53 protein-coding genes (2 of these 53 running past the window's edge) are annotated in these 57,671 nt (G+C 45.3%); 40 read left to right on the forward strand and 13 right to left on the reverse strand.

Features of this window, described 5'->3' with window-relative positions; translation table 11 throughout:
• The 10 genes from MHN31_RS12445 to MHN31_RS12490 form a co-directional block, all read left to right on the forward strand.
• A protein-coding gene (locus MHN31_RS12445; protein WP_125561644.1) for a fumarate hydratase crosses the window boundary here: on the forward strand, positions 1 to 586 show its final stretch. The gene continues 941 nt to the left of window position 1, outside the view; 586 of the gene's 1,527 nt are visible here — the last part of the coding sequence; its start codon lies beyond the left edge, outside the window; the stop codon is at positions 584 to 586.
• A 428-nt stretch (positions 587 to 1,014) separates the two neighbouring features.
• Positions 1,015 to 2,055 carry a Glu/Leu/Phe/Val dehydrogenase gene (locus MHN31_RS12450; protein ID WP_125561642.1) on the forward strand — a complete coding sequence of 347 codons (1,041 nt, stop codon included), beginning with the start codon at positions 1,015 to 1,017 and terminating at the stop codon, positions 2,053 to 2,055.
• Positions 2,056 to 2,107: 52 nt separating this feature from the next.
• Positions 2,108 to 2,755, forward strand: coding sequence for a CatA-like O-acetyltransferase (locus MHN31_RS12455; protein ID WP_125561640.1), 648 nt, complete (start codon positions 2,108 to 2,110; stop codon positions 2,753 to 2,755).
• Between the two features lie 395 nt (positions 2,756 to 3,150).
• Positions 3,151 to 3,921: a DUF3450 domain-containing protein gene (locus MHN31_RS12460; protein ID WP_010381823.1), complete on the forward strand. Its 771-nt coding sequence runs from the start codon at positions 3,151 to 3,153 to the stop codon at positions 3,919 to 3,921.
• A gap of 6 nt (positions 3,922 to 3,927) precedes the next feature.
• The gene (locus tag MHN31_RS12465; RefSeq protein ID WP_125561638.1) at positions 3,928 to 5,292 is read left to right on the forward strand and encodes a MotA/TolQ/ExbB proton channel family protein; all 1,365 of its coding nucleotides are present in this window, start codon (positions 3,928 to 3,930) and stop codon (positions 5,290 to 5,292) included.
• Positions 5,292 to 5,816, forward strand: a complete 525-nt coding sequence (locus tag MHN31_RS12470; RefSeq protein ID WP_010381817.1) for a MotA/TolQ/ExbB proton channel family protein — start codon at positions 5,292 to 5,294, stop codon at positions 5,814 to 5,816. The genes MHN31_RS12465 and MHN31_RS12470 overlap by 1 nt, the downstream gene beginning before the upstream one ends.
• A gap of 14 nt (positions 5,817 to 5,830) precedes the next feature.
• Positions 5,831 to 6,235, forward strand: a complete 405-nt coding sequence (locus MHN31_RS12475; RefSeq protein ID WP_010381814.1) for a biopolymer transporter ExbD — start codon at positions 5,831 to 5,833, stop codon at positions 6,233 to 6,235.
• Entirely contained in the window at positions 6,235 to 6,849 is a 615-nt protein-coding gene (locus MHN31_RS12480; protein ID WP_021032687.1) for a TonB family protein, read from the forward strand. Before MHN31_RS12475 ends, MHN31_RS12480 begins: the two co-directional genes overlap by 1 nt.
• 12 nt (positions 6,850 to 6,861) lie before the next feature.
• A complete protein-coding gene (locus MHN31_RS12485; RefSeq protein ID WP_194867359.1) occupies positions 6,862 to 8,124 on the forward strand; it encodes a tetratricopeptide repeat protein in 1,263 nt (420 codons plus the stop codon).
• Between the two features lie 198 nt (positions 8,125 to 8,322).
• Complete coding sequence (locus tag MHN31_RS12490) at positions 8,323 to 9,351, forward strand: hypothetical protein (RefSeq protein WP_239444403.1); 1,029 nt, start codon at positions 8,323 to 8,325, stop codon at positions 9,349 to 9,351.
• On the opposite strand, the gene MHN31_RS12495 is transcribed toward MHN31_RS12490, so the two are convergent.
• Positions 9,338 to 9,691, reverse strand: coding sequence for a TraR/DksA C4-type zinc finger protein (locus tag MHN31_RS12495; RefSeq protein WP_058795722.1), 354 nt, complete (start codon positions 9,689 to 9,691; stop codon positions 9,338 to 9,340). The genes MHN31_RS12490 and MHN31_RS12495 overlap by 14 nt on opposite strands.
• A 35-nt stretch (positions 9,692 to 9,726) precedes the next feature.
• The gene (locus tag MHN31_RS12500; protein WP_125561630.1) at positions 9,727 to 10,719 is read right to left on the reverse strand and encodes a tRNA-dihydrouridine synthase; all 993 of its coding nucleotides are present in this window, start codon (positions 10,717 to 10,719) and stop codon (positions 9,727 to 9,729) included.
• 165 nt (positions 10,720 to 10,884) lie between these two features.
• Here MHN31_RS12500 and MHN31_RS12505 point away from each other — a divergent pair, with 165 nt between their 5' ends.
• The 15 genes from MHN31_RS12505 (at position 10,885) to MHN31_RS12570 (ending at position 28,336) form a co-directional block, all read left to right on the forward strand.
• Positions 10,885 to 11,319, forward strand: coding sequence for a hypothetical protein (locus tag MHN31_RS12505; RefSeq protein WP_010381799.1), 435 nt, complete (start codon positions 10,885 to 10,887; stop codon positions 11,317 to 11,319).
• Positions 11,320 to 11,344: 25 nt separating this feature from the next.
• On the forward strand, positions 11,345 to 12,181 hold the full coding sequence (locus MHN31_RS12510) for a DUF692 domain-containing protein (RefSeq protein ID WP_194867361.1): 837 nt from the start codon (positions 11,345 to 11,347) through the stop codon (positions 12,179 to 12,181).
• Complete coding sequence (locus MHN31_RS12515; protein WP_125561626.1) at positions 12,181 to 12,927, forward strand: putative DNA-binding domain-containing protein; 747 nt, start codon at positions 12,181 to 12,183, stop codon at positions 12,925 to 12,927. The genes MHN31_RS12510 and MHN31_RS12515 overlap by 1 nt, the downstream gene beginning before the upstream one ends.
• Before the next feature lie 147 nt (positions 12,928 to 13,074).
• Positions 13,075 to 13,197 carry a hypothetical protein gene (locus MHN31_RS24240; protein ID WP_010381788.1) on the forward strand — a complete coding sequence of 41 codons (123 nt, stop codon included), beginning with the start codon at positions 13,075 to 13,077 and terminating at the stop codon, positions 13,195 to 13,197.
• Positions 13,198 to 13,362: 165 nt separating this feature from the next.
• Positions 13,363 to 13,908: an adenine phosphoribosyltransferase gene (gene apt / locus MHN31_RS12520; protein ID WP_125561624.1), complete on the forward strand. Its 546-nt coding sequence runs from the start codon at positions 13,363 to 13,365 to the stop codon at positions 13,906 to 13,908.
• 6 nt (positions 13,909 to 13,914) lie between these two features.
• Positions 13,915 to 16,602, forward strand: coding sequence for a DNA polymerase III subunit gamma/tau (gene dnaX, locus MHN31_RS12525; RefSeq protein WP_239444404.1), 2,688 nt, complete (start codon positions 13,915 to 13,917; stop codon positions 16,600 to 16,602).
• Positions 16,603 to 16,668: 66 nt separating this feature from the next.
• Positions 16,669 to 16,995 (forward strand): YbaB/EbfC family nucleoid-associated protein, encoded by a 327-nt coding sequence (locus MHN31_RS12530; protein WP_010381780.1) that lies wholly within the window; start codon positions 16,669 to 16,671, stop codon positions 16,993 to 16,995.
• Between the two features lie 222 nt (positions 16,996 to 17,217).
• Positions 17,218 to 20,652: a type I restriction-modification system endonuclease gene (hsdR, locus tag MHN31_RS12535; protein ID WP_239444405.1), complete on the forward strand. Its 3,435-nt coding sequence runs from the start codon at positions 17,218 to 17,220 to the stop codon at positions 20,650 to 20,652.
• Positions 20,653 to 20,726: 74 nt separating this feature from the next.
• Positions 20,727 to 22,259 (forward strand): N-6 DNA methylase, encoded by a 1,533-nt coding sequence (locus MHN31_RS12540; RefSeq protein ID WP_239444406.1) that lies wholly within the window; start codon positions 20,727 to 20,729, stop codon positions 22,257 to 22,259.
• Positions 22,256 to 23,566: a restriction endonuclease subunit S gene (locus tag MHN31_RS12545; protein ID WP_239444407.1), complete on the forward strand. Its 1,311-nt coding sequence runs from the start codon at positions 22,256 to 22,258 to the stop codon at positions 23,564 to 23,566. Before MHN31_RS12540 ends, MHN31_RS12545 begins: the two co-directional genes overlap by 4 nt.
• 3 nt (positions 23,567 to 23,569) lie before the next feature.
• Positions 23,570 to 25,165 carry a hypothetical protein gene (locus MHN31_RS12550; protein WP_239444408.1) on the forward strand — a complete coding sequence of 532 codons (1,596 nt, stop codon included), beginning with the start codon at positions 23,570 to 23,572 and terminating at the stop codon, positions 25,163 to 25,165.
• 27 nt (positions 25,166 to 25,192) lie between these two features.
• Positions 25,193 to 26,092 carry an HrgA protein gene (locus tag MHN31_RS12555; protein ID WP_239444409.1) on the forward strand — a complete coding sequence of 300 codons (900 nt, stop codon included), beginning with the start codon at positions 25,193 to 25,195 and terminating at the stop codon, positions 26,090 to 26,092.
• A 264-nt stretch (positions 26,093 to 26,356) separates the two neighbouring features.
• A complete protein-coding gene (locus MHN31_RS12560; protein WP_239444410.1) occupies positions 26,357 to 26,938 on the forward strand; it encodes a rhomboid family intramembrane serine protease in 582 nt (193 codons plus the stop codon).
• Positions 26,939 to 27,224: 286 nt separating this feature from the next.
• A complete protein-coding gene (locus tag MHN31_RS12565) occupies positions 27,225 to 28,031 on the forward strand; it encodes an alpha/beta hydrolase-fold protein (protein ID WP_239444411.1) in 807 nt (268 codons plus the stop codon).
• A 2-nt stretch (positions 28,032 to 28,033) separates the two neighbouring features.
• The gene (locus MHN31_RS12570; protein ID WP_275446797.1) at positions 28,034 to 28,336 is read left to right on the forward strand and encodes a DUF1330 domain-containing protein; all 303 of its coding nucleotides are present in this window, start codon (positions 28,034 to 28,036) and stop codon (positions 28,334 to 28,336) included.
• A 125-nt stretch (positions 28,337 to 28,461) separates the two neighbouring features.
• On the opposite strand, the gene MHN31_RS12575 is transcribed toward MHN31_RS12570, so the two are convergent.
• The 6 genes from MHN31_RS12575 to MHN31_RS12600 all read right to left on the reverse strand — a co-directional run bounded on the left by MHN31_RS12575 (position 28,462) and on the right by MHN31_RS12600 (position 33,260).
• A complete protein-coding gene (locus MHN31_RS12575; RefSeq protein ID WP_239444412.1) occupies positions 28,462 to 29,751 on the reverse strand; it encodes an AAA family ATPase in 1,290 nt (429 codons plus the stop codon).
• 1 nt (position 29,752) lies between these two features.
• Complete coding sequence (locus MHN31_RS12580; RefSeq protein WP_239444413.1) at positions 29,753 to 30,382, reverse strand: RNA ligase family protein; 630 nt, start codon at positions 30,380 to 30,382, stop codon at positions 29,753 to 29,755.
• A 152-nt stretch (positions 30,383 to 30,534) separates the two neighbouring features.
• Positions 30,535 to 30,855 (reverse strand): phosphotyrosine protein phosphatase, encoded by a 321-nt coding sequence (locus MHN31_RS12585; protein WP_239444414.1) that lies wholly within the window; start codon positions 30,853 to 30,855, stop codon positions 30,535 to 30,537.
• Positions 30,809 to 31,489, reverse strand: coding sequence for a peptide chain release factor H (gene prfH / locus MHN31_RS12590; RefSeq protein WP_239444415.1), 681 nt, complete (start codon positions 31,487 to 31,489; stop codon positions 30,809 to 30,811). The genes MHN31_RS12585 and prfH overlap by 47 nt, the downstream gene beginning before the upstream one ends.
• The gene (locus tag MHN31_RS12595) at positions 31,486 to 32,646 is read right to left on the reverse strand and encodes an RNA ligase RtcB family protein (RefSeq protein WP_239444416.1); all 1,161 of its coding nucleotides are present in this window, start codon (positions 32,644 to 32,646) and stop codon (positions 31,486 to 31,488) included. The genes prfH and MHN31_RS12595 overlap by 4 nt, the downstream gene beginning before the upstream one ends.
• A 383-nt stretch (positions 32,647 to 33,029) precedes the next feature.
• Positions 33,030 to 33,260, reverse strand: a complete 231-nt coding sequence (locus MHN31_RS12600; protein ID WP_138539600.1) for a hypothetical protein — start codon at positions 33,258 to 33,260, stop codon at positions 33,030 to 33,032.
• A 384-nt stretch (positions 33,261 to 33,644) separates the two neighbouring features.
• Here MHN31_RS12600 and MHN31_RS12605 point away from each other — a divergent pair, with 384 nt between their 5' ends.
• Complete coding sequence (locus MHN31_RS12605) at positions 33,645 to 34,250, forward strand: DUF998 domain-containing protein (protein WP_125561607.1); 606 nt, start codon at positions 33,645 to 33,647, stop codon at positions 34,248 to 34,250.
• A 44-nt stretch (positions 34,251 to 34,294) separates the two neighbouring features.
• Here the strand turns inward: MHN31_RS12605 and MHN31_RS12610 are convergent, their stop codons facing one another.
• Positions 34,295 to 34,882 carry a class I SAM-dependent methyltransferase gene (locus tag MHN31_RS12610; RefSeq protein WP_239444417.1) on the reverse strand — a complete coding sequence of 196 codons (588 nt, stop codon included), beginning with the start codon at positions 34,880 to 34,882 and terminating at the stop codon, positions 34,295 to 34,297.
• 215 nt (positions 34,883 to 35,097) lie between these two features.
• On the opposite strand from MHN31_RS12610, the gene MHN31_RS12615 reads away from it, so the two are divergent.
• Positions 35,098 to 35,937 carry a DUF6279 family lipoprotein gene (locus tag MHN31_RS12615; protein ID WP_239444418.1) on the forward strand — a complete coding sequence of 280 codons (840 nt, stop codon included), beginning with the start codon at positions 35,098 to 35,100 and terminating at the stop codon, positions 35,935 to 35,937.
• A 47-nt stretch (positions 35,938 to 35,984) separates the two neighbouring features.
• Here MHN31_RS12615 and MHN31_RS12620 read toward each other — a convergent pair whose 3' ends face one another.
• From MHN31_RS12620 to MHN31_RS12630, 3 genes are all read right to left on the reverse strand, one after another.
• Complete coding sequence (locus MHN31_RS12620) at positions 35,985 to 38,162, reverse strand: DUF6359 domain-containing protein (RefSeq protein WP_239444419.1); 2,178 nt, start codon at positions 38,160 to 38,162, stop codon at positions 35,985 to 35,987.
• Between the two features lie 261 nt (positions 38,163 to 38,423).
• Complete coding sequence (locus MHN31_RS12625) at positions 38,424 to 40,628, reverse strand: bifunctional 2',3'-cyclic-nucleotide 2'-phosphodiesterase/3'-nucleotidase (protein WP_239444420.1); 2,205 nt, start codon at positions 40,626 to 40,628, stop codon at positions 38,424 to 38,426.
• A gap of 377 nt (positions 40,629 to 41,005) precedes the next feature.
• Positions 41,006 to 41,959 (reverse strand): LysR family transcriptional regulator, encoded by a 954-nt coding sequence (locus MHN31_RS12630; RefSeq protein ID WP_010381740.1) that lies wholly within the window; start codon positions 41,957 to 41,959, stop codon positions 41,006 to 41,008.
• 129 nt (positions 41,960 to 42,088) lie between these two features.
• Here MHN31_RS12630 and MHN31_RS12635 point away from each other — a divergent pair, with 129 nt between their 5' ends.
• The 13 genes from MHN31_RS12635 to MHN31_RS12695 all read left to right on the forward strand — a co-directional run bounded on the left by MHN31_RS12635 (position 42,089) and on the right by MHN31_RS12695 (position 56,739).
• Positions 42,089 to 43,252, forward strand: coding sequence for an efflux RND transporter periplasmic adaptor subunit (locus MHN31_RS12635; RefSeq protein WP_138539595.1), 1,164 nt, complete (start codon positions 42,089 to 42,091; stop codon positions 43,250 to 43,252).
• 9 nt (positions 43,253 to 43,261) lie between these two features.
• Positions 43,262 to 46,429, forward strand: a complete 3,168-nt coding sequence (locus tag MHN31_RS12640; RefSeq protein WP_239444421.1) for a multidrug efflux RND transporter permease subunit — start codon at positions 43,262 to 43,264, stop codon at positions 46,427 to 46,429.
• 154 nt (positions 46,430 to 46,583) lie between these two features.
• Entirely contained in the window at positions 46,584 to 47,591 is a 1,008-nt protein-coding gene (locus MHN31_RS12645) for a zinc-binding dehydrogenase (RefSeq protein ID WP_010381733.1), read from the forward strand.
• Between the two features lie 249 nt (positions 47,592 to 47,840).
• Positions 47,841 to 48,281, forward strand: coding sequence for a hypothetical protein (locus tag MHN31_RS12650; RefSeq protein ID WP_125561589.1), 441 nt, complete (start codon positions 47,841 to 47,843; stop codon positions 48,279 to 48,281).
• Positions 48,282 to 48,832: 551 nt separating this feature from the next.
• The gene (locus tag MHN31_RS12655; protein ID WP_125561587.1) at positions 48,833 to 49,123 is read left to right on the forward strand and encodes a hypothetical protein; all 291 of its coding nucleotides are present in this window, start codon (positions 48,833 to 48,835) and stop codon (positions 49,121 to 49,123) included.
• 930 nt (positions 49,124 to 50,053) lie between these two features.
• The gene (locus tag MHN31_RS12660; RefSeq protein ID WP_239444422.1) at positions 50,054 to 50,419 is read left to right on the forward strand and encodes a hypothetical protein; all 366 of its coding nucleotides are present in this window, start codon (positions 50,054 to 50,056) and stop codon (positions 50,417 to 50,419) included.
• Complete coding sequence (locus MHN31_RS12665; RefSeq protein WP_239444423.1) at positions 50,416 to 50,931, forward strand: hypothetical protein; 516 nt, start codon at positions 50,416 to 50,418, stop codon at positions 50,929 to 50,931. Before MHN31_RS12660 ends, MHN31_RS12665 begins: the two co-directional genes overlap by 4 nt.
• Before the next feature lie 760 nt (positions 50,932 to 51,691).
• Positions 51,692 to 51,850, forward strand: coding sequence for an I78 family peptidase inhibitor (locus MHN31_RS12670; RefSeq protein ID WP_239444424.1), 159 nt, complete (start codon positions 51,692 to 51,694; stop codon positions 51,848 to 51,850).
• Positions 51,851 to 51,862: 12 nt separating this feature from the next.
• Positions 51,863 to 52,177 carry a hypothetical protein gene (locus MHN31_RS12675; RefSeq protein ID WP_125561579.1) on the forward strand — a complete coding sequence of 105 codons (315 nt, stop codon included), beginning with the start codon at positions 51,863 to 51,865 and terminating at the stop codon, positions 52,175 to 52,177.
• A 917-nt stretch (positions 52,178 to 53,094) separates the two neighbouring features.
• Positions 53,095 to 53,628, forward strand: a complete 534-nt coding sequence (locus MHN31_RS12680) for a hypothetical protein (protein WP_239444425.1) — start codon at positions 53,095 to 53,097, stop codon at positions 53,626 to 53,628.
• A 709-nt stretch (positions 53,629 to 54,337) separates the two neighbouring features.
• Entirely contained in the window at positions 54,338 to 54,775 is a 438-nt protein-coding gene (locus MHN31_RS12685) for a hypothetical protein (protein WP_239444426.1), read from the forward strand.
• A gap of 10 nt (positions 54,776 to 54,785) precedes the next feature.
• Complete coding sequence (locus MHN31_RS12690) at positions 54,786 to 55,259, forward strand: hypothetical protein (protein ID WP_194867377.1); 474 nt, start codon at positions 54,786 to 54,788, stop codon at positions 55,257 to 55,259.
• On the forward strand, positions 55,243 to 56,739 hold the full coding sequence (locus MHN31_RS12695; protein ID WP_239444427.1) for a hypothetical protein: 1,497 nt from the start codon (positions 55,243 to 55,245) through the stop codon (positions 56,737 to 56,739). The genes MHN31_RS12690 and MHN31_RS12695 overlap by 17 nt, the downstream gene beginning before the upstream one ends.
• An 868-nt stretch (positions 56,740 to 57,607) precedes the next feature.
• Here MHN31_RS12695 and MHN31_RS12700 read toward each other — a convergent pair.
• Positions 57,608 to 57,671 carry the 3' end of a TonB-dependent receptor gene (locus tag MHN31_RS12700; RefSeq protein WP_239444428.1) on the reverse strand. Its footprint extends 2,300 nt past the window's final position, so 64 of the gene's 2,364 nt are visible here — the last part of the coding sequence; its start codon lies beyond the right edge, outside the window; its stop codon occupies positions 57,608 to 57,610.

Raw genomic sequence — 57,671 nt, forward strand, 5'->3', positions numbered from 1 at the left:
TCGTCGTGTTAACCTGGATGAAATCACGAAAGAGGATATTCAGGATTGGAAAATGGGCGAGACCGTGTTGTTATCGGGTAAGATCCTGACGGGTCGTGATGCAGCACATAAGCGTTTGCAGGACATGATCAACTCAGGTGAAGGGTTGCCAGACGGGGTTGATCTGACCAACAAGTTTATTTATTACGTAGGTCCTGTAGATGCTGTAGGTGATGAGGTAGTTGGTCCTGCTGGTCCAACAACATCGACCCGTATGGACAAGTTCACTGATCTGATGTTAGAGAAGACTGGCCTGATCGGCATGATAGGTAAAGCAGAGCGTGGTCCAGCGACTGTAGAGTCCATCAAAGAAAACAAAGCTGTTTATCTGATGGCTGTGGGTGGTGCTGCATATCTGGTAGCTAAAGCGATTAAGAAATCTAAAGTTGTTGCGTTTGAAGATCTGGGAATGGAAGCTATCTACGAATTTGAAGTAGAAGACATGCCTGTCACTGTGGCTGTAGACAGCAACGGTGTTAACGCACACACTCAAGGTCCGGCAATTTGGAAAGCTAAGATTGAAGAGCTGGATAGCAAGCTGAAATAACAGCAATCCTGAGTGACTTAAAAGAAGAGGGCATGCCCCTCTTTTTTTGATCTTGTCGCTTTGTATTTTGCTGAACTCGCTTCAGACGCCATACTTTGCAACTGCGATTCAGCGTTTCTTAACGTGCTCACCTCCTCATCAGACCTCTATTTATCGTACAAATAACCGTACACAATCGTTTGTGTTGACGTTTACGTAAAGATTAACCTCTAAAAATCGTTAAAATAGTGAAGAATTAAACTCATATATTCAAATGAAATGCATAATCAAGCCAATATATGACTATTTAATGTATCATGAAGGCAGGTTTAACGCTTTTAAGGTCAATATCAACTCATATTGTGGATTGGTTAGAGAGTTAGTGATACAGTTCGATGAATTTCAGCGCTATCTGACTTAAAGTCAGTCTATAACGGAGAACAAACAAAGTGGCTGTATTTAACCAAGTTGAATTTGATAACCACGAACAAGTAGTTTTTTGTTCTGATGAAGCATCGGGCTTGAAGGCAATCATTGCTGTTCATAATACTAAGCTTGGTCCTGCGGTTGGCGGATGTCGCCTTTGGGACTATGCAGATGATGCCGATGCAGTCTATGACGTATTGCGTCTTTCAAAGGGCATGACTTATAAAAACGCCGTCGCGCGTTTGCCTTTTGGCGGTGGTAAATCTGTGATCATTGGTGATGCTAAGAAAATCAAATCTGAAGCGTTATTCAGAGCGTTTGGCAAACACCTTGAACGCCTCGGTGGTAGCTACTATTCAGCAGAAGACGTTAACATCACCACAGGTGATGTAATGACAATGCATAAAGAGACTAATTATGTAATGGGTCTCGAAGGCAAAAGCGGTAACCCGTCGCCTTTCACTGCATTGGGCACGTTCCTAGGTATTAAGGCTGCTTACCAACACAAGCATGGTCATCAAGACCTGTCTGGTGTGAAAGTATCCGTTCAGGGGCTGGGCGCGGTTGCTTACACTTTGTGTAAATACTTGCACGAAGCGGGTGCTGAGCTGTTTGTGACCGATATCAATCAGGCATCGATTGATAAAGTCGTGAATGACTTTGGCGCAACAGCGGTGAGCATTGATGAAATCTACGACCTGGAAGTAGATGTTTACGCGCCGTGTGCACTAGGTGCAACAGTAAACGATGAAACTATCCCTCGTATTAAAGCTAGCATCATTGCTGGCTGTGCGAATAACCAGCTTGCTGAATCAAGACATGGTGAGATCTTGCGCGAAAAGGGTGTGCTTTATGCACCTGACTATGTCATTAATGCGGGTGGTATCATCAATGTATATTACGAGACAAAACCTGAGGGGTACAGCGAAGAGGCCGCAACTAAGCACGTTGAGGGCATCTACGACACCCTGACTGAAATCTTTGCTCGTTCTGATGCTGAGCAAAAATCAACGCATCTGATTGCCGATGAGTTGGCACAAGAGATCATCGCAAACGGTTTGTAATCGTAAGCTGATACACTCAATATAGAGGGGAGTATTCCCTCTATATTGAATTATGAAAAAAATCACTCCCTCAGACTGGCCCAGAGCCGAACATTTTGAATTTTATTTAGGTTTCGACCAGCCTTATTTTAATATTACGACCCGCCTGAAGATGGGCACGCTGTACACACTTTGCAAGCAACAGCAACTCTCTTTTACCTTTAGCTATTTGTATTGTCTGAGCAAAGCCTGTCAGAATTACGAGCCTATCCGCTACCGAATAATGAATGAACACCCATGCGTTGTTGATCAAGTTGAGATGAGCTGTGTATTTTTGCGTGAAGACAGAAGCTTTCGATTTGTGCCTTTGGTTGCTTGTGAAGGTATCCACGACTACATTAAAGAGAATGTAGCGCAGAAAAATGCGTATCTGGAACAGCCTTTGGTTAGTGAACACTTTTTGGCGACTTCTGAGACTCCACAGCAACTTTATTTATCCATATTGCCTTGGTTGGATTTCAGTAGCTTCAGCCATGCCCGAAACGCAAAAGATAACCTTGGTATTCCAAAGTGTGTTTTCGGTCGCTTTGATGTGCAAACAGGTGAATTGCCATTCTCTATTGAAGTACACCATGCTTTGATGGATGGCTTACATGTAGCGGAATTTATCCAGGAAATAGAAATTCAGTGCCGGTTATTGTGTGAACAGTTATTAGGCTAAGTCTTCCTTTCTGGCTGTATTCGCTGTTGCACAAAGGTGAATGCTAAGTGTTCAGTCGGTGCCTAGATCCTTGATATTAAAAACGAAATAAATTACTAAGTTGTGCAAATTTAAGACTGTAGATTAGGGCTAAATAGCTGTAATAAAATGTAAATAAAGTTGCTTTGTGTATGAAATATAAGTGCTTAAGGTTTTTATTCTTGGTTTCCTTGTTAATACAATGTTTTTTTTCAATTTATTTCATCGCGACAAGCAAAAATTGTTTTAAACATGAAGTTGACATGGGCAATAGCATTTAGCATTATTGCACGGTTGATACTGCTAAAAGTATCCGGGGTACTCTCTAAGAGAGTGCAAAAATTATAAAAGTAACATTACTTAATTGGTTGGGAACTATGTCTGTTAAAATCAGAAAGAGCCTTGTAGCTTCAGCGCTTTTTGGCGCAGCGGCAATTGCAAGCAGCAATGTGATGGCAGATCCTTTGAATGACATACAAAAAGTAGGTCAGCAAACTCAAACGGCTGCTAAAAAGTCTCAAGACAAGATTGATGGTATCTACGGTCAAACTATCGAAATGGTAGCTGAGTACCGTGGAATTGTTGACGAAACAGAACTTCTGAAAGTTTACAACGACCACGTAGCACGTTTGGTTGCAGACCAAAATGCAAATATCGAATCTCTAGAACGTCAGATCGCGACGGTTGATAAAACTAAGCAAGACGTTGTGCCTTTGATGTATCGCATGATTGATACACTCGAGCAATTCATCAAAGCGGACGTGCCGTTTGATACTGAAAAGCGTCTAGAGCGTATTGAGAGATTACGTGAGACACTTACTAATGCAAAAGTAACGACGTCTGAAAAATACCGTCAGGTACTTGAAGCATACAGCATTGAAACCAACTATGGTTCTGCAATGGTTGCTTCTCAAGGTTCACTTGAGATCAACGGTAAAAACATCAATGTTGACTTCGCCCGTCTAGGCCGTATCGCATTTGTTGCTCAGTCTTTCGACCAGAAGCAAGCGTGGGTTTGGAACACCAGCAGCAAGCAGTGGGATCAGTTAGGTGAAGAATATCTGAAGCCTATCAAAGACATGATCCGTATCGCACGTGGTCAGGCTGCCCCAGAACTAGTTAAACTACCTATTTTCGGCGCGGAGTAATAAAACATGAAGAAACTATTTAAAGGTTTTGCCGTTGCTGCAGCATTAACAGTTTCTGCTGGTGGCGCATTGAACGCACATGCAAGCACTGAGTCTCTGGATAAAATCCTTGAGCAAGTAAAGCAGAACCGTATCTCTGAAGGTAAAATCAACAAAGCTCGCGAACAAGAGTTCCTGTCAGATCGTGCTGACAAGCAAGCTTTGCTGAACAAAGCTAAGCGCGACCTTGCTGCTGAAAAAGCACGTGGTGAGCGTCTTAACAAGGAATTCAAGCAAAACGAAGTAACACTTGCTGAGAAAGAAACTGAACTACTTAACGCACAGGGTACCCTGGGTGAGATGTTCGGTGTGGTACGTCGTAACGCTGCTGAAGCAATCGGTGCTATCGAAGCGTCAATCATCAGTGCTGAAAAGCCTGGACGTTCAGAAGTACTTCGTTCACTGGCAGCTGCTAAAGAACTACCAACTACTCGCGAGTTGGAAGAGCTTTGGATTGCTTTCCAAACTGAAATGACTGAGTCTGCAAAAATCTCTACTTTCGAATCTGAAGTAGCTGAACTAAGCGGCGACATCAATGTTAAACAAGTAACTCGTGTTGGTAACTTCAACCTAGTAACTAAAGACGGCTACGTTGTTTACGATGCAGAAAACAAACAAATCGTACCTTTAGGTAAGCAACCTTCTTCAGACGTTCTAGCAACTGTTGCTGATCTTCTGAGCACGTCTGCTGACCAGTACACACCTTTCGTTGTTGACCCAACGCGTGGTGCTATCCTACGACTGAACACTCAGCGTGCAACTGTTGAAGAACGTTGGCACCAGGGTGACACAGTAGGTTACATCATCACTGCATTGTTGGCACTTGGTGCATTAATCGCTGTTGTTCGTTTCCTAGACCTAATGCTGGTTGGTGCGAAGATCAAGGCACAAATCAAGAACGCTAACAACCCAAGTGACAGCAACCCACTGGGTCGTATCTTGAAAGTGTACCACGACAACAAGAACCAAGACGTTGAAAACCTTGAGCTTAAACTTGACGAAGCAATTCTACGTGAAACGCCTCGTATCGAAGCTGGTATCAACATCATCAAGATCCTTGCAGCTATCGCACCTCTACTAGGTCTACTAGGTACGGTTGTTGGTATGATCCTGACGTTCGAATCAATCACACTATTTGGTACTGGTGATCCGAAGATCATGGCAGGTAACATCTCTCTAGCTCTTGTTACTACTGCGCTTGGTCTAATTGCTGCGCTACCGTTAATCCTACTTCACGCTATCGTTGCGGGTCGTAGTAAATCTATCCTACACATTCTTGACGAGCAAAGCGCGGGTATCGTTGCTGCGCACGCGGAGAAGGAGAGAGCATAATGCTAGTCCTGGTGGAGACGTGGGAATCTATCAGGGATTTTGTTGCTACAGGCGGCGATGTATTATACGTGGTCGCGATAGCACTCTTTCTAATGTGGGTATTAATGATTGAGCGCTATTGGTTCCTATTGGCTGAATTTCCTAAAATTAAAAAGGGAATAGTAAGCAGATGGGATGCCCGCCAAGATACTACATCTTGGTACGCACACAGAATCCGCGATGCATGGATTTCTGAAGCGTCTGAAAAATTAGATGAGCGCATGTTGATTATCAAAACATTGGTTGCAATGTGTCCGTTAATCGGTCTACTAGGTACAGTGACAGGTATGATTTCGGTATTCGAAACCATGGCTACACAAGGTACAGGTAACCCTCGATTGATGGCTTCAGGCATCTCAATGGCAACGATACCAACAATGGCTGGAATGGTTGCGGCACTATCAGGTGTATTCTTTAGCACCCGTCTTGAAGCGAGAGCGAAGATGGCTAAAGAGAAACTAATTGATAGCTTGCCACATCACTAGAGAGAGATTTTATTATGGCACGTAAACAACGTTTTCGTGAGGAAGAAGAAGCAGCAGTAGACATGACCCCGATGCTTGACATCGTATTCATCATGTTGATCTTCTTCATCGTTACTACCTCTTTTGTTAAAGAGGCTGGTATTGAAGTTAAAAAGCCAAAAGCTGCGCAGGCACAACAAACTAAGAATGCGAACATCTTCATCGCTATCCGTGAAAACGGTGAGATTTGGATGGATAAGCGTCAGGTTGATGTTGAGCGTGTAAGTGCGAACCTTGAAAATCTGTTAGCTGAGCAACAAACCGAGACCGTTATTATCCAGGCGGATAAAGGCGCGAAACACGGTGTAGTTGTTAAGGTAATGGACCAGATTAAGGCAACTGACGACGCCTTGAAGATTTCAATAGCTGGAGCTAAGTGATGATTCGATTTCTGTTTTCACTTCTTGCAGGTGGGGCAGTAACCTTCGGCTTATTCTTCTTTATGTCCTATCTTATCTCAGGAGGAGCGGATAGGGCTGATAATAAGAAGGAAGAGATCATAGTCGAGATTATGTCGAATCCGCCTGAATCAGATGTGCAGGAGAGGAAGCGTGTACCGCCTCCACCTCCTCCACCGCCAAAGCAGCCGCCTAAACCGCAGCCGCCTCAGCCTGAGAATGCTAACCCAAATGCAGGTGCAATTGGCTTTAACATGCCAAGCATCGACATCGGTGGCACAGCTGGTGGTTTAAGTGGTCCTGGTGATTTCGGTCGTGACGGTGAAGCAACACCTATCGTTCGTATCGAACCTAAGTATCCGCCTCAAGCAGCGCGTGATGGTAAAGAAGGCTGGGTACAGCTGCGCTTCACTATCAATGAGCTGGGCGGTGTAGATGACATTGAGATCATCGATGCTGAACCAAAGCGTATTTTCAACCGTGAAGCAAAACGTGCGCTTCGCAAATGGAAGTACAGACCTAAAATCGTTGATGGTAAGCCTCAGAAACAACCAGGTATTACTGTACAACTCGACTTTAAACTTAACCAAGACTAATAGGAGTAAGGTATGAAGCAAATGTCTAAAGCAACAGCTCTTGCTCTGATGATGTCTTTGGCTGGCGGTGCTTTAAGCACTGCCGCATTTGCCGCCCCTGATCCTGCAAAGATCGAAGCGCGCAAAAATGCCAAAACTAAGGTTATGGGTGAGCGAGTTGGTAAAAAGGTTATCAAAGCGTTTGACTTGTATAACGAAGACAAAGTTGATGAAGCGATTGCATTATTGCTTGAAATCGACGCGTCTGACGACTTCGACCGCGCTACGGTAAACCGTTACCTGGGTAACTTGTATGCTCAGAAAGAAGAGTATCAAACAGCAATCAAGTACATCCGCCAGGCGATTGCGCCAGATGTGCTGAACTTTAAAGATCAAGGCGATCTAATTAAGTTGTTAGGTGACCTTCTGATTGGTACTGAGCAGTATGACGGTGCCAAGAAAGCTTACTACGACTGGATGGATTTCACTGGCGAGCTAGATGCTAAAGTGTATGGCCGTATTGCTCAGGCAAACTATGAACTCAAGCAGTTCAGAGATGTGATTGAGCCTGCGGACCAGGCAATTGCGCTAAACAAAGAAGAACCAAATAAGTCATTCTATATGCTTAAAATTGGTTCTTACTTTGAGCTTAAGCAGTTCAAAAACGCCGTAAAGGTGGCTGAAGAACTGGTGAAACTGTTCCCTGAAGACCCGAAAATGTGGACTCAGTTGGGCTCCTTCTATATGCAAACGGAAGACTACAAAAAAGGTCAAACCGTGATGGAAGTGGCTTATAAAAATGGTTATTTTGAAAAAGAAAACCATTATAAAATTCTGAGCAGCTACTACTCATTGAACGAAATTCCATACAAAGCCGCTAAGGTGATGGAAAAGTCGGTCAAAGAGGAGAAGGTTAAGCGCACTAAGCAAAACGTGACGGCTGTTGCCAGCTACTATCATCAGGCTAAGCACATCAGCGATGCTGCTAAGTACTATGAAGAAGCTGCAAAGTTTGACGAAGATGCTGAGTTATACCGCAAAGCTGGTAGCTTGTTACTTCAGGATCAGCAGTACAGCGCAGCCGTTGTTCGTTTGAACAAAGCGTTGGAACTGGGTTCTGAGAAAAAAGGCACAATCTACTCAGACTTGGCGGAAGCTTACCTGTATCAGGAAAAGTATAAGCAAGCATATACTGCGATTGTTAAGGCTCAGGAAGATCCTAGAACACGTAAATTTGCTCGCAGCTGGGCCTCTTTCATTAAAGAGAAAGCACAGCGTAAAGGCATCAGCCTTTAAGTCGAAAAAGCCCCGCAAGGGGCTTTTTGCTTTTATAGCCCCAGCTCACCTAACGCTGTCATCCACAGTGATATATTCGAGCTTAGTACGCTGATTTAAGTACTAAAATCTCTCCTCATCTTTGTTATAATCTAACCCGATTGGGATCAGCTGTGCCTAGTGCATATCTGCAACGTGAAACAAAGTGGATAAACCGACATGAAAACCTCTCGGCATTATGTGTCCTCAGCACTTGTGCTGCTAACTATGATTGGCGGCTGCACTGAGCCGCAAGTAAACCTCCCTTACACAGAGTTGTCGGCGCAGCTCAGGCAACTTAATTGGTTTTCATCTGTAAGTCAGTCGCAGGTTTTACCTGAGAATGACCTTGCCGGATTACCTTTTACAGAACTTTATCTGAAAAAACGCCACGATCTTTTACAGCGCGCAGACTTGAGTAGTTTTACGGAAATAGCAGCTCAGGAAAGTCAGTATCTGAGCATACAGCAGAGATACCCAGAGCGCTTTTTACCCTGGCCGGTACATATCAATCTCCCCGAGGTTGCACAAGAGCGAGGTGTGTCGTCTTCTCAACTGGATACCTGGTACACATATGTAGAGTCACGTCTGAACGAAGCCCGGGAAAGTAAAATAGTGCTTAACCGGTTAGAAAGAAATCAGTTGCTTGAACATCTTACGCCTGAGGTAACCAGACAATCACAAGCTGCACGGCAGTTGATGGAGTATTTGGAAAGTTATCGGGTCAGATCGTCACTGGGGATGTACCAGCTGCCGAACGGCAAAGAGTGGTATCAGAGCAAGCTCAATTTCTATGGTGGCTCTGTGAGTGCACCTGAATCCTTGTTTAGTAAATTACAGAGTGTAACGAATGATACCAGGGACGTTATGGTACAGGTGAATTACAAGGCAAGTGATCCTTTGGTACATCAGCTGCTGGCTAAGTGCGATAAAGTTGCGGGTTTAAACTGGCGGGACCAATTCGTATCTTTGCGCCAAACTGCCAGTCAGTGTGATACCAAGTGGAATAAAGGCGAACTTCAATTCGCCGCAGTCATGATGGAAGTGGATTTGGGGGTGCATTACTTTGCGTGGTCGCAGAAACAAGCCCTGTTGGCACTGCAGTCTAGGTTAGCGCTGAATGAAGACCAGGCCTTTGTTGTGCTGAAGAATATCCTTTTCTTTCCTGCAACCAGTTTTGTGTTGTTAAACCAAGTTACTTCTGCTTAGCCAGGCATTCAAGGCACCTTTGTGCGGCCGGGTCAACGGCGAGCAGGGTGTCTTCAATTTTCTTCTCACAGTCACAGCAGTAGCCAAACTGGCCTATGTCCATCTGGCAAATTGCGGCTTCTACTTTGACCAAGCGTTCAAAGTTCGGAAATTGACCCGGACAGATCCTGTCGGTCGCGATATCGACCCATTCGTGTGGTGGCGCTGACTGTAATGTGCTGATCAACGCCTCGGTCGCATGGTTACTGGCTTGTTTTAAATCCGCAAGAAACTCGTGTCGGATCTGGTCGAGCTCAGCCTGCAGTTTTACCTGATAGTGATTCTTTAAATTCTCATTCATGGCGCTCTTCTCCTTTTCTGAGCATCCATTATCTATTAGGCAGTCGGCTCATTGTTATGATTTGAATCAATCAGCGGGGACTTTGCGTATTTATCCAGCACGGTTACCACGTCATCTTTGCTTTTCAGACGTTTTATCTCATCGAATAAGGTATGAGCCTGAGGGTATTGTAACTTTAAGTAACCTAGCCACTGCTTGGTGCGTGATGAAAAGTACTTTTCACCTACCTCAGGGTCCTGATGCATTGAGGAATGTAATATGTGATAAACCACTTCCTGCCACTCAAGTGGACGGTAGTCTCGTCCTTCGACGTGTGCTTTTATCTTGGCTGCCAGATCTGGGGTGGCCAATGCGCCCCGGCCTAACATCAGATTGTCGCAGGCGCTGCGCTGCTGGCAACGGATTGCATCCTCTACTTGCCAGATTTCGCCATTGGCGACAACAGGAATTGTCAGCCTTTCCAGAAGCGGAGGAATTTTCTCCCAGTAGGCCGGTGGTTTATAGCCATCACGTTTGGTGCGGGCGTGGATAACCAGGCTGGATGCGCCTGCGCTTTGTACGGCGTCGACAATCTCAGTGCTGTTTGCATCGTCGTCAAAGCCAAGTCGAATTTTGGCACTGACTTCGTGCTCTTGCGGTACTGCTTCGCGAACAGCGCGAATGATTTGATATATTTGCTCAGGCTCTTTGAGCAGTACTGCGCCACCTTTACTCTTGTTGACCGTCTTAGCTGGACACCCAAAATTAAGATCAACACCGTGAGAGCCCAGCTTTACAGCTTTTCTGGCATTAGCGGCCAACGCCTGTGGCACCTGGCCAAGCAGTTGAATACGCACAGGCGTGCCTGCGCGGGTTAACCCGCCATTGAGCAGCTCAGGACAGTAACGCACAAAGACACGGCGCGGCAGTGTCAGGTCTACAACACGAATAAACTCAGTGACACACATATCAAACCCACCGAGATCGGTGAGCAGTTCACGCATTTTAAAATCGACAACGCCCTCCATCGGGGCCAAAAATAGCTTCATTATTACCGCACCAGAAAAAATTCGCGCTATTCTATACGAGAGGAGCAGATTATTAATAGGGAAATGGAGATAAAAATTTCTCAAATGCTGAAATAAATATCTTCAGTCCGTGGTCTACTAAGCGAATCATCCATTTTTTATTGCTACCGATTGAGAGAGAACAACATGAAATCAGTAAAGAAAACTAACACACTTGCAATGACATTAGGTGCCGCTGTCGTTACTGCGGCTACATTTAGCGCACCAGAGGCTGCTGCTAATCCATTTAGCTTTGAGCAAATGACGGCTGGTTATCAGTTAGACGCAGGTGAAGGTAAATGCGGCGAAGGCAAATGTGGCGGCGATGCTAAAGGTAAAAAAGAAGGCAAATGCGGCGAAGGTAAATGTGGCGGCGATGCTAAAGGTAAAAAAGAGGGCAAATGCGGCGAAGGTAAATGTGGCGGCGATGCCAAAGGTAAAAAAGAAGGCAAATGCGGCGAAGGTAAATGTGGCGGCGATGCCAAAGGTAAAAAAGAAGGTAAATGCGGCGAAGGTAAATGTGGTGGCAAAACCAAAAAAGAAGGTAAGTGTGGTGAAGGCAAGTGCGGTGGCCACGCATAATCAGTGATTAGGCTAAGGAGTGATAATGAATAAACCGTTTGGTATGGTTGGCATGGGCCTGAGGCGTGAAATGCTGGATGACATTCTGGCTGCACCGCCTCAGCAGGTAGACTATTACGAAGTCGCCCCCGAAAACTGGATGACGCTCGGTGGCAAATACGCTGCTCAGTTTTCAGAGTTAACGGCCCGGCACCCATTTGTCTGTCATGGTTTGTCATTATCACTCGGATCACCAGCACCGCTTGATACCGAGTTTGTCAGTAATCTGAAAACCTTTTTTAGCCAGCATAACATACGGTGCTATAGCGAACACTTGAGCTATTGTTCAGGGGACGGGCACATGTACGATTTGATGCCGATCCCTTTCACTGAAGAAGCTGTAATGCATACCGCAGCAAGGATCCGGGAAGTACAAGCACGCCTGGAGCGTCGCATCGCGGTAGAAAACGTTTCCTATTACGCTGCGCCTGGTCAGCAATTATCGGAGCTGGACTTTACCCTGGCGGTATTGGAAGAGGCCGATTGTGATTTGCTGCTGGATGTGAACAATATTTACGTCAACTCAATTAATCATGGTTATGATGCCAACGCGTTTCTTGCGGCAATGCCCAGTGAGCGCATTGCATATGGCCACATAGCTGGTCATTATGTTGAGGCTGAAGACCTGCTGGTCGATACGCATGGCGATGCAGTGTGCGACCCGGTCTGGCAGCTGTTGCAGGAGGCGTATCGCATACATGGTGTGTTTCCGACTTTGCTTGAACGAGACTTCAACATTCCGCCGATGCCTCAGTTATTGGATGAGGTGGATCAGATCCATGCTGTACAGCGTCTGGATAAATCACAAAGAGGGATCGCTTGATGTCATTTCAGCAAATACAGGCCGATTTTATGGCCCACATTAAAAATCCGATCAAATATCCCGCGCCGAAGGGTATTGAAGACAGGCGGATGCAAGTTTATCGCGAGCTATTTTTTAATAATATTGAAGGGTTTGTCGCCTCCACATTTCCGGTGCTGAAAAGCCTATATGATGAACAAACTTGGTTAACTCTGGTACGGGCGTTTTTTAGTCAGCATGACTGCCTGTCTCCCTACTTTTTGGAGATCAGTCGGGAGTTTTTGGGCTTTCTGCAAGAGGAGTATACACCCACACCTGCTGATCCGCCCTTTATGCTCGAACTGGCCCATTATGAGTGGACTGAGTTGGAAGTGGCTATTGTACAGGAAGCCGAAGCGGAGTTGCCAATACCGCTTCCTTTGTCTGAACAATCGGGGCTTCATCTGGCGCAGGCTGCACGGAGTGTAAGTTATCAGTATCCGGTACATCAGATAACTTGTGACTATCAGCCTCAAAGTACCTCAGGCCCTCATTGCTTTATCGTTTATCGCGATAGGGCATTTGACGTACAATTTATCGAAACTAATCCAATGACGGCATTGTTGATCCAAAACATTGTTGTTAACCCCGGGATAACCATAGGCGCGTTGGCCGCACATCTGGCCGAGCAATTTAGCCAATTTGACAAAGAGACCCTGATCAATGGTGCGATCCAGACGCTCAGTCAGTTTGTTCGCCTTGGTATATTGGTCGATAAAAAAGCATAATTCCCCTTTATCAGTTTGTTAAGTTCGATTATTATGGGCGCCGTTTTGTCGTGCTTATGCTGAGTGCAGGACAGGCGGCTGATCCCGGGCAGTTTTGCCCTCTTCAGGCTGCTTGCTCACCCAGCGCTTAATAAATAAAGGTGTAATATGTCTAAAGGTGATTTCAAAGATCCGTTCAACGCGAAGTATTTCCTGGCTTTTATCGCTGTATTTGCTGGCATTGGTTGCCTGAATGCAATTCTAGGCTGGGCGACTGCACTGAGCGCTTAATCGCTACATAGAACCTAGAGTTAAAAAGCCACCTGTCGATTGGGTGGTTTTTTTCTATCCGAACATTGCGAAATTATCGCAAAATCCTGCCTCCTAGCATTTCATGTCATTGCTTTCTTGTTATAATCGAGCTCTTTGATATTAAAACTTATTAAGCATTCGATTATGACACAAGCAAATTTGTCACTGATTAAAGACAGCATCGCAACGGTTCCTAACTACCCGAAAGAAGGGATCATGTTCCGTGATGTGACGACCTTGTTGGCTAACCCGGCAGCATTCAAAGCAACGATGGATTGCCTGGTTGAAGCATACAAAGATCAGGGCTTTACCAAGATTATTGGTACTGAGTCTCGTGGCTTTATCTTTGGTGCGCCGTTGGCTTATGAATTGGGTTTGCCTTTTATTCCGGTACGTAAGCCTGGCAAGTTACCGCGCGAAGTGATTAGCCAATCTTATCAGCTTGAGTATGGTGAAGATGTATTAGAGCTGCATACTGATGCTGTCGAACAGGGCGATAAAGTTCTATTGGTTGATGATTTACTGGCAACCGGTGGTACCATTGAAGCGACCGCTAAACTGGTTGAGCGTCTTGGTGGTAAAGCGACAGACGCCGCCTTTGTAATTTCATTGCCAGAACTGGGCGGTGAGAAGCGCGTTGCAGACATGGGCATTAAAGTGCTTAAACTGGTCGAGTTTGACGGCGAGTAACGCACGATGAGTTATCAGGTTCTGGCGCGTAAATGGCGTCCACAGTCGTTCCACGAGATGATGGGGCAGGAGCATGTTAAACAGGCACTCATTAATGCATTGAATGAGCAACGTTTGCATCATGCCTATCTGTTCACAGGTACTCGTGGAGTGGGTAAAACGACCATTGCCAGGATCTTCGCCAAGAGCCTGAATTGTGAGGTGGGGATCACTTCCACACCGTGTGGTCAATGTAGTGCGTGTGAAGAGATAGAAGCCGGTAAGTTCATTGACCTTATCGAGATAGATGCCGCATCGCGCACAAAAGTTGAAGACACGAGAGAAATTCTGGACAACGTACAATATGCACCGACTCGGGGTCGCTACAAAGTGTATCTGATCGATGAAGTGCACATGTTGTCCAAGCACAGTTTTAATGCCTTGCTGAAAACCCTGGAAGAGCCACCTGAGCATGTTAAGTTTCTGCTGGCGACGACAGATCCGCAAAAATTACCGATCACCATTTTATCGCGCTGTTTGCAGTTTAACCTCAATGCTATGGCACAGAGCCAGATAGTAACGCAATTGTCGCAAATTCTGCCTCAGGAATCTGTCAATTTTGAAGAGCCCGCGTTAGAAGTGCTGGCTAAAGCCGCAGACGGTAGTATGCGTGATGCACTCAGCCTGACCGATCAGGCGATTGCGCAAACCAATGGCGAGCTGACTTTACCAGCAGTACAGCAAATGCTTGGCCTGATGGACAGCAGTCATGCCGTGTTGCTGATGGCTGCTGTATTGTCACAAGAAGGAGAAGCCTTGTTGGCAGAAGTTGCCGATATTGCGTTGAAAAATGGCAACTTCGCCAGCGTGCTGGATGATTTGGTCAGCCTGCTGCATCTGGTACAGCTTACGCAGCTTGTGCCTCAGGCCGCCAATTTTGGTCAGTTCGAGGCTGAGCAGGTAAAAACACTGGCTCAGCAGCTAACACCGCAGGACACTCAGTTTATGTACCAGTTGCTGCTTGCGGGTAAAAAAGACTTGAGCTGGGCACCAGAACCCAGGCTTGGTTTTGAAATGATCATGCTGAGATTGCTGGCGTTCGAACGCGCCGATTTTTCTCAGGCAGCTGGCCCGGCGCCTGCGGGACCTGCAAAGGATCCGGGTAAAGTCGGCAAACTGCGGGATATGTTAAGTGCCAAACAGCGTGGTCCGCAGGCTCAACTCAGCACGCCTGCACCTGAGCGTCAGGATCCCGTGCCACAGCAAAGTGCAGAAGTAGCAGCACAGCAAAGCCCCGCGCCTGTACAGCAGCCAAATGCACAAGCAGCTCCACAGCAAGCTTACGCGCCTGAGCAACCTGGACAGCAGCCAAATGCACAAGTAGCTCCACAGCAAACTTATACGCCTGAGCAACCTGGACAGCAGCCAAATGCACAAGTAGCTCCACAGCAAACTTATACGCCTGAGCAACCGGGACAGCAGCCAAATGCACAAGCTGCTCCTCAGCAAGCTTATACGCCTGAGCAACCTGTACAGCAGCCAAATGCACAAGCAGCCCCTCAGCAAGCTTACGTGCCTGAGCAACCTGTACAGCAGCCACATGCACAAGCTGCTCCTCAGCAAGCTTATACGCCTGAGCAAACTGCGCCACAGCAGCCTATACCATCCGCTGAGCAGATGAATGCTGAACCGGCACATACGGCGCCGCCTCAGCAATCACTGGAAGATGTCTCGATTGAGCAACAATATCATGACATCATGGCGCAGGCCGAATCACAGGGGTATGAGCAACATCAGCCAGTGCCTGCTCAGCAGCAAAATAGTGCGCCCCAGCAGGAGACACAAGCACCAGAGCACACGCCAGTGCAGCAGCTGGCGCAAAAGCAGCAACAGGCTCAATCGGCCATTGCCCGCATTTTACAAAACCGGCAGATCTCCGGGGCAGGCAGGTTGCTGGGAGGAGAGGGCGAAGCAAAAAAGTCTGAGCCGCAACAGAGAGCTGGCACGGTGCCCGGCGCTGTTGCGTCAGGCAGAAGGTTGCCACACACCCCGCTTGCAGATGATAGCCAACAAAGCGCACAGCATTTGGCTCAACCACAAGAGCAGATCCCTGAGCAGGCGCAGCCGCAGCAAGTTTTCCAGCCTGCTGCACCGCAGCGTAAAGCCAAAAAGCCCGAAATGGCAGAGCGCTTTAAAAAAGACGAAAGCAAGCTGGCACCTGAGCTGCTTGAGCAGTTAGCACCGCAAGCGCCGGGGGAACAGGAAGCTCAGGACACAACCCTGGATATTCCTGCACCAGAGAACTTTGTCAGCCCAATCAGTGATATTAAATTTGCCCACCAAAAAGATGACTGGGCACAAATGATTGAACAAATGCAACTGGGCGGTCGGGTCAGGCAGTTTGCGTTGCATGCCATGTTCAACCAGCAAGGTCAGCATTGTACTTTGCAGGTAGAGCAAAGCCAGCAGCATCTGGATTCCAGTATGCTCAGAGAGAAATTGCACGAAAGCCTGGCTGAGCAACTTAATGGGCCAGTGGAGCTCAATATTGAATTTGTTGACGCAGTGAACAACACGCCATTTCTTATCCAGCAGGATATTGATCAGCAGAGATACCTGCAGGCGGTTGATGCGGTCAATAACGATCCCGTGATCCAGGCCTTTGCCCGCGAGTTTGAGGCCTCGGTAGACGAAAAATCGGTAAGGGCATTGTAATTGCGCAAGTAAGCCCTTATCTTGTATCCCATAGAATTTTAATTTTGAAGTGTAAGAGAGCAGACTATGTTTAAAGGTGGAATGGGCAATATCATGAAGCAGGCGCAGCAAATGCAAGAGCGCATGGAAAAAGCCCAGGAAGAGATTAAAAACCTCGAAGTCGTTGGCGAAGCAGGCGCAGGCCTGGTTAAAGTCACTATGCTGGGCAGCCACAACGTGCGCCGCGTAGAGATCGACGAAAGCCTGATGGAAGACGACAAAGACATGATCGAAGACTTGCTGGCAGCAGCGGTTAATGACGCTGTACGCCGTGTAGGCGAAGAGTCGCAAAAGCGCATGTCAGAAGTCACCGGCGGCATGCAGATGCCTCCGGGCTTCAAGATGCCTTTCTAATTGAAAGTAAAAGAAAAATAGCGCCTGATGGCGCTATTTTTTTGCTTGCTTGAAGCTAAGCTGCTTTTTATAAGCTTAAGTATTTAGTTGCTCTAACTGAAATTTTTTCTCAACATTAAGTTACTGACAAATTGTGCCAAAAATGCTAGGTTCTGTAAGCACTTGTAGCCGTTAAACGCTAACAAGTGCTTTTCTCGGAGTGTATAGAACAAAGGATTAAAGATGGAGCAAACAAGTAACTTTGACTTCCTAAAAGAGCATCACGGTTGGTTGTTTAAGCTAGCCGAAAGTGCAGAAAGAAACTTTTCGCCCGATCCCAACACCTCACTGATAAAAATGCGACAGCTTGGCGAAGCCATTGCACAAGCAATTGCGGCTCGTATAGGCGTTGAAGCGGGTCGTAATGTAAAACAAATCGATCTACTCCGAGAGCTGGATTATAAACTCCGCCTTGATGATAACGTTCGCGATGCTTTTCATACCATTCGTAAGCTAGGCAACACAGCAACTCATACCTTTGATAGCAACAGCCACCGTGATGCGCTTAAGTCACTGATGGTGGGCCATGCGCTGTCTATGTGGTTTCACACTACCTTTGGTGGCGAAGCGGCAAAAGGCTTTAAAATTAAAAAGTTTTTAAAGCCTCAAGATCCCTCAGAATATGTTCGCCAATTAGAAGAACAAGTCGCGATATTACATAGTGAATCGCAAAGAACTGATGAGCGATTAAAAACAGCAGAAGAACTGAGCCGAATAGAAGCCGAAAAGGCAAAAGCCGAGCGTGAACGCGCCGAAAAGATGGCCGCAGACAGAGCCGTCTGGGCGCAGCTGGCTGAAGAACATGAAGCAAAATTAGCCGAATATCGAGCTAAAATGGATGCTGCTAACATTATCTATCTTCAACAGTTTCAGGCTAAACCAAAAGAAGAACAAGCAGCTGAACTGAAGCGCATCGAAAAATCCCCGTTCGAAATGGATGAAGCTGAAACACGCGTTGTCATTGATCAGCAACTCGTAGACGCAGGTTGGGAAGCGGATACTGAAAACCTGCGCTACTCGAAAGGCGCTCGCCCTGAACCAAATAAGAACAAAGCCATTGCCGAGTGGCCGACCAAATCAGGCCCAGCTGATTATGCTTTGTTTATTGGGATGACTTTGGTTGGTGTGATTGAGGCGAAGAAAGCTGCCAAAAATGTGTATGGTGCCATTGACCAGGCAAAACGCTATGCCAGTGGCGTGGAGCAATTACCGGCCGATGTCCAGGTATCGCAGTATGGCGCATTCAATGTTCCGCTGACCTTTGCTACGAATGGCCGTGCTTACCTCAAACAGTTAGAGCAAGAGAGCGGTATTTGGTTTTTAGATGTGCGCGACACAACGAATCGCCGTAAAGCATTAAAAGGCTGGTATTCGCCGCAAGAAATCAAAACCTATCTTCGTCAAACCCCGCAGCAAGCCAATGCTGAGCTTGATGATATGGGGTTTGATTACGAGTTAAAACTCCGTGATTATCAGAAAAAAGCCATTCTCAGTGTTGAGCAGGCAATCAAAAGTGGTAAAGACCGTGCAATGGTAGCAATGGCAACGGGCACAGGAAAAACAAAAACTTGTATTGCGTTGGTTTACCGCCTGCTAAAAGCAGAACGTTTTCGTCGAATTCTGTTTTTAGTAGACCGCAGTGCACTGGGGGTGCAAGCAACGGTAGACTTTGGTGAAGTGCGAATGGAAAACTTAAACACGTTTGCCGATACATTCGAAGTGTTAGGGATAGAGCCTGAAAAAGCCCCCAAGCCAAACCCAGAAGACGACACAAAAGTACATGTTGCAACCGTACAAGGCTTAGTTAAACGCATTATGTATCCAAATGAGGATGGTGCAAAGCCAGGTGTTGGTCAGTACGACTGTATCGTTGTTGATGAATGTCACCGGGGCTATCTGCTGGACAGAGAGCTCAGTGATACAGAAATAAAGTTCCGTGACCAAAAAGATTATATGTCAAAGTATCGTGCGGTTATTGAATATTTTGATGCGTTTAAAGTAGGGTTAACAGCAACGCCTGCGTTACATACCAAAGAAATCTTTGGCGAACCGGTTTTTACCTACAGCTATACAGAAGCCGTGATCGATGGTCACTTAGTTGACCATTTACCGCCGACACGCATTCACACAAAACTAAATACAGACGGAATTAATTATCAAATAAACGAAGAAGTGCAGGTTTATGACCCTAAAACCCAGCAACTGGATTTAATAAATACGCCAGATGAGCTTAACTTCGATGTCTCTCAATTTAACCGCAAAGTCATCGCCCCTGAATTCACCAAAGCTGTATCTAAATGGCTAATTGAAAGCGATTCACTCGACCCGTATTCACCAGAAAAGTCTTTGATCTTTTGCGTCACAGATAAACATGCGGACGAAGTTGTTGAAGCCCTTAAAGAGGCGTGCGAAGCGTATCACGGTGAAGTAGACGATGACATGATCCAAAAAATAACCGGTGCATCAGATAAACCGCTCGAAAAAATTCGCCGCTATAAAAACGACAGGTTACCCAACATTGCGGTAACCGTTGATTTGCTGACAACCGGTGTGGATGTTCCTTCAATTTGCAATTTGGTTTTCTTACGTCGCGTAAACAGCCGAATTTTGTTTGAGCAAATGCTGGGCCGCGCTACCCGTCGTTGTGATGATATTGCCAAAGAGCGCTTTCGGATTTTTGATGCGGTAGACATCTATAAGCAGCTTGAAAAAGTAAACAGCATGAAGCCTGTGGTCACAAAGGTCGATATCACCTTTAATGACCTTGAAACAGAAATAACGCAAAGTGCCGATCCAGGCTTGCAGCAGTTAGCCAAAGATCAGTTCCTGGCTAAGTTACAGAGTAAAAAGAACTATTTATCACCAAGCCAAACCCAGGACTTCGAGCGCATTGTTGGCAAGCCACCAAAAGAGTTTGCGGCTGAGCTAAAAAACATGAAGTTAAGCGATGTGGCTGACTGGTTTGTTCAGCATCCGGGGCTTGGCGAGTTACTTGATATGAAAGTTTCAGGGGCAGGCGGCAATAGCAAAATTGTTATATCAGAACATGCTGACGAAGTTATCGACACCTCAACTGGGTATGGCAGTGGTCAAAAACCTGAAGACTACCTCTCATCCTTCAATCAATTTATCAATGCCAACAGTAACCGCATGGTTGCTATCCAGACGGTCATTACACGCCCCTGGGAACTCACGCGAGACAGCCTTAAAGCGCTGGCACTGGAATTAGAGAAAAATGAGTTCCGGGAAGAAGACTTAAAAGTCGCCTGGAAAGAAGTCAAAAACGAAGACATCGCAGCGCGCATTATCGGCTTTATCCGCCAGGCGGCCATTGGTGAAGCACTTGTGCCTTATGAGGAACGTGTTGACAGAGCGCTCGATAAAATCCTTTCCAGTCAGCCCTGGAAAAAGCCACAGCGAGAATGGCTCGAAACCATCGCCGCACAGATGAAAGCCAATGTCATAGTCGATGAATCCAACCTCAACGAAGGCATTTTTAAGCAGCGTTTAGGCGGTGTAAAACGCGCCACTAAACTCTTTGAGCAACCGATTGTTGAATTGCTGGACGAATTTAATAAAGCCGTTTGGTCAGACAACGAGCAACAGCAATCAGCATAGTGAGATATACTAAGCGCATTATTACTCGGGGCAAATTTGGATACCGGCCCGATACCCTATTTAAGAGCAACAGCATGAGCACACAAGATTTAATTAGCAAACTCTGGAACCTGTGTAACCTATTACGTGACGATGGCGTTACCTACCATGAATACCTCAACGAGCTGACCTACCTTATCTTTTTAAAAATGGTAGAAGAAACAGACCAGGATGACCTGATCCCTGAGGGATACCGTTGGTCAGATATCGAAAAATTTAATGCAGCAACTCGCCTCGAAGAATACAAAAAGTTGCTTATTCACTTAGGCTCTCATGGCTCATTGATCACCAAAGCGATATTTGCCAATGCCGCAACCTGCATTCGTAAACCCGCAACGCTCAATAAACTGGTTACCGAAATTGATAACCTGGACTGGTACTCGGCGAAGCAAGAAGGCTTGGGCGATATGTACGAAGGCTTACTGGAAATTAACGCCAGTGAGAAAAAATCAGGCGCAGGCCAATACTTCACGCCGCGCGTATTGATTGAGGTTATGGTAGAGCTGTTAAAGCCCACACCAAAAGACAAGCGCAACGGTCAAACAGGGGATGTGATTGTCGATCCAACCGCAGGCACAGGCGGGTTCTTAATTGCGGCACACCAATACATGGAAGAGAACTTTGATGTAACCGGGCTGGACGAAGAAGACTACGACCATTACCAGCATCAAACCTTCTTTGGTATGGAACTAGTGCCAGACACCCGCCGCCTGGCCATGATGAACCTGATGCTACACGACTTAGCTGTAGACGATAATAATGCGGGTGTGTTGTTTGGTGATACCTTGTCTAACGAAGGCAAAGCCTTGCCAAAAGCCAGCGTGATATTAGCAAACCCACCATTTGGTACAAAGCAAGGGGGTGGGGTGCCCACTCGTGATGATTTAGTGCATTACACCTCTAACAAACAGTTGGCGTTTTTGCATGCCATGTATCACAGCATGTTAAAGCCAGGTGGCCGCGCCGCTGTGGTATTACCCGACAACGTATTATTTGAAGGCTCAACAGGGCGCAAAATCCGCAACGACTTAATGGAAAAGTGCAACCTGCACACCATATTAAGATTACCTACGGGTATCTTCTACGCTGCGGGTGTCAAAACCAACGTACTGTTTTTTGATAAACCAGGCGATATCAATCAAGACAAGGGCAACACCAAAAAAGTATGGGTCTATGACCTGCGTGCCAACATGCCGCAATTTGGTAAACGCACCGTTCTAACCAAAGCCCACTTTGCAGAGTTTTATGATGCCGTTGGCAGTGATTTAACCAAGGTGGATGAAGCCAAACGCCAGGCATTTATCGACAACCACAAAAACGGCAGTGATGTGGGTGATGTCGATACCTGTCGTTTACGTTGTTTTACCCGTGAGGAAATTACCACCAAAGACGATTCATTAGACCTGGCCTGGATCCGTGATGACAGCATTGAAGATGCCGCAAGTTTGCCAGAGCCAGATGTATTGATTAACGAAGCCATTGAAGAGCTGGCTGGGGCGATTAACGATCTAAAATCTATTTTAGTAGAGCTGGATGCCGCCGAAGAAACTGATGAGGTTATTGCATGAGCCAGTTGCCTCAAGGTTGGAGTGAAGTCAGACTTGATTCAATATCAAAGATCGTAACGGGTAAAACTCCTAGTAAAAAAGACAAAGATAATTTTGGCGGCAATATTCCTTTTATCAAACCTGGGGATATTCTTAACCAAGGTTATATAAATTCAACTGTTGAGACCATAACCGAAAAAGGTGCAGAGTTAGTTCCTAGCATTCCGAAGGACTCCATTACAGTAACTTGTATTGGTAACCTTGGAAGAGTTGCTATCACAAAAGAAAAGTCAGCGACTAATCAACAGATTAATACAGCTATTCCTAACGAGAAAGTTGAGCCGAAGTATTTATTTCATTATCTGAGGACAATACGAGAATGGATGGAAAATGAAGCTTCAGCTACAACCGTTGCAATAATAAATAAGACAAAATTTTCTGCAGCTCCTATTCGTTTACCTTCTTCAAAAGCAGACCAAAAACGCATTGCAGATAAACTGGATTCGGTATTAGCTAAAGTCGAAGCGGCACAAGCACGCCTCGACAAAATCCCAACTATCTTAAAACGCTTCCGGCAGTCCGTTCTCGCAGCCGCCACCTCCGGTGAACTCACCAAAGACTGGCGTGAGGAGAATGATGTTAGGCTAAAAGTATTCCCAAAAGATGTCGAAAATGATGCGTATGATGTTTGGAAAAGTACAACTGATAGAGGTATACCTTCGTCTTGGCATTACTTCAAGCTATATGAGTTAGGTTCAATTAAAGGTGGCGGAACTCCAAGAAAGTCTATAGATGATTATTGGAACGGTGAAGTTCCTTGGGTGACACCTAAAGACATGAAAGTTGACTTTATTTCCACATCTAAACTTAAAGTTACAGATTTCGGCGTAAAAAATTCTTCAGCAAAATATATAGATAAGAATTCTTTGTTATTTGTAGTTAGAGGGATGATTCTAGCGCACTCGTTCCCTGTCGCTAAAACTTTGGAGCAGGTAACTGTCAATCAAGATATGAAGGCGCTCACGCCAATTGAACAAGTAAACCCTGACTATCTTTTATATTCATTAAAGTCATTAGCACAGGTTTTTGTTGAGCTAGCAAGTTCCTCAACTCACGGGACTAAACGTTTGGAAGCGAAAATGTATAACAACGTGGCAATTCCAGTTCCGCCATTAGAAGAACAGTTTGAAATTGTTCAAAAAGTAAAAAAGCTACTTGAACACGCTAATACTGTCGAAAAACAATACAACACCGCCAAAGCGGGTTTAAACAAACTAACTCAATCAATACTAGCAAAAGCCTTTCGCGGTGAACTTGTTGAATATTAAAATATGTCTTTTTCTAACAAAGCTACACGAATTAGAAATTCTCTAAAAAATTACAAAAAGGAATCAATTATTCGCTCTGAGATTAACCGATTAGCCAGACCTGTTGCTGAAGGTTTTAATGAAGCTCATAAAATGCCTTGGTTGTCATTTTTATTGATTGAGTGGTTATTTCAAATTGAGGAAAGTCAAAATGCAGTTGAGGCAAGTGACGCGGATGTTAATCATATTCTCAATAATATGTATGCGTTGCAGGATGATGCTTCCAATCTAGCAGATAGTGTCGCCTTAGAGCTTGCTCTTAGGAGGATGTTCCTAAGCCAACTACCTTGTCAACTACCTGTTTTATACCACCAATTTACATTGGTTCGACTATATAGCCTGTTAATCATTAAGGGTAAGACACCATACTTTAGGAATAAATTTTTTGAAGTTACTGAAATAGATTTAAAGCAGTTTATAGAAGTTAGCTTGTGGTTGCTAATGGCTTCTTTGGCTCAAAAAGGTACTGTACGGTATGACCAAATTCTTAAAGAGCTTTATCCGGCTTATGACCTGAAAACTATAATAATTACATTGAAATTATTGGCTGGAGGATTAGACAAACTGCAAGAAGTGATGTCCCAAACTTTTACCGATAAAATATCAAGTGAGCGTTACTTCGCGTCACCTCAACTTCTGAAGGTTCCGTTTTTTAAGTTTAGTGATTCTATAGGTTCTATGCATCAATCTATATCGAGCAAAGGGGTTGCTGAATTTGTCCTCGAGTTTTTTAAAGCCAATGATCATGAAAATTTTCGAAAACACTTTACACGTCACTTCGAAGAGTACGTTGGTAAAGTTATTGAGGAAGCGGAAATACCATTTATTGATGAAAAAAGGTTAAAAGCAATTTACAAGAAGAGTAAAAAAAATGGAAAGGTTGTAGATTTTCTGCTGACTCAGGGGGGCGAAAATGTTTTTATAGATGCTAAGGGTATTGAGCCGCCAGAGAAAGTGTTAATGACAGATAAGCCTGATATTATTCGGCAACGATTAAAGAAAAGCTTTAGTAAAGGTGTAGAGCAGTCTTTTGAGTGTGCAGGAAGGTTAAATGATTGTGAAGGAATTAGCCTATGCGAACGTGAAAAACGTTTTGTGCTAGTCGTAACTCATCAAGATTTCTATATTCTAAGCGGTGCTTATTTAAAACGAAATATTACGGATAGTTTTTTTGATGAGTTAGTCGAAGCTTATGGAGATCACATACCCGTCGAAAATGTACATTTTTGTTCGATAGAAAATTTCGAAGGAATTATACATATTTGCAAAGAATACGATGTGAAATTATCTGACTTTTTAAGGTATTGTAACCAACAAGACTTAGATGCCAGAACAAAGAAGTTTGATGTCAGGCAACATATTCAGAGTTTTTGTGCGTCGTTAGGCTTAGATAAAACATCACCAATAGGCTCTGGTTATTTATTAGAAAGAAAAGATGAGCTTTTTAATTCGCTCATCGACGGAGTTAAAGCAAATAGAGAGTATTGGCGTGCCAATGGCACTAATGCGATACCTGAGTTTATTTATAAGTATCAGGAATTAATAGAAAAACTACAGTGATAATTAATTATGACCAGCCGCCCCCAAATGATCATCAATACACTTCGCGAACACCCCGATAAAAAGTTTACAGCCAGGGAGTTAGCGAAGGTTTTTATTGAGCGTTACGCTGATGATTTGGCGGACAAACGTATTAATCCGCGATTTGATACTGAAGAGAAGTTTATCGCGCAAATAGCAGCTGAAATAGGTGGCGAGCGAACTGTTCGGGCTAAGCAGCTATGCCCAAACGTGACTACGCGTGAAAAACCAAGACCGCGATTGTATTATTGGTCTGAAATACCCCTCGAAGAAGATCCTGTGATAAATGAAGAGACAGAATCTGAGTCAGTAAATACTTCTGGTGGGTTTTCAGAACATGACCTTTACCCAATGTTAATCGAGTTTCTTAATAAAGATGTGGGGCTTTACTGTCAACGCATTGATGAGCGCCGCTCTATTAACTCTCAGGGTAGTGGAGGTAATCATTGGCTGCATCCTGATATTGTAGCGATGGAGCCATTAGATCAAGGTTGGGATGAAACCGTTCGAACTTGCGTGCGTCATGGCAATGACAAGTCAGTGAGACTTTGGTCATTTGAAGTAAAAAAAGAACTGACCCGCAGCAACGTTCGTAAATGCTTTTTCCAAGCTGTATCAAATTCTAGCTGGGCAAACTACGGCTATCTTGTTGCTACATCGATGTCATCAGGCGTAGAGCCTGAATTACAGATGCTGTCTTCTTTACATGGTATTGGTGTGTTACTACTTGATGTTGAGGATCTTTACAATAGCCAAATCCTGATACCAGCAAAAGAAAAAGCAGATGTAGATTGGTTATCAGCTAATAGAATCGTGGCTGAAAACATTGATTTTAAGAACTATATACGTCAGGTAAGTGTCTACCACCGCACAGCAGAATTAATTGAAGATGTCTGGAACAAGTGATCATCTATCAGATTAATTAATAAAAAATCAAGATACCAAATAGATACCAAAAAATTAGAAATAAGTTGTGCTAAGCAGTTATGAAAGTTGCAAATGAAACGAAAGAATACGGCTTTCATAACATATCAGCACTTATAAGCAGCCTATGGTCATTAGGCTTCAAGATGCCTTTCTAATTGAAAGTTAGAGAGAATAGCGCCTGATGGCGCTATATTTTTTGCGTAAAGCCTGACAATTTCCAACAGCAAAATAGCAAGGACATAGATGAGTATGCGTGCGCTGGTTTTTCCAGCCAATTTTAAGCTGGTTTTATACGCAATGGCCTTGATGGTTGTGGTGCAGCTGTTGGGGAGCGTGATTGGCTTGCCGGTGGGTCGACTCGGGATCATCCCACATAATGAGTATTACCTGAGTGGCATTCTCACTGCGCCTTTTGTGCATGGCAGCTGGGGTCACTTAATGAGTAACTTGATTGGCCTCACTATCAGTGGTTATCTGGCCGCGAGGTTACCCAAGTTTAAAAGAGCCACTTTGCTAATCCTGGTTGCGACCGGGCTACTCGTGTGGCTGTTTGCCGGCTCTGGCAATCATATTGGCGCATCTGGCCTGGTCATGGGATATTTTGGCCTGTTACTGGGCGCTGCGCTGTTCAACCGTGATGTGCTTGGCATCGTGAGCTTTATTGCCTTATTGATACTCACTTATTATGCCAACATCAGCTTTTTAGCGACTTTGCTCGATTTCTCAGCGCAGACCAGCAGCTCAAGCCATATCTTTGGTTTTATTAGCGGACTGGGCGCTGCTTATTTGACAAAGACAAGCCGCAAGAGTGCACTGACGAAGTAGGTTATAACTTATTGGCTGCACTTTGAGTTACAGAATGAAGCAAATCGGGTTTAGCTGAGGTCTATCTGGTATCCAACCAGGTTGCAATGACCGCACCAATTCTAGGTTTACCCGTGAGTACGGCAAACTTGGAAGTGTAAGAAGCATAACAACTTGTAACACAGGGAAAAAGTGGCTCTAATAGACTTTTAAAAGCTGTTCAGGCCGAGATTGAGTTGTATATCGGCTCGAGTTAAAAGTTGAGATTGTGTCTTGTGACAGAGCTCAGTCGCAAAAGGAGTTTTAAATGTTGAGAGTGAGTCTTGTCACACTGTTTCTATTAATATCATCAGTGGCCAATGCCGCTAGTTTTACTGCAGTGGAAATGCCTAAGTCAAAGTACCTTGCAAAAACACCAAAGGTCACGGTGGCATTACCCGCTTCATATTCCTCAAATTCGAGCAAAAGGTACCCTGTGCTTTACCTGCTTGATGGTGAGCTGAATGGTGAATTAGTTCATGGCATGTTGCAAAGGCTGCACGCATCAAACGGGTCTTACGAACATATAATTGTTGGCATAACCAGTCAAAATCGAATAAGGGATTTTGCGCCAACAGTAAATCAGGATCCGAGAGGGCCTGTTGGCGAAGGGGGTGGTGGAGATGCTTTCTTAGATTTCATTGAAAAAGAGCTTATGCCAACCATTGCTGAAAATTACCGCACGGGTCAATTCAATTCGCTTGCCGGGCACTCTATCGCGGGCTTATTAGTGCTCCATAGCTTTCAGTCTCGACCTGCATTATTTCAAAGCTTTTTAGCATTCAGCCCCGCGGTTTGGTGGGGCGCGCGTGAAACCGCCGAAGCAACCAAGAAATATGTTTCATCACAAAGGCGGGTGCAAAACTACCTCTATATGAATATAGGCAGCGAAGGCGGCGAAATGCGCGAGGTTTATGATTCCCTGGCACACACAATATTAAGAAATCGTCACTTAGACGCAAAACTGCAGCTAGACGAGTTTGATGACCAGTCGCACGATTTTACACTGGCCGTTGGCTTATATAATGCGCTAAAAGGGCTGTTTCAGTACCAACAGCAGCAAAAAGGGAGATGATTATGTATGAATATTTAGTCGGGTTAGCGGTTTCAGATGATGAAATGTACGCCCAATATCGGGCTGCGATGACGCCTATTTTGCGCGTTTATCAGGGCGGGTTTGGGTTCGACTTTATCGTCAGTGAAGTACTGCAATCTGAAACGGATAAACCAATCAACCGGGTCTTTACTATCCAGTTTCCAAGTAAAGAAATGTCTGAGCGTTTTTTCTCAGACGAAGACTATTTGCAGGTAAAGGCGCGCTATTTTGATGCGTCGGTTGCGCACACCACAATTATTTCTAGCTATGAAAAGCAGACCTGAGCTCGCGGTATAAGTTTTGGGTCTACTTTGTAATTCAAGCTTAGTGCAGGTGCGTTCACCACAAAACCATTGCAACAGCGGGGCGAGTGAATGTGGGCGCATTCACTCGCCAACACTCACTGAGTTCACTTGCTTGTGGTGGCTCCCTCGAAGTCCCGGAAGCATCCGGCCCTGCTTAGCTCAATTCCCTGATCGCCAATCACCAGCATACGATGTCCTTCCGTTCTGGCGGGCCACTGAAATCTGGCTATTTGCGAAGTCAACACTTCATCGGGTACTACATGGCGTCTGTTTCTGTTGTTGGTGCGCAGCGCAGTTTCTGAGAGTTGAAACGCCACTATGGTGATCAGCGCGCCATACTGCAAACCAAGTTGGCAGATCATCTCTCTAAAATCCTTGCGGATATTGGTTGCATCCCAGACGACATTATGTTTTTTACCCAGCGCTGTTTTGAGCCGAGATTTGGCTGTTTGCATAATGCGGCCCTGGTTTTTCTGGCAGCTTCTTTTACCATTGAGCTCTGTACGGATCTCATCAAGAGAAACGATTTCATAGCCGCTTAGGTGCTTATCTATCCACGTCGATTTCCCGCTGCCACTGACGCCGCACATGACGTACAAATGTGCGTAGTGCTGACAGGGGAGATAGTTTTTGGCGATGGCTTCTTCTATCATGCTTATCTGGCCATTAGCCAACTGTGAGATAGCGTAACCATTCAGATACATCTGTTGTATCGGATTCTTCTTTACCTGGATCTGTGCAAGCAGCGCTTGTTCAACGTTTCCTTGCTCCCAAAGACCATACTCCTTTGCAAACATGCGAAACAGTTCTAGCAGTTCCAGCTGTTGCGGTAGGTCTGGGCAGACTCTGCCTTGCATGTCGGCTACTTCCAGCCAATAAAGTAATGCCATATCCGCATTCAGCGCCAGGTGCAGGTAAGCCGCATAGTCAGCATTTTTGACTACCAATAGTTTAGGGACCTGGTGATAGCCAACCAGCGCAATGACCTGGCCGATACAGTTTTGGCTGAGTGGCAGCTGCCCTAAGCGTGTTGCCAGATAACTGGCACCGATCTCCTCATGCCTGGGCGCCACGACTCGCTCGACCCCCGATATTTCTTTACGCTTAGTCGTAATAGGCTTGGCGATGTCGTGGAGCAGGGCGGCCAAAATCAGTATTTGACGTTGCTGCCCGGTAATATGAGCGGCTCGATTGTCAAACAGCTGATACAGTGCATTAAGCACCATATCAGTATGGATCGCCACATTACCTTCACCGTGCCATTGCTCATCCTGCTCGGTTTTTTCAAATTCGTATAAAAGTGGTAAGAAGCAACCCAAAACCCTGGTACATTCAGCAAAGCTGGGCGTAAGGTCGTCCATAAGACTATTGAGCCAAAGTTGGGTTTGATCCATGTTATTCTCCTTGTGACACTAAGCTATTTGGCACCACTTCGCTGTGCATCCAGTGAGTATCCGTTGTTACATGGTCGGCTCTGACCCATTTAGCAACGCTCTGGGCGAAGTCTTCATAGGAAAAGCTATCAGCCAACCTGACTACATACCCTTCTTGCTTGTGCAGATCCAATTTAATCTGTCGGATCTGTGTTTCACACCATAAACCTGAATAGAGCACCTTAGGAGAGGCGAGTCCCAGCTGTTTCAAAAACCGTTGTGTGTCTTGCCAACTCAGGCAAATGTTGCGGTCATTCCAGACAGAAAAGGCCAGAAAATAGCTCTCTAATCTTGTGTATTCAATGGCATGGCGAGCGTAAAGGTTTTCTCCACAGATGCGCCAGCCTGGGGGGATTTGGTAGCCTATTTTACCTTGTAGCGCTTTAACCCAGGCTCTGGAAGGGTGAAAGCGACTGTCAATCGAACGGGCATGAAGGTAATCAGCATAAAGTGTTGTATTTTCGCCATCCATTTTTTCAGTGACAACCACTTTTTTACCTTCAAATTGCATCACACTACCCTGACGTAAATCATCGCTGGTCGCACCCAAAGACCAGGGCAAGTGTGGGGTGCGGGGATATTTGTATCTCATCTTGTAACACCATATTTTATTTCATTAAATTTGAGGGGCAGGCGAGGCCGACAAGGCGTCTCCTGCCCATAAGTCAACTCATGGGCGGCTTTAATGTGGTTAAGAGATGGGGTTACATTGTTCTATTCCTTATCAGATATACAGTGTGGTGATCAGACTAAATCCAGGTAGTCTGAGACTGAATATTGTATGAGCTCAATCAATGAAGGCTCCATCAATGCGTATTCATCGGGAATGTCCTGGACGAGTATTTCTTTGTGCTGCAGTGCCGCGGAAAAGCGGGTTTTGAGCTGTGCCTTGTGCTTATTCTCCATCACAAAAATGATATCCGCCCAGTGCAGATCTTTCGCCGTTACGGTTCGCCTGGCTCTGGGGCTGGTTCCTGCTGAGCGGACGCGGACTGTTGGGTGGGTCCGCCAGATTTTTTCAGCTGTTGGACTGCGCCATTGATTTCTCGAACATACAAACAACATATTGGTCACGCTTTTCCTTAAATTGTTCACCTGTAAAGGTACGCTTTGGCGCGCCTCGTTCAAGTGTCTGATGTTGTTGCCAGCGTATTTTGTTCTGAGCATTTAGCTGCTGGTATTTCATCGCCTCCAGTTTGTTGAATATGAGGGCGATGGCTATGCGTTTATTGGCGTGCTGACTGCGCTCACTTTCTGCTCTTACGCAGATCCCTGTCTGGGTATGCGTTGCCCTGACAGCAGAATCTGTGGTGTTAACATGCTGGCCACCTGCACCCGAAGCCCGGCAGCGCTGAAAGGTGATTTCTTTACTCATTGTATGTTCATCTACTTCTGTAACCGCGCCGCTAAAAAACCAGTTTTTGCGCTTATGTCGTGGCCGGTAGGGACTCTGGCACACCCACAGCATTGAACCTTGCCACTGGTGTGCAAGTTGCGTAGCCATGGCATCATCATCTGCAGAATATAATCTGAGTAAAATGGATTTGTATCCCTCCTTGTTGTCGGAGAAGGTCGTTTCAATCACAGTTAGCCCGACACCCGCTTTATGGCATTGTCGCGTGATATGACTTACTGCCAGGGCCACAGCCCGACAGCATTCAGCCGGGCCTTGTCCTGAAGAAAGTTGCAATAAAATCATCCGCTACAGTCTCCATTGGTTTTAAAGGTCAATACCGGTTTAAAGCGGGCAACAACGTCAATGAGACCTGCGTCCTCCATATCAGCAATTACGGTTTCACACTTTTTGTACGCTTGTGGCGCTTCATCATAAAGTAGTTCTTTGTTACCACAGATCACTCGGCTGCCCAGCTCTGTGCGATATAAATCATCGCGCTTGTATTTGTGACTCAGGCGTCCCTGACATTCGCCCCGTTTCCATTTTCTGCCAGCGCCATGTGCCAGTGAACATAAGCTGAGATGTGGTTCAGTAGTGTTTTTAGGTTTAACCAGGTAACTGTAATCGCCGCGCGAACCTGGGATCATTACGCACCCACGATCACTTGGGGTTGCCCCTTTACGATGTAACCAGCCTTCAACGCCAGCCAGTGTTTTGGGTGACATCAGGTTGTGGTTTATATCCAGAACGCATGTGCCTTTGGTACGAATTGCGTCGAGAAATCGAAGTGCAATTAATTCACGGTTCAGTTCAGCCCAGCGCAGTGCTTCATCGTGCCTGGTCAGGTACGCTTCAAATGCTTTATCTGAATGGGTCAGCCCTGCGTGGTTGAATCTGGAGACATGATCGGCCAAAATTGATTGCCCAAGCCCTCGTGAGCCTGAATGTACCAAGAGTTGCAAGTTGCGCTTGTCCAGTCCTAATTCAGTAATGGTTGTCTTATCGTAGATCTTGTCAATAGACTGAAACTCAGCGAAGTGGTTACCTCCACCAATTGTGCCCAGAGCATGATCAAACTGGTTGTTTGCTATTTGCTTTGCTTGTTTGCGCTCTGCAACATAGTCGTGCCAGCTTTCATCAAGCGGGCATTCGACATGGATAAATTTTTTGACTAACTTATCCAAATGCACTTTTGATGTTTTCATTGATGTTTGCCAAAGAGACATACCACAACCGATGTCGTTGCCGACCAGAGCAGGGTATATCTGACCTGTGGTAAAAAATGTCGCACCAATCGGGTACCCTCTGCCCGGGTGTAAGTCCGGCATACCGGCAACCTGTTGCATACCAGCCAATTCTGATGTTTTTTTAAGTTGTTGAATTGCCAGACCTTCGATCCAGGTCTCTTCAGACGCGATCAGGCTGACGTTGGGTGTAATTTGTTGGACGGATCTGCCCATAATACCAATTCCTTGCTCATAAAAGAGCACTATAATTTTTAGTGTAAAACGAATTGGCAGATCTATTTACTCGCCTGTTCACAATGGCGAGACCGGGTAATAGCTTTGTCAGAAAGCTAACAAGAGTTAAGTCGCTTTCAGCTAATTAGCGGACAAGACCTGCAAAGGAACGTGATGTGTTAGTCATATTTTTTCTCCTCTGCGGTTGATTGATATAAATTGGATAATAAGTATTCGTTTGTCTTTCGAACGGGCACAGTGTATTGGCACTTTTTCGTGAATGCAAGAAAAAGTGAGATCAGTTTAATGCCGATATGTTCTTCAGAATGCTGGAAGTGGCCATTGGCATGGCCATTATGACTTAATGGATCCTTTTGTTTTGTCTACCAAAACACTTTGGTGACTTTGAGCCTGCCGCCATCGTTTTCACAGCTGGTGGCAAATGTTGGGTTATAAGTCTGTGAAATCCTGAACCAAAGTTGAACCTGGTTGCTGTCCAGGCACTGAAAGTGATAGTAACGGAAATCTCCGGGGTTGCTGCCCTTTGCCAGAGCTGTGCTGCTAAGTGAGATCAGACAGGCTGCAATAGCAGTCAGCGTAATAAGTTTTTGCATGTTAGTTTCCTTCATATAATATTTTGATCCTTCCACAGATAGTGACTCACCTTGTAACTTAAGAATATTAAATGTGAACAAAATTAATAATATGTTTTTTGCTTTGTTTTTGTCCAACTTTTCACTATCTAAAAAACCCTCTTATATCAACGGTCTTTTTTAACTAGCTGGCTTTTATATGTTTTATTTTGTTTTGTGAATTTTTATATCCTGGACATGGTATCGTCGGTTGCGTGGTGTAGCCCACTTTTTTTGCAATTTGAGTCGTTAATGGGTACATTGTATTAGCACTTAGTATACAAGTTGTTTTTTATATTGGTGCAGAACAATAAAAAAAGCGTTTAACCGTCATCTACAGCTTTACCTGAAACAAGGAGCAAGCAGATGTTTGAATATTTTGCAGCGTTATTAGGCCTGGTTGCAACCGTGTGGATAACATGCGGTGTTTATATAGCGGGTCGATTTTATCCAAACTATGATCATTTTAATCAGTTTTGTAGTGAACTGGGGGCCGCCGGAAGCCCAACTCAAAAGCTATCGCCCTGGATTAATAATTACCCATTGAGCGTGATGTTTGTGATTTTTGGCTGGCATGTCACACAGTTACCTGAGGTCAGTATCGCGTTTTACATTACCGGGATGCTGATTGTTTTTCATGGCATTGGTACCTGGATTGCGGGTTATTTTCCAATGGATAAAGACCCTTATACACCAACCCCCAGCCGCCACTGTTTGATCCATTCCACTGCCGGCTCGGTCGTAATGTTAACCTTATTACTGGCCCCGGTCTTTGTGGCTATTAGCCCGAGCTCTGAACTGGTTTCTCCCTGGTTTCGTGTTTTTTCTATCCTGATAGTCTTAATTTCGATGTTTTTCACGGCCAAACTGGTCAAGGCATTTCAGGTTAAGCACGGTGCGGGTTTGTATCAACGTTTGTCCTACTGGACTCAATTGATCTGGCTGAGTGTCTTTTCTCTGGTACTGATGTAATGATAGTCGCCCGGACATAAAGCCGGGCGCTTTGTTTAGCTGTTTTATGACGGCTTAAGTGCTTCAATTATCAGAAATTCACCTTCATGACTGCGATGGACTTTATGTGATAGCTGGGTAAAACCAGTGTGTTGCAGCAGTCCTTTAACGCCGTTAAGTGTCTTCAATTCAGTGTGCACCTCTGTATTTCCTTCGGTAGGTGCATTCAGATCCTCGCATAACCAGATCTTACCGCCGGGCTTAAGTGCGCCGTAAATCAGTGCCATAGCTTGCTCCGGGCTTTGCCAGTGGTGGACAGAAAATGCAGCGATCACTAGGTCCTGAGTGTTTGCACTGACATCCAGTGCCTCTGCACCGGCTTCAAAAAACTGTAATTGAGCGTGTGAAAGGTTTGTTTTGCGTTGCCGCGCCTGCGCCAAAGCAATCATTTTAGGGGTTGGATCCAAAGCTGTTACACGTACGTTTACAGCAGCCTGTGCCAGGCATAAGCTCAGATACCCGCCACCGCAACCCAGTTCGATAATATTGAAATTAGATTGTACGCCTGCAAGTTCAGGGATCTGCTGGTGGAACGCCAGTTCCCCCCATTTGTTGTCGTAGCTGATGGCATCTTCATCATTCCAGTGGCTCATAAGTGTTCCTCGTGTATTGTCTTCTGGGTATCAGTATGCAGGTAAGCTATCGTGCGAGGCAGGGCTCAGATTTTGCGATAATCGGCTTATTATTAGATTTTGAGGTTGGACGGAGTTTGTAACGAACGAAATATTTACAGACACTTTTTTAGTCCACTTTTTGTCGAATTCCGTATTAACTAAAGAGACTAATAACACGGACTATGGATACGACGATGAGAAAGTTCTTTCTGGTGATGGCATTGCTGACGATGACCGGCTGTTCAACTAAATTTATCTATAAAAATGCCGACTGGCTGAGCTATTGGTATCTTGATGACTACATTTCGCTTACCGATGAACAGGAAGCACAGTTTGACGAGCGTTTGCTTGTCTGGCTGGACTGGCATAAGTCACAAGAGCTGACACGGTATGCCGAGCAGCTCACTATGCTGAAATCAGATATAGAAAATGACAAAATTACGTTGGAGCGCATTGGCTACCACCGCACACAGATGCTTGAGCATTGGCATCGCCTGCGCAACAAAGTGGTGCCAGATCTGGTCGAAATGGCCCCGATGCTCAGTGAAGAACAGGCCAGTGAATTATTTGATGAAATTGCTGAAGGAGAAGCTGAGCGGGCAGAGAAAAGGGCAAAGCGTTCTGAGCAGAAAAAGTACAAGCGTTGGCTAAAAGAGCGCAACAAGAACCTTAAGCGCTGGATAGGCAGATTGTCTGCTGAGCAGGAAAGTCGTATTGAGCAGTTATATGGGCAACTGGTCAGTACCTCAGATTTATGGTCAGACTATCGTGCGCATTATCAGGCGGAGCTCAGAGCCTTGTTTGCTCAGCCTGAACGTGGAGATGCATTTAAGGCGAGGTTGTCCGAGTTGCTGATGGCACCTGAGGTATTCCGCTCTGAGCAGCTCAACCTGGCCAATGAGCAAAATAGCAAAGCCAACCATCAGTATTTACTGGATGTGTATCAAAGTCTCAGTGATAAACAGAAAAAACGTTTAATATCAGAGTTAGAAGAGCTGATTGAGGACATTCAATCACTTGCAGCGGAAGACTAATGAAAAAGGCGACGCGCAATGCGTCGCCTGACTTTAATCCCGTTGGTTTAGTCTAGTAGAGTCAGTGCGGTGACGTTACGTACACCCGGCTGGCTCATATAGTCATTTTTAACACCGGTTACACGCAGCTTTTTGCCCAATAGAGAAGGGTTTAGCTGAGGGCTGTATGTCGCGCGCTGTGATGATTCCAACTTGATATACAGCTTGTTACCTGGCGCGTTTGGATCGCTCAGTTCCAGGGCATAAATGTTGTTGATGGCAGAAGTTATGGTACCGGCCACAACAACGGGTGTGCCATTGCTTTTTGCCAGTACTTCGCTGACGGTCATATCCAGATTTGGATCCGGATCTGGTGAAGTCGACGACGCCTTGGCAATTTCAGAGACGTTGCGGATCCCCGGCTGGCTCATGTACGAGTCGCGCTTACCGGTGATCACTAAAGTCTCATCCAGAATGCTCGGGTTCAGCTGCGGGCTGAATTCGGCGCGCTGGCTTGACTCAAGCTTGATGTTGATGGTGGTGCTGTCGTCAGATAAGTCTGACAGGACCAGAGCATAGATGCTGTTCAGCGGTGCTTTGACCTTACCGGTTAACGTGATGGTTTCACCCTGCGCGGTGGCCAGCGCCTGAGAGACGGACAGTGCGCTTGGTGCGATAACCAAATCCGTGACGTAGCGGATCCCTGGTTCGCCCATGTAGCTGTTACGCTTACCGGTTACCAACAAGGTTTTACCCAGAATTTCAGGGTTCAATTGAGGGTTGAAGTCGGCACGTTGATTGGACTCTAATTTGACATTGATGCTGACAGCCGGGTTATTTAAGTCAGTCAGTAACAGGCCATAGATACCATTGACGGCATCAGTCACTTTACCCTGAACGACTAACTCAGTACCGGTTGTCGCTGCCAAAGCGTCAGCAACGGAGACCGCAGTACCAGGTGTCGGATCAGGATCCGGATCTGGGTCTACCTGGCCCTGGCCATAAGGTGCATTGAAAGAGTTGTCTTTATAGGTATCAGTATCCCATGGGTTGAAGCCATTGCTTGGGTTGCTCCAGGGCTGGCCATTGTTGGGATCGAACATCTCCTCTGAGGTCATCGGCACTGGTGTTACGCGACCTGGTGTGCGGCCATTGGCACCATCAAAATGGGTATAACTCTCTGGCGTAGCCAGCCAGTTGACGATGTTAATTGACAGTACGGATGCGTGGCCCGGATCTGTCCAGCCTGGATAAGTCTTCTTAGTGTTGCCACTGTCCTGACGACGATACTTAGGTGTTGCATCTTCAATTGGTGAAGAGTCACCAATGAAGGCTGCTTTACCAGCGCCTGATTTAGCGATTGCTACATAAGGGCCTTCAGCTTCTCCGCCAAAATACAAACCTGAGTCTTTCGCATGTCGCCACTTAGTTGGATTATCGGTTTCAGCAAAGTAAACCAGTCCTTTGGCTTTTTGGCCGTCGACGATAGCCAGGGTTGCACCAGCAGCCATTAGGATAGGCGCGACACCTTGTGTCAGACCTTCGGTCTGATAAGCTGGTTCAACACCGCTCACGCCTTGTTTGTAGTCAACACCGTTAAAGCGAAAACGAATTCCGAAGTTTTCTACTAACCAGCCTTGTTGCGCGCTTTTTGGGTTACGCCAGTCACCATAAACGCCACCCATATTGTACTTGCTCAGATCAGAGCGGTTGTAACCGTTGAAGACTTCAGTTGCATCCCAGGTATTGAGGTTGCGATCCGCATCATAATGGTCGGCGATAAAGAAAATACCTTTACCCGCGGCTACGAAGGTTTCGAGCGCTTGTTGCTCTGCCAGGGTAAATGGACGGTTAGTTTCTGCCAGGACAAACACGTCAGCATGTTTGATGGCGTCATAAGTAATGATGGCTTCGTTTGCCTGAGTTGAGAAGCTGCGATCATCAAAAAAGCGAATTTTACCATCGTTATTCAAATCGACGCCGCGATATTCCTCAACGCGGTAACCTTCAGCGACTAGGGCGTCGGCGAAATCTGAAAATGCGCCGTCGATAACCCAGTCGGCATTACCTTCAACGCCACCGTGCGAGACGTCGAACAGAACGGTTTTGCCATTGCTTTGTTGTGCACTCGGTATTTTGACCGGTGCGGTATTATTCCAGTTATACGGTGTTGCAGCTTGCAAAGCGGTTGCGCTAAGCGCAAGCGTTACACCAAGGCCTAAAACTGTGAGTTTAGATAGTTTCATTATCAATTCCCGTTGTGAATATCAACCTGCCTGACTACCTTTGCTAAATGAGCGCATTAACTCAGTGCGTAAACCGATTGCGAACTAAGTTAAGCTCGCTGAATAGCCAAGTTTCCCTGGCAAGCACACAATCCTTTGGCCTCAAAATTGCGCGTTCAGTTCAGCAAGTTGATATGAAATTGCCGCATACTGCCTGTGATTACGGCGCGATATAAAAGCCACGCAAATGCGTGGCTTTTAATTTGTTTATCGCTCTGAAGTTCAGTCAGCAGACTGAGTCAGGTCGATTTGATAGATTGCAAAACCATCATCAGTGGTTTTGTTCAAAGGTGTGATATGGGCAAAGCGCGCACTGAATGCGGCAGCTTTATCCGACGGAGAGCTGTAAAATACCACGTTTGCGCCCTCTACCGGTGCGAATGACCAGTTACCATCCGCGCTTGGATCCATGCCGGTTTCAGGATTCTTGTTTGACTGAAGTGCAATGTAGTCGGCGACGACCTGACGGTTTTCGTTGGGAGAATCAACCACAATTTTCTCACCTGAGATCCCCGGGAAGTTACCGCCACCTGATGCACGATAGTTATTCGTTGCAACCAGGAACACCTGTTCATCCGTTACCAATTCGCCCTGGTAGGTGAGGGCTTTAATGCGGTTACCATCAGAGACTTTATTGCCTTTGGTGTCGTATCGAGCAGGCTCGGTCACATCAATTTGATAGCTCACGCCATCCAGCACATCAAAGTTATAAGAAGGGAAGTCGGTATTAACCAGAACCTGAACATCTTCACTGTTTGGCATGATTTGGTTAAACTGACCCGCTGACATTTCCAGCCATTGCTTAACTTCAGCACCATTGAGTTTAAGAACTTTCAGTACGTTTGGGTATATATACAGGTCGGCTACGTTACGATAAGCAATGTCTCCTTTATCGACCGCTGTAAAGTCGTCTGGGCCACCACGTCCTGCTCTGAACGGCGCGCCTGCCGATAACACAGGTAGACCGTCCAGTTCAGTCCCTTTGACAATTGTTTGCGTATACCAAAGCTGAGCATCGGTAACAATTTGAATTGACGGATCGTCGTTAACGAGTGCGAAATAGCTGTTGACCTCATCAGCAATCTTAGCAAACGGCTCGTTTACCCAGGTTTTGGTTTCTTCATGTGCGGTCATTGACGCGTTTTCGACCTGTGCATCGTTAACTGCCAAAGATGTGACGGTGCGATCTGGGTTGGTGATAGAAATCGGTTGCAGCGTAGACTGAGAGTCTTTTACCTGCCACCCATCTGCACCGTATTCTAACGTCATGTCTATGATGCCCAGGTTATTACCCCAAAAACCAGGCATCACGGCAGCTACGCCATTGATGGTGCCCTTCTCATTGTCGACACCATGTTCTTCAAGGCCTGCATAGCGCGAACCCGGGAAATTAGCATGGGCATGGCCAAACATGATGGCGTCAATGCCGTCGACTTTTGACAGGTAGTAGCTGGCATTCTCAGCCAGAGGTTTCTTTTCAGCCGTTTCCAGTCCAGAGTGAGGAATAGCAATGATGATGTCCGCGCCTTCTTCTTTCATCTTAGGCACATAGTGATTGGCCATATCGACGATGTCTTTGGCAATAACCTGACCTTCCAGGTTTGCTTTGTCCCACTGCATGATCTGAGGTGGAACAAAACCGATGTAACCGATTTTCAGCGTTTGTGTGTCACCGTTTTTATCAATGACTTGCTTCTCTTTGATAAGATACGGAGTGAAAAGTGGTACATCGTTGCTTGGGTCATCGTCACCGTCATCCTTAAATACGTTGGCAGAGATATACGGGAACTTGGCGTCGTCGATGGCTTCGTCCAAAAACTCCAGACCAAAGTTAAATTCATGGTTACCGATATTCGCTACATCGTAATCCAGCGTGTTCATCGCCTCATAAATGGGATGTACATCACCTTCTTCAAGGCCTTTGACTTTTGCCATATAGTCGCCAAGCGGGCTGCCCTGGATCAGGTCACCATTGTCAACTAATACAGAATTCTTAACTGCCTCACGCGCCTGGCGGATCAGAGTTGCGGTTTTGACCAGACCGACTTTGTCATCTGCTGTGTTCGAGAAGTAGTTGAAGTTCATCAGGTTAGCATGCAGATCAGTGGTTTCCATGATGCGCAGCTCAAGCAGTGTACCTTCAGCAATCACGGGCTCATCAGGCTGTTTATCGTCATCCGTTGGCTTATCGTCGTCTGTTGGCTTATCGTCGTCTATTGGCTTATCGTCGTCTGTTGGTTTATCGTCATCTGTCGGTTGCTTGTCGTCGTCAGTTGGCTGCTTGTCATCTACAGGCTGCTTATCATCGTCCGTTTGCTGCTCTTTTGGCGGCTCTTTGAATTGCAACTCGTTGTCGCTATCCGAACAACCAGCGAGTAACGCGGCACTGCCGCAAAGCATTGCGAGTGTTAGTAATTTTAATTTCATAATCCTGACTCTGTAATTGTTTCAGGGGCAGTACTATAGAAACCAAAAAAGACAAAGAGGCTAAGAATTCATGGCATCTGTGTGCCATATATATGGCTAATAAATGACTTTAGTTTGGGTGTTAACATCTCGGAAAACATCCTGTTTTAAACTGTACTGTTATGAAAAATAAAGGCTTTCTCGGTTTTAATGGTGTGTATGTGTGACTCTTTGTGAAATAACATTATTGATGTACGTGGAGTTGAGTTAAACCTGAAAAACGCTCTTTCCCTCGAGTTTTTACGCTTCACAGCGCACAGAATGTCATTATGACTGCTATTTTATCGTTGTCATTATTGAATATTTTGTATGAGTATAAATATACCCATACAGTGCAATTATTTATTGTTAGCTTGATAAAGCTGATCAATACCGGGAATATTCAGCTCCCAGCGCGGTTTATGCTCGCCGATATAGTGCCGTGCAGCATCCAAAAATAATCGGGTTCTGACGGGTAGATCCCGGTGTGGATAGACGGCATACACCGCGCTGTAGTCGGGCAAATTGACATGCGTCAGCATCGGGACCAGCTGATCTGTATCGACGCCATCGGCAAAAAAGAAGGCCGGTGCGGTAAAAAATGCGGTATGTGATAACACTTTGGACATCAGAGCTTCGGCATCATTGGAGCGAAACACGGGTGTAATGGGCTGTTCCTGAGGCTTGCCATTTTCATCTATGTAACTGATGGACTCAAAACGCAAATGGGAGCTGCTGTAGGAAGCCGCAGGTAAGTCGGCCAGATCGGCCATGGTTTTGGGCTCGCCATAGGTGTCGATAAAGCGCTGTGTTGCCAGGATCAGCATTTTGTTTCGGGCTATCTTGCGGGCAACCAGAGACGAGTCACGTGGCTCACCAACCCGAAAGGCCAGATCATACCCTTCAGAGATCATATCAACGACCCGATCATCCATGCGTATCTCAACACTGACCTGAGGAAAGCGCTTCTGGAAGTCGTTGATGACTGGCATCAGGTAATGTTGGCCAATATAACTCGATGCGGTAATGCGCAATAACCCTCTGGGCTCCTGGTGATAGTTTTCAGCCAGTTGCACGGTATCTTGCAATAACAAGCGCAGATCTGCTGCCTTTTTTACCATTTCAGCACCGGCCGCAGTCAGGGAAAAGGATCGGGTGGTGCGATTCAGGAGTCGAACCCCCAGCTCTTCTTCGAGCTTGCCTATTTGTTTGGAGATCACTGAACGGTCTATATTTCTCAGTTCAGCGGCCTTAGAAAATGACCCCTGCTCAACAACTTCGAGCAACATAATCAAGCGGCTGGTGGTATCCATAATCTGTCCTTTCAACACAAAGAAAAGTTTATTGGTGCCATTCTGGCACTAATGTTTTTAAAAAACTACCATTTTTCTTCACGGTAATTCTTCGTACCATCATATCAACTCATACTGTCGGAGAATGTCATGAATAAAATTAGCTATACACTCAGTGCGGTCGCACTTGCTTTAGTGCTTAGTGGTTGTAGTCAGCCAAGCGCACAGGAAGGGCAGCAGCCACCGCCACTGACCATTGATGTGGCACAGGTCAAAATGGCGCCGGTCCAGTCCTGGCATACCTTTACTACGCGTTTGCAGGCACCAGAGCGGGTTGTGCTTAAGCCGCGTGTGTCTGGCCAGGTGGAGCAGATGACATTCAAAGAAGGTGAGCGGATTGAGAAAGGTCAGATCCTGTTCAGACTCGATCCGCGTCCGTTTGAGGTGCAGGTTGAAACCCTGAATGCACAACTGGTGAGTGCCGATGCAGCCCTGATGCAGGCCAAAAGTGAAGCGCGTCGTGCTAAGCAGCTGGTGGCTGAGAAAGCCATGTCAACCGAGCTGGCTGAGCAGCGTGCGGCGACATTGCGTCAGGCACAAGCTAATCGTGATGCCATTGCGGCGCAACTGAAAAAAGCGCGTCTGGATCTGGAGTTTAGTCAGGTTGAAGCGCCGATCAGCGGGGTTGTATCTCGTGCTATCGTGACCAAAGGTAACTATGTGAGTGCGGGCGAAACCACACTGGCAACCATAGTGTCAGATCAGCAGATCTATGCTTATTTTGATGTGGACGAACGCACCTGGAGCGACAAATTTGCCGGTGTTGATGCTACCGATGCGGTCACGGTGCAATTGCAGCGTATTAATGGTGGCGCATCTGTACCTGGCGTGGTCGATTTTATCGACAATGAAATTAACCCGAATACCGGTACGTTAGGTGTTCGCGCAGTATTTGATGCGCAGCAGCATGGTCTTAAGCCGGGTGCGTTTGCTCGAATTTCTTTAGGCGCCGCCGATGCGACCACAATGCCGTTAGTGCCTGAGCGTGCCATTGGCACTGATCTGAAAAACCGCTTTGTGTTGACCGTTGATGCTAACAACACCTTGCAATATCGCCTGGTGGAGTTGGGCGAGCGCTATGGTGCATTCCGCGCGATTAAATCAGGCCTGGAAGATGGGGATAAAGTGGCGGCCAATGGCCCTGCTCGTGTCGGCCCGGGTATGCCAATTACGCCAAATATGGTCACGCTCAACCTGGATGACACCCGTCTTGTGATTGCACAGCGCGACATTCAGCTCAGCGCTGCAAACTAAGAGGCCGTTATGAACTTTTCTCACTTTTTTATCAGCAGGCCGATTTTTGCGGCCATGCTCTCGCTGGTGTTTGTGATCACCGGTGCTATTTCACTGTTTCAGTTGCCGGTCAGTGAGTATCCGGAAGTAGTGCCACCCACGGTTGTGGTGAATGCCAGCTACCCGGGCGCAAACCCCAAAGTTATTGGTCAGACTGTTGCAACGCCCCTTGAGCAAGAACTGAATGGCCTCGAAAACATGTTGTACCATTCATCTCAGGCAACCAGCGATGGTCGTTTAACTTTGACTGTGACGTTTGCCTTGGGTACCGATCTGGACCAGGCACAAGTTCAGGTGCAAAACCGCGTGAATAACGCCTTGCCTCGTCTGCCGCAGGAAGTTCAGCGGCTGGGTGTGACAGCACAAAAGTCATCACCTAACCTGGCGTTGGTGGTCCACTTGGTTTCTCCAGATGGTCAGCAGGATACCTCTTACATGGCCAACTATGCGGACATCTATATTAAAGATGAGCTAAAGCGTTTGCCAGAAGTAGGCGATCTGCAACTATTTGGTGGTGCTAAATACTCTATGCGTGTGTGGTTAAACCCCGATGCGCTGGCTGCCCGTAACTTGACAGCAGGTGATGTGATCAGCGCATTACGTGCGCAAAACCAACAGGTAGCAGCAGGCTCTCTGGGGGCTCAACCTTCACCGGATGAAAACCAGTTTCAGGTATTGTTAAACGTAAAAGGTCGCTTAACTCAGATTGATGAATTCGAAGAAGTGATCATCAAAGTGGGCGAGCAGGGCCAGATCACACGCTTAAAGGATATTGCCCGCGTTGAGCTGGGTCAGGAAAACTATGCGCTGCGTGCCATGCTGGACAACCAACCTGCGCTGGCCATGCCTGTCTTCCAGCGTCCGGGCTCTAATGCCATTGCCTTGTCTGATAACGTACGTGCGACAATGGCACGCCTGTCTAAAGACTTCCCGACGGGCATGACCTACGAAATTGCCTATGACCCGACTGTATTCGTGCGCGGCTCAATTGATGCGGTTATTCAGACCTTGCTAGAAGCCATCCTGCTGGTTGTTGTGGTTGTGGTGGTATTTTTGCAAACCTGGCGTGCGTCAATCATCCCATTAATTGCTGTGCCGGTGTCACTGATTGGTACCTTCGCGGTAATGCAGATGCTGGGCGTGTCTATTAATACGCTGTCTTTGTTTGGTCTGGTACTGGCCATCGGTATTGTTGTGGACGACGCCATTGTGGTGGTTGAAAACGTAGAGCGTAACATTGCTGACGGATACAGTCCGTTTGAGGCAACTAAAATTGCCATGACCGAAGTAACCGGTCCAATTATCGCGATTGCCTTTGTACTGTGTGCGGTCTTTATTCCGACGGCATTCATTACCGGATTGTCGGGTCAGTTCTATAAGCAGTTTGCCCTGACCATCACGATTTCAACTTTGATCTCTGCCTTTAACTCACTGACCTTGTCGCCTGCGCTTTCTGCCTTGTTGTTGAAGTCGCATGATGCCCCTAAAGATGGTCTGACTCGTGTACTGGACAAACTGTTTGGTGCCTGGTTGTTCAAACCGTTCAATCGCATGTTCGACAAAGGTGCACAAGGTTACGAGAAGCTGGTACAAAAGCTGATCCGCATGAGTGTTGTCGTGGGTGTGGTTTACTTAGGTCTGGTGGGGTCAACGGTTGACTTGTTTAATTCAGTGCCGGGTGGCTTTATTCCTCAGCAGGATAAGCAATATTTGGTTGCGGTGGCACAACTGCCAGATGCTGCCAGTCTGGACAGAACAGAAGCCGTTGTCAGACAAATGCAGGCGATTGCGCTGGAAGTACCAGGTGTTGCCCATACTGTGGCATTCCCGGGTCTGTCGGTAAATGGTTTTACTAACAGCACTAACAGCGGCATCGTGTTTACGCCACTGGCTGATTTTTCGGAGCGTCAGGATCCCAGCCTCTCGGCCCATGCGATTGCGATGCAACTGAATATGCGTTTTGCTGAAATTGATGAGGCTTTTGTAGCGGTCTTCCCGCCGCCGCCAATTCTTGGTCTGGGTACCACAGGTGGCTTTAAGCTGCAGCTTCAGGACAGAGGTAATAAAGGGTTCGAAGCCTTGTTTGCGGCGCTGCAGGGTACCATTGGTCTGGCTCAGCAACATCCGGCACTGACGGGTCTGTACTCCAGCTTCCGTATCCAGGTACCACAGATGGACATTAACGTTGACCGTGAGCAGGCACTACTACAAGGTATTCCGCTGGATGAAGTGTTCAGTGCACTACAGGTTTATCTTGGCTCTGTGTATGTGAATGACTTTAACCTGTTTGGTCGCACTTACCAGGTAAAAGCACAGGCCGACGCTGAGTTTCGTGCCAAACAGTCACAGATCAACAATCTGAAGGTACGCAATGCCGCTGGCAATATGGTACCGCTGGGCTCGGTAGTGACGGTGACACCCACCACAGGTCCGGATCGGGTAATGCACTATAACGGTTATATGACGGCTGAACTAAACGGCAGTCCAGCGCCGGGTTACAGCTCAGATCAGGCCAAAGAAGCGATTGAATCTGTACTGGCCGAGAGCTTACCGGAAGGGATCAGTTATGAGTGGACTGAGGTAACTTATCAGCAGATCCTAGCGGGCAATACCATGGTATATGTGTTCCCTCTGGTTGTGGTGTTGGTCTTCATGGTACTGGCTGCACAATATGAGAGTCTGCGTTTACCGCTTGCCATCATCTTGATAGTGCCAATGACGATATTCTCTGCACTGGCGGGTGTCTACATGCTTGGTGGTGACAATAATATCTTCACCCAGATTGCACTGATTGTACTGGTGGCACTGGCCTCAAAGAACGCGATTCTGATGGTTGAGTTTGCCCGCGATAAACATAAAACCGGCGCTACCCACCTGGAAGCCATCATGGAGGCGTGTCGCTTACGACTGCGTCCTATCCTGATGACCTCAATTGCCTTCACAGCTGGTGTAGTCCCTCTGGTACTGGCGTCAGGGGCAGGAGCAGAGATGCGTCAGGCAATGGGTAATGCAGTGTTCTTCGGGATGATTGGAGTTACGGTATTTGGCTTACTATTTACGCCTGTCTTCTACCGCCTGGTCACCTTAAACGATAGCTCAAAGGACAGTGCGAACGAGCTTGTTATAGAGAAAGAGTAGTTAACAGGATTTAAACACCTGTCACAACATTGAGTTGTTTGACAGAGACCAAGATGGTTTAATAGCAACAATTGCGAAGTTTTGCCCATAATCGGAAAGTTAAGATTATGGGCAACCAGGCCTCAAAATGGCCGAAAAGCGGAGAAAACCACTCATGTCAGTCGAAAAATCCACCATGCGAGCGCTGGAACTGCGTCAATGTGGCGCCGAGTTTGACTTAGCGATGGCAGAGCACGCCATGCCAGTGCCGGGAGACAACGAGTTACTGGTTGCCATAGATTATGTGGCACTGAATCACCTGGACGCACGGATGGCAAAAGACGGATTTTGCCAGTGGCAATATCCTCACGTTTTGGGACTGGATGCCGTCGGGACTGTGGTGTCAGCTGCTAAAGGGGTATTTCCACCCAAAGGCAGTCGAGTGTTGTTTAATGCCAGCCTGGCAGAGCAGGGGATGCTAAAAGAGTACGCGGTTGTACCCAGCCACGCGGTGTCGGAAGTACCGGATGGCATGAGCGGCGAAGTGGCAGTGTCTTTACCCAATGCGGGGATGGCAGCATTGCTGGCACTGGATAAAATGCAGGTGCAGGACGGTGACTCCTTAGCCATCAACAGCGCGCAAGGTGCCGTGGCTCACTTTGCAGTGCAATATGCCAAGCAGCGCGGTGCTCAGGTGTTTGCTTTCGCACAAAAAGAACACCACAAGAGACTGAGTAAACTTGGTGCAGACTGGGTATTCGATTGCGAATCTGAGTCGGTGTGCGAACAGATCAAGCGAGAAATGGGGCCAGGTGGTTTTGACTGTATCCTGAATACACAAGGCGGCGACTCCTTTTTAAATGACCTGCGTCATCTGAGATTCTGTGGTCGGATCGCTTGTCTGAATGGCTTTGGCACTATTCCGGAAGAGCTACTTTTTGAGAAAGCGCCCAATATTGGGGTGGTCTCAGTCGCCGGTGCCTGGATGGCCAATAGTTTGTGTGCCCAGCAGCATTTGTGTTTTATGGGCCGACAGCTGCTCGATGATGTGAGCAATGGCCGAATTAAGGCTCCTGAGGTTAAATTGCTCGACTTTAGTGTTGACACCGTACGCGATGCACTGAGTTGCCTGTTGGGCAAAACCTGCCAGCAACGCCCGGTGATCCGCATTACGCGCGATTAAACCGAAACGATATTTATGAGTTGTAAAGCCCGGCCTGATAGTCGGGCTTTTTTAATTTTTTTCCGAGTATGTTGTTACGCTCCATTTTGTCCAACTTTTAAAAAACACCTGTCTTTGGTAACCGCAACCTTATGTTTACTTTGGGTTTATTCCGTGGGACTATGGAATTAGTTATAAAGCCCTTTTTTTGTCGGATTGCATTCCGACATTTTGGCGTCGGGTAAGTAGTTATGTTACAAGGAAGCTTTGATGAAGATTGATTTGCAAAGTAAAACACGAGTCGAGAATGGAGTTATTGAGTCATATTGGTTTGAAAATAAGAACATCGGGTTATCAAAGACTCTTTTTCATAGAGTAATACTCCCTCTTGCTGCGTTTGATTCTGGCCTTGATTGTGATGTGCAACCAACTAAAACTGAAATCGTTCTAGATTGGTATGAATTGGATTTAACTGACCCTTCTAATTTGGATGGCGTGAATTTGAGTCATTCCGCTTATACAGAGGCTGAAGGATCTGTATATATCGGCTGCGTTCATAACTGGTGTGATGTTAAAGAGTTAAATATTTATAAAAACCAGGATGGTAGTTTCAAGGTGTCTGGAAGCATTTCCGTTGAGTTTAACAACGAGGGGGTTGCTGAAAATGAAGATTTTTCATTCCAGACTTGTTGTAAGTACATTGAAACTTAGTACATACATCAACATGTGGGCTAGTAAAGCTGGGTGGCTCATATCTTACCTATTTTTAGCTAATCATCCACGTATTCCATATGGTGCGTTGTAAGTAAAGAATATGTCGAGCCATACTTATCTTAAATGTAAGGTTATGATAATTATAAATTTTCTTCTTTCAGTAGTGACGATGATGTGAATTTATGGGTGTTTATCAGATGGTCAGACAGGGGATGGACCTTGTGCTATAACCTTTGCTTTCAATGTACTGCCTCTTTTCGTAATTAGCATACTGGTTAGTTTTATATGGTTTGTTTTTTCCTTCAAAAATTCAAAGGAGCAGGCTGGCTACTTTGCTTTAGTAATTTTATTATTATGGCTTGCTACGTATCTTTTTATGTATGCAAAGATAAATAGTCTCTTATGACAGGCCAATTATCAGAGCTGCATGCTAGATTGCAATGTATAGGTTTACCTGTTCGAGCAATCAATGCTGTTATTGATTCGGAACACAAATATCTGAGGTTTCTCAGGTACGGGCGTCATATACAAAGGGGAAACAGACTACTATGAAAATTCAAATCACAAATATATCTGGTCATCAGACAAGCAAAGTGTTCGCAATTACGTTAGCAATTTTAATGTTGCCGTTTAGCTTTATATCCATATTTTTCTTCTTAATGACTCCAGAAATGAAGACCAACAATGGAGAACAAATCCCAAACTTTCCATTTTTATTTTTCGCTTTTGCACCCGTATTTTATGGGGTTATGTTTTACTTTATGCAGCGCTTGTTTTGTTGGGTTTACAACTTGGTCGCCAAAAAGGTAGGCGGCTTTGAGTTTGAAACCTCCGAGTAATTGGTACATAACAGGCGCCTACAAAAAGTAAAGTTGTTTAGGTACTCAGCGTAAGCGGTTTAGTAATTGGGCCTTATACGGGAATGGTTGTGGCGTCAGAAATCAATAAAAAACTTGGTCTAATTTGGCTATCAAAAGCGCTGCAACCTACAGGGGTAAAACAGAAGGCTTGCGTTTTGTTGTTGCTAATTTAGTCTGATATTTTGAGTTGGCTAAGCGATCGCTATGTGTCTTGTCTGAAAATGAAGATTTAAATGAACTCCTTACTCCTTCTAAGTTTGATTATTCTGGGTGCTTTTATAGGCCTCAGTAATTGGTATGCGTACTTCTCCGCTATTTTTAGAAATGGTAGCACTTCATTTGTGCCCTATGTTGGTGCAACTTTATTGTTTCTGGGATTGTGGTTTGGGCCATACAAGGCATTTTGGCCGTTAGCGTTCGTGCTAGACTTCACGGTACTACCCATGTTGTTGGTGGCAGTTTTCGGTGCATTAAAGCAAAGCCGTAAAAACACATAACAAGATGGGTAAAAAGTATGCACAACCCGCCCTAGAAAAAGGCGACATCCACTTAAAAGTGGCTTACATTTTCCATGGTCGGCCCATACGTTTGATATTGAGCTTGGCAGCGACAGGGCTCTTTATATTTCGCTCCGGCTCAGCAAATGAAAGTTGATTGCTATCTAGCAAAATCTCAGTTGCCATCTTCGATGAAAAAAGATGGCTAGTATTAATTTGGTGGCAGCTTTTTTTGGGCATATCGTGTAGACTGGGGTTATCACTTATGTGTTGTTATTTGGTGGGTTTTTGGCGAAATAAATTCGATCCAACAAAGCCGTAAGTGTCCATCATACTGATTTTAAATATAAATATCTGGGGGCTCCTAAGAGCAAGGCGTTAGCTATTGTCAATCTAAGGAGAAAATCGAAAAGTGAAGTACCTATCTATATTAACCTTTCTAGCCATTTCGGGCTGTTCCAGCTCATTTGATACAAACGAATATTCAAATTTAAAAGTAAGATACGGTGAAACAACCGTTGCTGAATTAGTTGAGTCGATCGGTTTACCGTCGAAAATTATTGAGGGAACAGCCGAGTCAAAGAGTTATAAATTGTATGGCTACAAAGATGGAAATGATTTTACTCGTGTGTATATTCCAACGGCAACACCACTGGGTAATGGTAATTATATTTCAGGAGCTAACGTTTGGGACGTTGAATCCAAGGAAAATTTCGATTTATCATGTATCGTGAACGAAAATAATATAGTAATTGAATGTGAAAGAGGTAGTAAGTGAGCTTTCTTAAAGTTTTGTCAACGGTTTTTATTTTTACAATATTAAGTGGTTGTGCATCTACAGCTAAAACTAACCTTTTGGATACTCCTGTTCTTGAGAAAGATACTTCTTTAGTTGTTCTGTATTATGTTCCAGAATACAAAATAAATTATACGGAAGAGGGTTTTTTGCATGAAGATCGTAAAGGCTCTGAATTTTCGGGCGTTTGGGATCTAGAGCGGGACATGAGTCCCTATCTAAGTAACTACTTTAATGAAAATGGCTTTAATGCAGTAGAGGTTTCAAATTTCATCGATTCATCTGAGGTGAAAAAATACATCATGTCGCCTCAGAAATCCAAAGAGAATGAAGAAATAAAAAATAAAATTTTGGCTGATTTAAAAGAAAAAGGTGAAGTTTTGTTAGTTGAAGTGTACATCACAGATGTAGAGGCAAGTACAAACCTAGTTTCTCAATCAGGGCTATACGGATGGCTAAATTTTAAAGTTACTGACGTGAAAACAAAAGAATAGGTTCTACATAATTATAACTGGATCGTTTATAAATTTAAGCATGACAGTGAAAATATAAAAAAGGCAGTAGAAAAAAATGATTTGTTGAATTTCAAATCTTTTTTGAAGAAATCTGTTGATACTTTGACAATCCAAAAGTACACAGCAATTAACGAAAGGCCTATACTAACTATTATCAATGAACCAAAATAATTAGTCTGTATTAATCTATAGCTAATAAGCTGACTAATTGGGAAATTTTACTGTACTGTTTTTGCTTACTCTGCGCGGGCAAATAACCCAGAAAAGTCTGGCGATTATCATAGCGCTGGGGGGCCTCATAACCGAAGCCTCCTAAGCGTTTGTATGTACGTATAGCCCTGTGCAATTGCTTCTCTGCCATAACATAACTGCTTCGTCGTATTACCCCTTAGCCGAGTCTAGGTGCCGAGTGCAAAATATGCGACATTCCTCCTAAACATGGCGTACTTTTGCAACGACGTCTACGCTTATAGTCTCGAATAGCCATTAGGCTTTAGATACCTAGCCGAAGGTGATCTGCGAGAGGTTTAGACTAACAATCAGATTGCTAAATCATGTTTGTATGTACACCCACCCGAAATCTGAAGTTTGGCTAGACGAGCAAGTTTATTTTGTTTTGTGAATTTACTGGTGGGTACCTTTGAAATTTGACGGGCTGTACCTCTTTTTTGGGGGCTGGAGTTGGTCGGCACTTATACTAATATATTGTTAGCATTCAAGCATAACTAAGGAGAGATGTATGAGTAATGTAGTAAACGACGAACCCATATTAACTTTGATTGGAAAACCTTCCAGGGTTTATACAACAGGAGATATGTTAACTGAGGACTTTGTTCCAAATCGTGTGAATATTGAACTGTCTGAATCTGGTGAAATCGTAAGAGTTTGGATGGGGTAAAAGGAGCCAATCATGAGTGAGTGTAATTTAGCTTTAAATGCAAACGTAAATTTAAAAGAACAACCTAATGGTCTATATGTTCACGGTTCAGTAATGGTGTATACCGCTGAAACCGAAGTCGCAATCGAAGAAGCTGACGTTCAAGGTATTAATCCGAGCATATTACTACTTAAGTTAACAATTACCCCTAACCCTGGCCCAATGAAAGGTATTCCGCGTCATTTTTCATTTGAAAAACAGGGCGCTGATGTAAGCCAATACACCCAGGTTCAAGTCGTAACTAATCAAGGTGAAAGTTGTACTGTTAACATTTCAGTGTTTGGCTAAAATGCTAGTAAGGCCAGTCAGCAGAACGCGGCAAGCTGCGACTCTGCTGGCGGCTTTAGAAAGACATGTGAATAGGCAACCTCTGCAGAGGTTCTAAAAGCACTCCGTAAGGAAGTGAACTTTGCGTGTGCTATGTGCGGAAACCCATTTCTCACTGGCACCATTTAAATCCTCCTTGGAGACAGCATCATAGTCCACGCATTAAGCCTAGAGAATGCTGCCCATGCAGACGGTGGACACATTGCAGTTCAACAACTCTGAGACTACAAGCGACTATTGAATGATGAAGGAATTGTTGCCGCTAAGTGGCCCTGGAGTTACAGACATAAACCCTCAGTTGATATTTTTTCGCATCTCATTGAAGCGGGCGCTTTCGGAGAATAAGCGGCACTTACCTAAAAATGGCGTACTTTTGCAACGATGTCTACGCTTAGAACGTGCTCAAAGGGTTGAGGCTAATAGACTATGCCAACTGTAGGGAAGAAGCTGGTTAGCTTAACCGGTACTAGATATCATCACTGTATATCCCGGCGTGTTTTCCGGGCATTTTTGTGTGGCACAGACCGCGTAACAGGCGAGTCATATTTATATCGGCGAGATTGGATCGAGGGTAAGTTATTGAGCATTCACGGGGTGTACTGGAAGAGTAGAAGAGCGGAGGGTCCAATTGTCTTGCATTTCTATATTATCCCTGTCTATATTGGTCTGTGAATTTACGGGTGGATGCCTCTGATAAATTCAGCTTTTCTAGGTATACCGTATAGGATGGTGGTATCTCGCAGGGGGTTCTATATGGTGAATTTTTTGCGAAATAAATTAGACAAAGTAATGTCATGTGCAGCTATCATATTGAATTGAAAAGTGAATATATCGGGGTGCCTCAGAACAAGCCGCTAGTTATCAATCAAGGAAAGATAATGAAAAAGCTTTTTTTTGTATTTGTAGCACTATTTTTGTTTGGCTGCTCGAGCATTCCGCTCTCGACAATGCTTAAATATCGCAACTTTGATGAACAAAGTTTTGCCGCGCTAAACCCTTCGCAAATTCGTTCGAAAATTTGGTTGTCAGAGCCTTTTACGTTAAACATGGAAAAAATTAATCTAAGCCTCAGTTTAGTGAATGAAAGAGGGCATAGTAATTTTACATTTCCACTCATTCTTGTAAAACGGGATAAGATAGCTGCGCAAGAAGGCTTTTTTTCGTCCGAACCTGCAAAAACAGAATACACATTCAGACTTTCAGAACTTGCAGTCAATAACTTCCAGAAAACACAAAATTTACTATCACAAAAAGTACATCAAAAGCTATCTTTCTCAATTGGTGCCGGCTTTAACGAAGAGCCTGAAGACGGAGAAACTGTTTATATCTCAATATCGCTTCAACTTGAAGATAATGAGGGGTATTTTACACTTATCAATGAGGCTGAGGTCGATTTTAGACAAGGCGGCTGACAAGACAATGTAACTCCACCCTAAACTGGCGTATGGAAGGTACACCGTCTACATTTATTCAAATAGTACTCAAAGGATTGAGGGGGATAGAATATGCGAACAGCAAGGAAGAGGCAGTGCAACCAATCGGATATCAAATATTACAAAGGTATAGGTTGTTGTTGTGAGTGGAATGGTTTGGGGGCAGGTGTTTGAACGGCATCTACGCTAAAACGCTGTCATAACTTTGGAGTTAGCATGCGATATTGTGTTTGTTTTCTTTTACCATTAATTTTTTCAGGTAATGCTTTAGCTACATGTAGTGGTGTGAGTTGTACTGGGGTTAAAGTTACAAGAATCGTTGTTGAGTCTGATGGCGGTACGACAATAAGCACTTCTGGAGATGAGTCAAAATTATCATGTGACGCTGGTATTAATGGATACATTAAACTAGATCCGAGCTCTAAGAATTATGACTCTGTGTATTCACTTTTGCTAACCGCTCACACAACAGAACATCCGATTTGGGTAAGAACTACAGATAGTGGTGTGTGTAAGTTGATTTACGCCGTATCTGACAAATAGTTTTAACAAGACATTCAATCGGACAATATACCCTTGGCTTCTTTCTTTAAGGGCGCACTTATTTTTTGCGACTATTAATGGCCGTTTTAGTTGGAGTTATGTCTACTCTAAGTAGAGTTAAAAGGACAAAGACAGCGAGGGCAGCATGCTAAATAAAGTATTAATGAAAAATATTTCTATGTTTTCTTTAGCCTTAATTCCAATCGTCTCTGTAAACGCTAAAGCAGATTCAATTATTAACGAGCTTGCTGGATCATCTGAGAAAATTTGGCAAGTGCAGGCGTTTGATATCGACCTGGGAACTTCAAGTAAATGCACAGAGGGTCTTCAATATATTTTTGATATCAGCGGTACACTGACTATACGCTTTTGCAACAATGCTAAAGTTGAAATCAGTCAATATCCTTTTCATACTGAGGCTGACGGGATAGATAAGTTCATCTTTTATGATGGACAGAAATATCGGCTAGTTTACTCGAAAAAGACAAATTATTTAGGGTTGGAAGAGGAAGAGTTGGTGATTCGCGAGGATGGGTCTAAGCAGAACGCTACAATTGACATCATCATGATTCATATTCCTTGAGGGACAGAGCATGGAACGAGCCGAGCTCCTGAATTTTCGGATTAGCATAGTTAGTACAGTGATTGCTGGATTCAGCGTCATATCTGGCGTGGTCATATACATCCATGGTTTGAACGAATCGATTGAGAAAGAACAAGCTCTTATCAACATGCGTTCTAAGGTTGAGTACCAACGCAAGCTGTGGGATGAACGTCGCGAAAGCTACAAGGCACTGGCGGTTACTCTCGGAAGTATTGCAGCGGAAATTGATATCGACAAAAAGATATCGTCGGAATCTCTAAAATCATTTTCGGAGGCTTATTGGGGTTTACTAATTTTGGTGGAAAACGAGTCCGTAAAGTCTGAATTGGTTAAGTTGAAAGACGATTTGCGGGATTTAGAGAAAAGTCGCATCTCGGCTAACAAGATTAAGTTGCGTATAGAGCGAATAATTTCTCTGAGTAAAACCCATATAGATGAGGCGGTAGATGCACAAAAATTTTAGGTTCTTTGCCCTACTTGTATGCTTCTATTTTTGTTTTTGGCCGGCATGGGCGACAAGTGCACAATTCGATAAGGTTCACTTACTCTTAGTCAGTAACGGTCATTATGTTGATAAGTCCAGGGGTGACAAGGAGCGTGATGCTGCAGCCCTCGTCGATTTCAGTGGTGCTCACGTTTCAGCAATGGTTGTTCATTCTCTACTCGATAAACACTTAGGGTTGGCTTCATCCACTTTGCTGCGCTCTGATAATCGTCGTATCGTCAGTAAGGATGACGTTTTCAATGTGCTGAATTCTCTTAAACGAAAGATCGACACGACAGGTCAGAATGAATACCTTATTGTTTACTACGTGGGGCACGGTTTTGGGGAAGGCATTGCTTGGAACTACTTCCTTCAACCTGGGAATGTCGAACTCCCTAGTAGGATAAATTCCTTTGATATAGAAGCCTTAGCCAATCAACTTATTTACGTGGGAAGTTTGAACGATAAATTGATAGAACTTGGTCTTCCTTACACATTATTGATTGACGCATGCTATGAAGGCAGCGCCGTGGATTTAGCTGGTGTATCGCTTTTATCGGATAAGGCCAAACAAAACCTCAAAGATGTCGCTGCTCATTTAAAGTTCATGAACCAATTTCGAGGAGTCAACCCGGTTGTTTTCTCGGTGCAACCGGGAGGCACTGTTCGCACCGTCACTCACCCTCTTAATCCCAGTCTTTCATATAATATTGGTCCTCTGGCACGCCGTCTCGTCTTGGGAGCGCGTCAATGGCCATCAAATAGTGCTGTATCACTTGAGCAGATTATCCGCTCGATACAATCCCCGCAACTAGATGAACGGACAAAAGCTGCCGTGTCTTTCGCAGATTTTGGGCCTGGTTATTCTTTTCATAGGACGCACAGTGACACTCGTGTAATGGTCGATAGGGTTTGGGGTTCGGCCAAATCAACTGATTTACATCTACTACAAGAAACATACCGAAACAATGAAGCATCAACTAACGCAAACTTAGGCGACTCGATTGAAATTGAGTTCGCCACAATAGCTATCTTGGGTAATTCTGGTGAGTACATATCTGATGGTAAGGATTATGTCTTCACCACTGGAACCGAAAAAATAAGCATCGAGACTTGGACTGAAGATGAGCTTGTCTTGCACATGGAATTAGAGGGTGAGAGCTGGTCATTCTCTATTGCAGCCCCTGAGGGGGAGCGATTTGAGGCTAAGCATTACAAAAATGTCCACCGACATCCTTTCCAAGAGGGCGTACAAGCGGGTTTGGAAGTATCTGGTGCCGATCGAGGATGCAACGAAATTTCAGGCGACTTCGAGATAGATTCGATTAGCTACACAGGTGGCATACCAAGTGCCTTGTCCTTGTCTTATAGACAGTTCTGCGAGAATGAACAGCACCCTATCAGAGGAACGGTAATAATTGAAATTCAAAAGGCGAAAATGCTTATGACAGGCTCCTGATGGAAATACTGGATACTTTCAGTTTATCCAGAGACTTGAGTTAGTGACCGGATAACAATTTCATGCATTCGAACAGCAAAGTATTGCACCTCGTTAAAGTGTTTTCTGTTAGTAAAAATTCTAATCAGGAACTGTTTATAGGGGATTTCCAGGCCACTTTTCGGTTTCCAAAAGCCACCTGTTTATCAAATTTCGACTCGACTACTGGCTTAGCTTGCATAGAAGTAGTGCTTGGGGATCTCGGGCCCAGTTTTATTCTCTGTATTCTATAAATCGTCTTCGTGCGGTTGCAGTAAGTACTATATTGATAGAAAGAGACAGGCACTTAGTGTGCTTGTGTATTTGCTAAATATAGTGTTCCGATTGGTGCGATCTTGAGCGAGGATGAAACGATGAGAAGTATGATTCTATGGTTGTTGGTTGCATTTGCTTCAGCGAATGTGATGGCGAAGAATATCTGGTGTAATGGTAAAATCACCAATATATATTGATGCAAGCAATAATGTCATCATTAATGGTAGTTGGAGAAATCACTATACAAGAATATGTAATACCGCAGGCACACCTGAGGTCAGTGTTGTAACCTGTTCCTTATGGACTTCACTGGCAACTACCTCTTTAACAAACGATTTGCAGGTAACTTTAATGTACGACGATCAGGGCGGGACAATGACCTGCGCTAATATCCCTACTTACACGGGCGCACCCAAGCCTCAGTACTTAATGCTCCTTAAATAGTGTATACGCATAGCACATTCTTTGTTCTATTTACTCAATAAGGCTAATAGTAGTTTCGTGCAAAACGGGACTGGGACCGCGTGTTGTGGTAAAGCCGTTGGTTAGACAGATTTTTGATGTCAGGAGCTATCTAAAACTGCATATTCACAGATAGCATAAAGCTGCGTTTGGGCTGAGGGATCAGGGAGTTGGCC

The organism is Pseudoalteromonas sp. McH1-42, from assembly GCF_022347845.1.
Classification (GTDB): domain Bacteria; phylum Pseudomonadota; class Gammaproteobacteria; order Enterobacterales; family Alteromonadaceae; genus Pseudoalteromonas; species Pseudoalteromonas rubra_D.

What these genes read in the sequence shown, in the direction of transcription:
- MHN31_RS12455 (WP_125561640.1), top strand. Translation starts at nt 2,108, where the DNA reads ATGAAAAAAATCACTCCCTCAGACTGGCCCAGAGCCGAACATTTTGAA.
- MHN31_RS12460 (WP_010381823.1), top strand. Translation starts at nt 3,151, where the DNA reads ATGTCTGTTAAAATCAGAAAGAGCCTTGTAGCTTCAGCGCTTTTTGGC.
- MHN31_RS12465 (WP_125561638.1), top strand. Translation starts at nt 3,928, where the DNA reads ATGAAGAAACTATTTAAAGGTTTTGCCGTTGCTGCAGCATTAACAGTT.
- MHN31_RS12470 (WP_010381817.1), top strand. Translation starts at nt 5,292, where the DNA reads ATGCTAGTCCTGGTGGAGACGTGGGAATCTATCAGGGATTTTGTTGCT.
- MHN31_RS12475 (WP_010381814.1), top strand. Translation starts at nt 5,831, where the DNA reads ATGGCACGTAAACAACGTTTTCGTGAGGAAGAAGAAGCAGCAGTAGAC.
- MHN31_RS12480 (WP_021032687.1), top strand. Translation starts at nt 6,235, where the DNA reads ATGATTCGATTTCTGTTTTCACTTCTTGCAGGTGGGGCAGTAACCTTC.
- MHN31_RS12485 (WP_194867359.1), top strand. Translation starts at nt 6,862, where the DNA reads ATGAAGCAAATGTCTAAAGCAACAGCTCTTGCTCTGATGATGTCTTTG.
- MHN31_RS12490 (WP_239444403.1), top strand. Translation starts at nt 8,323, where the DNA reads ATGAAAACCTCTCGGCATTATGTGTCCTCAGCACTTGTGCTGCTAACT.
- MHN31_RS12495 (WP_058795722.1), bottom strand. Translation starts at nt 9,691, where the DNA reads ATGAATGAGAATTTAAAGAATCACTATCAGGTAAAACTGCAGGCTGAG.
- MHN31_RS12500 (WP_125561630.1), bottom strand. Translation starts at nt 10,719, where the DNA reads ATGAAGCTATTTTTGGCCCCGATGGAGGGCGTTGTCGATTTTAAAATG.
- MHN31_RS12505 (WP_010381799.1), top strand. Translation starts at nt 10,885, where the DNA reads ATGAAATCAGTAAAGAAAACTAACACACTTGCAATGACATTAGGTGCC.
- MHN31_RS12510 (WP_194867361.1), top strand. Translation starts at nt 11,345, where the DNA reads ATGAATAAACCGTTTGGTATGGTTGGCATGGGCCTGAGGCGTGAAATG.
- MHN31_RS12515 (WP_125561626.1), top strand. Translation starts at nt 12,181, where the DNA reads ATGTCATTTCAGCAAATACAGGCCGATTTTATGGCCCACATTAAAAAT.
- MHN31_RS24240 (WP_010381788.1), top strand. Translation starts at nt 13,075, where the DNA reads ATGTCTAAAGGTGATTTCAAAGATCCGTTCAACGCGAAGTATTTCCTG.
- apt (WP_125561624.1), top strand. Translation starts at nt 13,363, where the DNA reads ATGACACAAGCAAATTTGTCACTGATTAAAGACAGCATCGCAACGGTT.
- dnaX (WP_239444404.1), top strand. Translation starts at nt 13,915, where the DNA reads ATGAGTTATCAGGTTCTGGCGCGTAAATGGCGTCCACAGTCGTTCCAC.
- MHN31_RS12530 (WP_010381780.1), top strand. Translation starts at nt 16,669, where the DNA reads ATGTTTAAAGGTGGAATGGGCAATATCATGAAGCAGGCGCAGCAAATG.
- hsdR (WP_239444405.1), top strand. Translation starts at nt 17,218, where the DNA reads ATGGAGCAAACAAGTAACTTTGACTTCCTAAAAGAGCATCACGGTTGG.
- MHN31_RS12540 (WP_239444406.1), top strand. Translation starts at nt 20,727, where the DNA reads ATGAGCACACAAGATTTAATTAGCAAACTCTGGAACCTGTGTAACCTA.
- MHN31_RS12545 (WP_239444407.1), top strand. Translation starts at nt 22,256, where the DNA reads ATGAGCCAGTTGCCTCAAGGTTGGAGTGAAGTCAGACTTGATTCAATA.
- MHN31_RS12550 (WP_239444408.1), top strand. Translation starts at nt 23,570, where the DNA reads ATGTCTTTTTCTAACAAAGCTACACGAATTAGAAATTCTCTAAAAAAT.
- MHN31_RS12555 (WP_239444409.1), top strand. Translation starts at nt 25,193, where the DNA reads ATGATCATCAATACACTTCGCGAACACCCCGATAAAAAGTTTACAGCC.
- MHN31_RS12560 (WP_239444410.1), top strand. Translation starts at nt 26,357, where the DNA reads ATGAGTATGCGTGCGCTGGTTTTTCCAGCCAATTTTAAGCTGGTTTTA.
- MHN31_RS12565 (WP_239444411.1), top strand. Translation starts at nt 27,225, where the DNA reads ATGTTGAGAGTGAGTCTTGTCACACTGTTTCTATTAATATCATCAGTG.
- MHN31_RS12570 (WP_275446797.1), top strand. Translation starts at nt 28,034, where the DNA reads ATGTATGAATATTTAGTCGGGTTAGCGGTTTCAGATGATGAAATGTAC.
- MHN31_RS12575 (WP_239444412.1), bottom strand. Translation starts at nt 29,751, where the DNA reads ATGGATCAAACCCAACTTTGGCTCAATAGTCTTATGGACGACCTTACG.
- MHN31_RS12580 (WP_239444413.1), bottom strand. Translation starts at nt 30,382, where the DNA reads ATGAGATACAAATATCCCCGCACCCCACACTTGCCCTGGTCTTTGGGT.
- MHN31_RS12585 (WP_239444414.1), bottom strand. Translation starts at nt 30,855, where the DNA reads ATGTTGTTTGTATGTTCGAGAAATCAATGGCGCAGTCCAACAGCTGAA.
- prfH (WP_239444415.1), bottom strand. Translation starts at nt 31,489, where the DNA reads ATGATTTTATTGCAACTTTCTTCAGGACAAGGCCCGGCTGAATGCTGT.
- MHN31_RS12595 (WP_239444416.1), bottom strand. Translation starts at nt 32,646, where the DNA reads ATGGGCAGATCCGTCCAACAAATTACACCCAACGTCAGCCTGATCGCG.
- MHN31_RS12600 (WP_138539600.1), bottom strand. Translation starts at nt 33,260, where the DNA reads ATGCAAAAACTTATTACGCTGACTGCTATTGCAGCCTGTCTGATCTCA.
- MHN31_RS12605 (WP_125561607.1), top strand. Translation starts at nt 33,645, where the DNA reads ATGTTTGAATATTTTGCAGCGTTATTAGGCCTGGTTGCAACCGTGTGG.
- MHN31_RS12610 (WP_239444417.1), bottom strand. Translation starts at nt 34,882, where the DNA reads ATGAGCCACTGGAATGATGAAGATGCCATCAGCTACGACAACAAATGG.
- MHN31_RS12615 (WP_239444418.1), top strand. Translation starts at nt 35,098, where the DNA reads ATGAGAAAGTTCTTTCTGGTGATGGCATTGCTGACGATGACCGGCTGT.
- MHN31_RS12620 (WP_239444419.1), bottom strand. Translation starts at nt 38,162, where the DNA reads ATGAAACTATCTAAACTCACAGTTTTAGGCCTTGGTGTAACGCTTGCG.
- MHN31_RS12625 (WP_239444420.1), bottom strand. Translation starts at nt 40,628, where the DNA reads ATGAAATTAAAATTACTAACACTCGCAATGCTTTGCGGCAGTGCCGCG.
- MHN31_RS12630 (WP_010381740.1), bottom strand. Translation starts at nt 41,959, where the DNA reads ATGGATACCACCAGCCGCTTGATTATGTTGCTCGAAGTTGTTGAGCAG.
- MHN31_RS12635 (WP_138539595.1), top strand. Translation starts at nt 42,089, where the DNA reads ATGAATAAAATTAGCTATACACTCAGTGCGGTCGCACTTGCTTTAGTG.
- MHN31_RS12640 (WP_239444421.1), top strand. Translation starts at nt 43,262, where the DNA reads ATGAACTTTTCTCACTTTTTTATCAGCAGGCCGATTTTTGCGGCCATG.
- MHN31_RS12645 (WP_010381733.1), top strand. Translation starts at nt 46,584, where the DNA reads ATGTCAGTCGAAAAATCCACCATGCGAGCGCTGGAACTGCGTCAATGT.
- MHN31_RS12650 (WP_125561589.1), top strand. Translation starts at nt 47,841, where the DNA reads ATGAAGATTGATTTGCAAAGTAAAACACGAGTCGAGAATGGAGTTATT.
- MHN31_RS12655 (WP_125561587.1), top strand. Translation starts at nt 48,833, where the DNA reads ATGAAAATTCAAATCACAAATATATCTGGTCATCAGACAAGCAAAGTG.
- MHN31_RS12670 (WP_239444424.1), top strand. Translation starts at nt 51,692, where the DNA reads ATGAGTAATGTAGTAAACGACGAACCCATATTAACTTTGATTGGAAAA.
- MHN31_RS12675 (WP_125561579.1), top strand. Translation starts at nt 51,863, where the DNA reads ATGAGTGAGTGTAATTTAGCTTTAAATGCAAACGTAAATTTAAAAGAA.
- MHN31_RS12680 (WP_239444425.1), top strand. Translation starts at nt 53,095, where the DNA reads ATGAAAAAGCTTTTTTTTGTATTTGTAGCACTATTTTTGTTTGGCTGC.
- MHN31_RS12685 (WP_239444426.1), top strand. Translation starts at nt 54,338, where the DNA reads ATGCTAAATAAAGTATTAATGAAAAATATTTCTATGTTTTCTTTAGCC.
- MHN31_RS12690 (WP_194867377.1), top strand. Translation starts at nt 54,786, where the DNA reads ATGGAACGAGCCGAGCTCCTGAATTTTCGGATTAGCATAGTTAGTACA.
- MHN31_RS12695 (WP_239444427.1), top strand. Translation starts at nt 55,243, where the DNA reads ATGCACAAAAATTTTAGGTTCTTTGCCCTACTTGTATGCTTCTATTTT.